Consider the following 55,392-nt stretch of genomic DNA (forward strand, 5'->3'; position numbering starts at 1 on the left):
ACGTTCCCTGTCCTACCCCAGCCTTCTTCGCAATCGTACTCAGCGGAACCGCAGGATCGCTAGTCAGCTCTACCACCGCGACCTCCAGTATCCGTTCCCGGTTTTTCTTGGCGTCAGAACGCATCACCAACTTGTCAGTCATGAGCAAAATTTTCCTCCACTGCATTGCTAAGCGGACAGTTGTCCGGTACGGTTTGCAAGTGGACACTTGTCCGCTTACTCAACGTTTCTGGAGTTTACTATGAACAGTACTGGCAACACGATTCTGGTTACTGGCGGTACCTCAGGTATCGGCCTTGGTCTGGCACTTAGGCTTCACAAGGCGGGCAATAAAGTCATTATTGCGGGACGTCGCAAGGCTCTGCTCGAAAAGATCGTGTCGGAACATCCGGGTATTGAATCAGTATTGCTGGACGTCTCCGATCCACAATCCATCCAGCGCAACAGCGAAGCGCTTGCGATCAGCTACCCGAATCTGAACGTTCTCATAAACAACGCTGGCATCATGCATTGGGAGGATCTGACTGATCCGGAAAACCTGAGCACAGCCGAAGATATCGTGACAACGAACTTACTTGGCACGATTCGTATGGTGTATGCATTTACTCCCCAGCTGATCAAGCAGCCCAGTGCCACGATTATGAATGTCAGTTCAGCTTTGGCATTCGTTCCGCTGCCTGCAACGCCGACCTACAGTGCAACCAAAGCGGCAGTTCATTCGTTCACTCAAAGTCTTCGAGTGCAGCTAGAGGCCTCGTCAGTCGAGGTTGTCGAGCTTGCGCCGCCGGGGGTACGTACTACTTTGCTTGGGCAGGAAAATGACGAGCATGCGATGCCCTTGGAAGAGTTTTTAGATGAAATTTTCGAACTGCTCGAGATTTCTCCGACCCCACCCGAACTCGTAGTCGAGCGCGCCAAGCCATTACGGTTCGCTGAAGCGAGCGGTGCACATGATGAGGTGTTGAAAATGCTTGCGGGATACAAACCACCGGCAGAGTGACGATTACCTTGTAGGACGCGCCTTGCGTCCAGGCAAGCAGATTGCCTCTGCCTACCTGGAGGCACAGTTTCTTCTTGCTCCGATTCATATTGGGGAAAGGTGGGCAAAGCTGATCACCCAATTGGAGCTCTTGGATGAATGCGGTGCGCAATCTCGCGCCCGAAGGTTTGGCTACCAGCAGAGCACTCTGTTACAGCCTGAAACGCTGGCTGACGCAGATGGCAAGTGGGATTGGTCATTCGCTACCGCATGACCCGACGTCCGCCTCAAATCGTAGGGACTGTAAGGCATAGTCTACTTAGCCAGATGAGCCATTCGTCGAGGGCAGAAGGCGTCGGTTGACAGCAGAACTCTCCTTCTAGAATATATAGTGCACTATATAATAGCGAGCTATGAAATGACTTCGAACCGGAAGCGGGTGGGTACCCAGCTGTCTTTTTCACTCTATGCGGCGGCAAATCGGGTGGTGCGATTGCACAAACCTTATCTGGAGCCGTTGGGTCTAACCTTCCCGCAGTACCTGGTCATCTTGGAACTTCTAAACGGCTCGCCACTTACTGTGGGGGCCCTCGGAACCCGGCTTGCGATGGACGCTGGAACCATCACGCCATTGCTGAAAAGGCTTGAGGCTGCCGAGCTCGTCAGCCGCACACGGGATCCTGCCGACGAGCGTCGCGTGATGATCGACCTAACGCCTAATAGCCGCATGTTGGAAGCTGACATTCGGGGAATCACTAGCAAAATTAAGTCAGCTTGCCAGCTTGATGAGCGGGGTATCGATGAGCTTCGGCAAACACTCGATGCGCTCGGTCATCCGGCAACCGACTGAACATTTTTCACATTTGCACAAAGAGGAAATCATGACCATTTCAATGGCTAGATTTGATGCTGATACAGCGATGGATGAAACCCTACAATTTCAAAAGACGGCCCGTACGCGTCGGTCTTTTCGTGGATTTTTAGACACCCCTGTGCCCGATCAGACCATTCAGGAGATGTTGAAGGATGCCCAATGCGCTCCCTCTAACTGCAACACCCAACCCTGGGATGTACACATCGTTCGTGGCCAAAAACTGAAAGAGCTTTCGCAAATTCTCCACGCGAAAAATACTGCTGGCGAATTCACGCCAGACTTTTCGTTCGATATGGATGCTTTTTACGGCATTTATGGGGATCGTAAGAATGCACAAGGCAAAGCCTACTACGAGGCTATGAATGTTATGCGCGAAGACAAGGAGGGGCGCCGGCGCGCGGCAGCCATGAACTTGTCCTTTTTCAATGCCCCCCAAGCGGTTTTTTTATTCATGCCGGTGTTTGGTGACAGTGTTCGAACTGCTGGCGATATTGGCATGTACGGGCAGACCTTCCTACTGTCGCTTGCTGCCCGAGGGTTAGGCGGCATACCACAAACCTCGCTTGGTTTCTATGCAGCTACGATCCGAGAGCAGCTAGGCATTTCTGAAGAAATGAAAATGCTCTTTGGGATGTCATTCGGCTACCCGGATGAGAGCGCTCCAGGCAACCGCATGCATATGGATCGTGTGCCGATTACCAACAGCGTGACCTTTCATTCTTGAAGAGTCGTATTTACTTGAGTCAGGCGACATGCATGCATACCCCAAATCGCGGGGCTTCGCGACACGCTTAATTCATTCGCACACCCAGCCAACCAGTCACTTAAGTATTGGTTGTAGGTAAGGAGGTTATTGAAGTGAAAATCGGAATTATCGGCGCCGGCAATATTGGGGCTACCCTTGCCCGTAAGCTCGCTGCGTGCGGCCATGAAGTTAAACTGGCAAACTCGAAAGACCCTCAGAGCATTCAGAACCTTGCCAATGAAATCGGCGTACACGCGGTGACCAAGGAAGATGCTGTGTCCGAGGTAGACGTTGTGATCCTCTCGATCCCCTTCGCAAAATACCCGGATCTCAAACAGACGTTGAGTCATGTCCCCGAGAAAGTCGTTGTCATCGACACGTCCAATTACTACCCGGGACGCGACGGGGCGATTAAAGAAGTTGACGACGGCAAGCCTGAGAGCGTTTGGGTAAGCGAGCAGATTGGCCGCCCGGTCATTAAGGCATGGAACGCCGTCCTCGCAGCTACCCTTGCTGACAAAGGCCAACCAGCCGGGTCTATAACGCGTATAGCTCTACCTGTAGCTGGGAGGGATATCACCGCTGAGGCAATCGCGCAGGATCTAGTTGAGGATACTGGCTTTATCGCGCTTGCCGCTGGCAACCTTGAAGACTCATGGCGTCAGCAACCTGGTACACCTGCCTACTGTACCGAGTTGACATTGCCGGAGCTGAAGTTGGCGCTGCAAGCGGCAGACAAGGCACGGGCGCCTCAAAACCGCGACGTACTGATCGCCAAGTTTATGGCACCCGGCAGTCAGTTTACACATGAGCAGATTGTTGCCACGAATCGCGCTATGACGGCCTGACTACCGGATTAGGTGGGATCCATATCTAGACTCCCACCTACTTGATGACGTCGGTAAGCTCAGCTGTTTACATAAAAAGGGTGCGGTGCAAACGGGCGCCAAACTCAGCGTCTGGATGAGACCGCGAATCTCCCATTGTTGGCGCAGTAAGGTGTTCAGGTTTTACTTTCTGACAAGTTTTTTGCCGCAGATCCTGGCAATCGTAGCCGAACTGCCAGGATCAAATTTCGTCGAGTGAGAAGGGGAAGGGTTACTTCATGTCGTCGCTGTCAGACGCATTCAGTGCTCGTGCATCGACGTCCAGCTTGACTGACTCCTTCTTGCCGGTAGCGTCTTCCACTGTCAGTGTCAGAGGCACTTTGTCACCTTCCTTCACTTGGGCGGATAACCCTATGAACATCACGTGGTAGCCGCTTGGGTCAAAGACGACGGTTTTGCCAGCAGGTAACGCGACCGAATCAACGGGGTCCATATGCATCACTTCGTTTTGCATGGTCGTTCGATGAATCTGGACCATTTTTGCAGCCGGGGATTGAACGTTAACCAGTTTACTGTCCGTACTGGACGTAACCTTCAAGAATGCTCCGGTTGATTGCTGCCCAGGCACGGTTGCCCGAATCCATGCGTCTTCAATTTTGGTCTGAGCGCTCGCTTGCCAGGCCATTCCCAGCAGAGAAAAAAGAAGCGCGATTTGCCCCAGAGGCTTGATGAGCGATTTTTTGTAGGATTGAGATTTCATTAGCTGACCTTAATGACAGTGAGTAGATCTTCCGCGCATTCCTGTTCCGTGAGCGACTGACTCAACCCAAGACACAGCGTCCCCTTGGAGTCATAGACATAGCTCATTGCGGTGTGAGAAATGGTGTAGGTCTCGCCGAGGGGGACTTTTTCATAGATGACGCCAAATTCTGCAGCTGTTGCCGCCGTGACTTCGAGGCTTCCATACAGTGCCTCAAACGTTGGATCGAAAGTTTTTACATAGGCGTCCAGGACGGCTGGCGTATCGCGCTCCGGATCTAACGTGATAAAGACGACCTTCAGTCGGTCGCCATCAGGACCTAAAAGTTTTTTGATTTTTGCGGCTTTGGACAGTGTGATAGGGCAAACGGCAGGGCATTGGGTAAAGCCAAAAAAAATCATCGCGACCGAGCCCTGATAGCTCGACAGTGTCTTTTGATTGCCTTGCGTGTCGTTCAAGGTGAACGAACGTCCGCGAGTTTGACCTCTCAAATCCCAGCCGTTTTTAAAGGTCGAAGCGAAGCTATTGAAGCTTACAAAAATGCCCAGGCCGAGCACACCCATGCCTGCGATCACGTTGCGGCGAGTTAAAAGCGTATTCATGTGCAGGTGCCTATATGAAGATGAATGTGCTGCCGAATTTCAGTGTGTGTGCTCCTCCCTGAGCTAAGGATTTAACGAAAAGCATCAGAATTCGACACCCTAGCGGTTTGCGCGAACGGAGCCACCAACCGCATGAATTGACCTATCTCGTTTTGCTCAACTCGCAGCTGGGACTGTCGTTGCGATTTTCTTTTCCTGCTGTCTGATCGTCATGATGGCTACCGCAGCGATCAGACAAAGCGCACCGCCTGTGAAGAATGCAGGCAGGTAGCTCAGGAGTGTCACCCGTGACCAACCGGCCCCAAAAGCGGCGGCGGCCGCACCGATTTGATGACCGGCAAAAATCCACCCGAATACAAGTCCTGCGCGCTCCGCACCAAAACGGGAGGCCGCAAGACGCACGGTTGGAGGAACGGTCGCGATCCAGTCGAGGCCATAAAACACAGCGAACAATGAAAGGCCGTAGATCGAGAAGTCAGTGAAAGGCAGCACGATCAATGACAATCCACGAAGGCTGTAATACCAAAACAGCAGGTGGCGGTTGTCGAAGCGATCGGACAGCCAGCCGGACGCGATGGTACCGACAAGATCGAATACACCCATGGCAGCGAGTAAGCCGGCAGCTTTCACCTGCGAAATACCAAAGTCGCCGCACATCGGGATCAAGTGAACTTGCACCAGGCCGTTGGTTGTCGCGCCACAGATGAAGAATGTTCCGAACAGGATCCAGAACACCTTGGTTTTTGCGGCGTCGCGCAGGGCGCCGATTGAGGCGGCGATGATCGACGCGCTGCTTGACGTAGGTACAGTGATCGGATCAGTTCCGACATCTCCGTAGGGCCTCAAGCCCATGTCACTCGGACGATCACGCATTACCAGCAGCACCGCCAATGCAGCAATCACCAACATGACGCACATCAAACCGAGAGCCCAGCGCCATCCCCATTGGTCGGTGATGCTTGCGAGAATCGGCATAAAGATAAGCTGCCCAGTCGCTGTACTGGCGGTGAGAACGCCAACGACGAGACCTCGACGAGCACTGAACCAACGCGACGCGACAGTGGCGCTGAGTGTCAACGCGGTCATGCCAGCGCCGATGCCGACTGCGACGCCCCACAAGACTACCAGTTGCCAGACCTTCGTCATGCCGAGCGAAAGCAATAGGCTGACCACAATGATCGTCAATGCAGTGAGGGTGACATGGCGCAAGCCGTATCTGTTCATCAGTGCGGCGGCGAAAGGAGCCATCAGCCCGAAGAGCACGAAACGGATCGAAAGGGCGGAGGATATCTCCACAGTGTTCCAGCCGAACTCCATCTGCATCGGCACAATGAAGACACCCGGTGCACCTACCGATGCAGCACTGATCAGGGCGGTTAAGAAAGTGACCGCGATCATGGCCCAGCCGTAGTGAATGTTACGACGGGCGAGAACGCTCGAGAGCCATCCGGAAATCATAGGTACTCCTTTTTTGTGGCACTCATCGCCACTACGATTGCAAGAAAGTGAGAGCTGTCGAACGATGAATTCAACAGCTTTTTAGCGGCTCTCGCCTCGCGTACCGTGCGTTTCAAGCTCCAAGGAATCACTCGTCAGTCTTCATTCGACCGAGGTATTCAACATCGCTGAACAACAGGAGAACTAGCGGCCTGCCGGCTCCTAGCCTGCGCCCGATACAGCTACGGACGGGACTGGCTGCTTCTTTTCGCAACCGGGTGATTCCGAGCGAAGTGCTTGCCGCAAAAGGCATCGCTCGCGTTACCTCGGTTTGAACTTCTACCCAGCCTAGTCACTGTCAATGGCGAGCTTGTTATTTAAATTATTATCGTCATATGAAGCGATGTATCACATCGCGTTTGGCCAACCAGAAAGCCTCCTCCGTGAGTATTTGGATCTTTTCCGAACCGACCCGACAGGTCGGTTTCTACGGCTGATTTCCTGGGCTGCCGCTACTGGGGGGGCTGGATACCGGATATCTTGCATCCACCAGTAGGAGCTAGCCGAAACCGACTCTATGTGTTTTTCATAGGTAAGAATTGACTGTTTCTGGATGATTTGTGCCAAATTTTGAGGCGGATCTATTCTGGCCTTGTAGGCATACCGAATCATCACTCCACGCGCGGGCCCCGACTTTCACAGCTGTTCACGTGCCTCTGCCAAGCGTCACCGGTCGTTCTCAAGAAGCACATTCGTCTATGGGGGGGGCTGCGAAGATCGAAACCCATGCGTTACTCAGAAGAAAACCCGGAGTCCAACAGTTCAGCCGGCAGCGTTACAGATCCTCGAACGCTTTTAATCCCCGCTGCACAGCGGGCCTGACGCAGGATTACAAGTTTCTGCCAGCCTTGGTACGGCATCTGGTTGAAGTCGCTCAGGATTACTAAGAGGGCGTTTTCTCGGGTGTGAATGACGTAGTGGAAAGGGGCACCGGCACGCCCGCGTTGTCCGTGCAGGCTTTCATTGAAAAATACCGAGATGTCTATGCGTAACCAGTACGCAAATGCTTAAGCAATCATCAGTAGCAGAGAGTCAATATAGAGGTGCTGCCGGCTAGCCAATCGTTAGGTATCGATCAGTGCAATTGTTCCGCAATAAGGAAGGCGAGTCGGCAGATCACTCGCTTATACGATGCTCAGCTTGAGCCATCGAGTCTCCGAATCACCCAGTACCTCATTCCTCTGATGCTCTTAGGTGACAGGGCCCTTAACGACATTTCTGAAGCATTCACTATCGGCACGTGCAACCAGCACATGGCGCGAGACTGGTTCAAAGTTTTAATGAGCTGAATTTGATCGAAAAGTGCCTGAATCGCGAGCGAGATTCAGTTCATGCGTCCCTCGACTAGAGAATTTCAGGATCGATGTACGCTGGAACCTTGGACGAAAGCGTTTGCTTCAATGCACGAGTACCTTCATCCGCCAGAACCTCACTTTCGCCCGCCTCAAGGGCATCGTAGGCTTGGCGGACTACGTCCATCGGGTTCGCCTTCGGCACGTCGAAACCCTTCGTGAGGTCGGTATCTACGAAGCCAACATGCAAACCGACCACCTGAATGCTTCTTTCTTTAAGATGCACCCTGATGTTGTTGGTATAGCTCCATGCCGCTGCCTTCGATGCTGAATACGGTGCAAGCATTGGCACGCTTCTCCAGGTGACATCGGACAATACATTTATGATACCGCCCGTGCCATTGCTGGGAAGGGAAGCCTGAAACGCACGAGTCGTTCGCATAAGGCCATAAAAATTCGTTTCGAAGATTCGCCGCGTTTGATCATCTGCGCCTTCGGAAAACGGCGACTCGGTGATCTCCGCAATCCCGGCATTGTTCACCAGAAGAGTCACATCGGATGCGATCCTTGCCGCCGCGATGACGGACTCTGGATCGGTGACGTCGAGCTTGACTGGAACGAGGCCGGGCTCCGTGAAGTCTTCGGGGTTGCGGATCCCTGCATAGACCTTTTTAGCACCGCGAGCGAGCGCCTCACGGGAAAATGCCAGGCCGAGTCCGCGACTCGCTCCCGTCACGAACACGACTGAATTCTTGATCTTCATATTCAAAACTCCAGGGGCAGTGCAATAGAAGGATCGAAGGCCCTTGCTCGGGATGTCCAGTGCTGGCCAGCCCGAGCAGCCCGCTCTTGGCTTTCCTTAAGTACCAGGCAGGAAAGGTCGTATTGCAGCGGCAGAGATATCTGGCGGCGTCAGTCGGCGATTCGTCGTTGAGCCGCCGATGTAGCGCTCGGCGATCCTCCAACCGTTTTCGGTCTCGCGAAGTCGATCAAGCATTGGCGAATACATCCAGATCATCGGTAGATAATCGCTCTCGGTCAGCTCACCGTCGCTCATTTTCGGAGCGTCTTCCGGTACTGCGTAGCGCACAAGAAGGTTGTGATATCGGACTGCGATGAGTCCATTTTCTTCTTCATCAACAATGTGACCTGAGCCGCAACGACTGATTCCTGGAACCAGATAAGGATAGATCTCAGTGAGAAAATGGCGGATGTTGGATTCGCCGCTTACTTCACCCTTGAAATGAATGACCTTCGCATCAGCAGTAAATGAACTGATCATTTCCTCGAGATCCCATGTCTCGAACAGCCAATTGACTCGGTTGACGAAATCAACTGCACTCGCTCGCTTATCGGGATCAATCTTGTGCGCAGCAACTACCTTCGGAAAGAAGCGCATCTTTACCTCCTAAACAAATAGTTAGCACTGACACTGCAAAGCGAATGCTCGGTTCGCTCGTTCCGTCTTACCCCGATTGGGTAAGGTTCGTTATAGTGCGCTTGGCTCCCACCCACGCCACAAGCCTCTGCAGCAACCGGCCTGTCCACTTGGCCCACAAGCGACGGTCATAGGGCGAACAGCCCTTCAGGCATCTCCTTAGAGCTATGTCCTCAGATGTTGCATAAATTGGCGAATAGCTGTTGCGACCGCCTCGGGACTTTCGGGTGGTGACAGGTGTCCAGTGCCAAACATTTCCGTTCTCCGCGTCTATCTACGTGCTCACGAATGGCAGGTTCGCCGAGGCAATGCGAGGGGCAGCGAATTTCAGTCTAAGCTGTTCGGACGGAGCACAAGTGACAGATCCAAGACTATTTCTGCCACAAATGTTCACTCTAAGCCCGGACGCACGGGGCCTCCTCCAATGAGAAAATTTACGAAACCAGCCGCTCCGCCTGCGAACATGAGGCAAAAGCGGATTGTCATATTGGGTTTGCCACCGGTGGACGCGCTCGACGTGATCGGCCCAGCGGAAGTATTCGCGTGGGCGAATCAACTGGACCGCGGTGGACTTGCCCCTTACTTGCTCGAACTAGTTAGCTCTGCCGCTGATGTGCACCTCGAGAGCGAAACAGGTATTGCACTCAGAGGGCATAGCACACTCGAGCAAGAGCGGCGTGCGAACAAACCCATTGACACCTTGCTCGTGACAATGGGTTCCAGGTCGTTCGAACAGATCGACCAGGAAGCCATAGAGTGGCTTCGAGCGCGCTCGAAGACTGTGCGGCGCGTGTGCTCTATATGTGTTGGGGCGTTCGCGCTGGCTGCCGCGGGTCTTCTGGACGGCCGCAGGGCGACGACTCATTGGAGCGTGGCACGACGCTTGGCGGAGCGCTATCCCAAGGTACAGGTCGATCCGTCTCCCATTTGGGTGAAAGACGGCAATGTCTACACGTCGGCTGGCATATCGTCCGGAATCGACCTCGCGCTATCGCTGGTAAGTGAAGATCTTGGAAACGACTTCGCCATGGAGATAGCGAAGAATTTGGTTCTGTACTTGCATCGTCCGGGCGGACAGGCGCAGTTTAGCTTCGCGCTTCAGTCACAGCATGCGCACAATTCAAGTCTGAGCGAATTATGCCTCTGGATCAGTGAGCATCTGCATATGGATCTCACAGTCGAGATAATGGCAGCCAGAGTTTCAACCAGCGTCAGAACGTTGATACGAATGTTTCAGCGAGAATTGCAGACCACACCTGCAAAATACGTCGAAAACGTCCGGCTGGAGGCTGTCTGCCGTTCGCTTGCGCTTGGCGAGAAATCGATGCACGACATCAGTCGCCGGAACGGTTACCACAGCGTCGACGTGCTCAGGAGGGTATTTACGCGCCGCTTCGGCTTGAGCCCAATGGAATATTCCCACCATTTCGGCAAAGGCACCGAGCCGACGGAGTCCGGTTGATATTGGCCTCCAGCACCGACAAGCAATACCCCAAACCTACCTTCTGAGGCATGAACCGAGCAGGCTGGAGAAAATCATCGGCCGATATGCTGGGTTCTATGGCGACGTCGATCCGGACGACTTCCGACCGGTCACCCTAAACTTCCACACATTCTGCTTCCGTGAACGACAGCCTCCGTCCAAGCCTATAGTTCCCTCGGAGTCATAGGCATGATTCATCACGCGTTCTGGACTAATGCAGCTTTCTTTTCCTTCTGTCTGACCGTCAATATGCCAATAGCGGCGATCAAGCAAAGTACGCAGCCTGTAAAGAACGCGGGTAGATAGCTCAGCAGTATCTCGCGCAACAATCCTGCTGCGAAAGTCGCGATAGCCTGTCAAATTTAGAGTTTGCACGTGGGCCGAGAATCTGGTTGTCGGAGTGCTCCCCAAGATTGCGACTACGGCTTCTCGAAAGCTCTTATTCCCCGTTGTACGGCAGGTCTAGCATCGACTGCATTGAACCACCGCGATAAGCGAGGCAGCGTTGCCCAGTTCAATTTGTCACGTACTGATGCAGCAATGGTGAACGCTGAGATATCTGCCATGGAGAAATGATCGCCAGCCATGAAGGCGTCGGTAAGAAAACTTTCCGAATAGACCAGTTGCTCGATGACAAGCCGCTCGATCTTTGCAGCTGCATCGTCAAGTCCAGTTTGGCGCAAGAAGAAAGCTGCGTGGCTAGGCGCAATGACGTCAGTCACGAAAAAGAAATACCGATCAAAAACCCGATCACGTTCCGATCCAAGTTGTGCGGGGGCTAGCCGGCCGGGAGCACTAGTGTCGGCGAACTGAATGATTGCGTTTGATTGATTGATGATCCGTGCCGGTACTGATGTGTTATCAACCAGAGTCGGGACTTTTCCAGCGGGATTGAGCGCCAGGTACGCCGGGTCGCGGTGCTCAAGTGCCCGCAGATTCAATAGGCGTGCCGTGTACGGCACACCTGCTTCCTCCAAGGCGATTGCAGCCCTCAGGCTGTTGCCGGTTTGGGCGCCGTACAGCTCTATAACAGCGTTCATCAGACACTCCCTCGCGCGGGATTTGGTTAGGCACGCGCTGCCTCAGGATGCGAGGTCGGGGCGACGGCGATGCCATTCGGTACTCTGCTGAAACACGTGGCCAAGATTCAGTAGCCTGTCCTCGGAAAATTGCGCTCCTACCAGCTGAAACACAATAGGAGTCGTGCTTTCACCCACGCCACAAGACAATGTTACCGATGGTCCGCCAATCATGTTGAACGAGCGAGTAAACGTGTGCAGTGCTGTGATCATCTTGAGATCGACATTGGCCATCCGTTCCTTTTCTGATCTCGTAAGGGCTATGGGGTTTAGGTTTTCTCGTTGAAACATTTCAATAGTTCACTTCGAAGCCAGACCTCGGCCGGATCAGATTCATCTGCGCGGCGCCAAACAAGACAGATAGCAGTTTTTCCGAGTGCGGTTTTCTGTAGTTCAGGCGCTAAATTGGGTGCGTGGCCTACACCCACTGAAATGTCGCCAGACATTAACATCTCAGACATTTGTTCGGCACTTGTATACCGTACGACTAACCCTACACCAGGCATTGCTGACGTGATTCTCTTGGTCAACGTAGAGAGCGGAGCGGGTGCAATGTCAAGATTGACACCGATGTGAAACTCAACAGGGCTGATCATTGGCTTAACGTTGCTCATCGCACTCACTGCAGTACAGACTGAATCCAGAGCTGGGGTAAGCATATGTGCAGCGCGTATTGCCATGGCTGTGGGCTCCATCTTCCGCCCAATGTACTCAAACAAGGGGTCATCAAGCAGTGTGCGTAAGCGCTTCAGCGCTGCATTGACAGCCGGTTGTTTTAGCGACAGCTTCTCCGCGGTACCAGCCATACTCCGCTCTTGAAACAGCGTCTCAAAAATGACTAACAAATTAAAATCGATACCGTACAGATTGCTACGATTCATTGGTTACGGTCGCTTTAAGTTTTTATTCATTGTCCAGCCTGGCCTTATGGCCTAGGTAACCACCATGATGGCGAATACCATAATCGTGGCGCGTGATTCCTTTTTCCTCCATCAGCGTTAGAGTAATAGCGTCACTAATCGCGCTCATGACTGCGATGCTCGCGCTTGGAGTCAAGCCCAAGTAGCAGGGTTCTTCTATAATTCCCATATCGAGAACCAGATCAGCGTTGTCCCTGAGTTCACTTTCTGGATGAGAAGTGATAGCGATAACTTTCCCGGAAGTAAGGTGCCGGCTGAACTTAATCAGTTCAATGACTTCTCGAGTTTTCCCACTGGTAGAAAACGCAAAAATCAGGTCATTTTTCTCGATGACGCCGAGATCACCATGAGCGGCCTCTGCGGGATGAATGTAGACAGCAGGGGTTCCCGTTGAACAAAGCGTCGCCGCGAATTTCTTAGCGATAAACCCCGCTTTGCCGATGCCGGTGATGATCAGTTTTCCCTCACAGGTTTTCATCAGTTCAATGGCTTGGTCGTAACGATCGTCGATTTCAACACTGCTGATAGCCTTGGCTTCTGCAGCCAAAATACCTTTGATTCTATTCAGTCTTTGGCTCATGGCGAGTACCTCGCGCCTATGGAAGTTTTATGCGGTGGGAATCTCGGCCAGAAGCTTGTCTGGCCAAGCATCATGCTTTCAACCGAGTACTGCCCGAGAGCGCCAGACCATCATCTTCTCGACTTGCATTTCCTTCATGGTGTGCGGGATCCCACCTACGCCATGACCGGACAACCGCGCTCCGGCGAACGGCATCCAGTCCACTCGGAACAGTGTGTTCTCATTGATCATGACGGCAGTAGCGTCAAGGTTCTGGTAACACTGCATGGCGGTGTCCAGATCCTGGGTGAACACTGCGGCCTGAAAGGCAAACGGCAGGGCGTTAGCCAGCTTAATTACATCTGCGAGGTCTTCGTAGGCGTACACCGCGATCACCGGTCCGAACACTTCTTTCTGCATCACATTCGAGTTAATCGGCGGATTTAACAACACCGTGGGCGCATAACAGTTGTGACTCAGCGAACTACCGCCTGTGATCAAGCGTGCACCACCGGCAATGGCCTCATCGACCCATTGGCCAACTCGCTCAACTTCTCGTTCGGCGATCAGTGGGCCGACGTCGGTATGGATGCTAGCTGGATCACCGACCATCAAAGCATTACCTATATGGCCTAGACGCACCGCGACCTGTGTGGCGATGCTGCGGTGACAGAAAACTCGCTGCACACTGACGCATGCCTGTCCGGCGTGCCAGAAACCGCCGCGGGCGATACGTGGCAGGGCGTCGTCAAGGTCAGCGTCGGCAGCGACGATCACCGGCGCCACGCCGCCGTGCTCCAAAGCACAACGAGTGCCTGGGGCAAGGGTCGAACGCAACATCCAACCGACGGCAGCGGACCCAATGAAGCTAAAAAAACCTACTCGCGGGTCAGAAACCAACTTGCCGGTAATAGCGTTTTCAGTTGGCAGCACCATTTGAGCCCAGCCTTTTGGCAGGCCAGCTTCAGCCAAAATATCGAGCAGGGTCTGGCAACTGAGCGGAGTGTTGGCTGCGGGTTTTACGATCACTGGCGCGCTGACAGCAATGGCCGGTATCACCTGGTGCACAATCAAATTGAACGGATGGTTGAACGCCGAGACCGCGGCGACTACGCCGATAGGTTCATATTGGGTGAACGCCACACGATTTGCGGAAGTAGCGTTTAAGCCCATGGGGACAACATGACCGGCTTCAGTGCGAAGTACTTCGATGCAGTTGAGGATACCGTCGATGCCGCGCTCTACTTCAGTGATGGAGTCCTTCAACGGTTTGCCGCCTTCGTTGGCGGCCTGGGTCGCAATCTGTACCTTGCGCGTACTGATCAACTCGGCGGCGCGGTGCAGGATTTCTATGCGCTTTGGCTTTGACAGCCACTGGTTACGGTCGCGGAAAATACTATGCGCGACAGCCAGCGCCTGCTCCACATCTGCCAGGGTAGAGACCTCCACTTTGCCAATGACAGTGCCATCGTAAGGGGAGTGTACAGCCAGGGTTTGTTCAGACATTGGGCTCACCTATCCATTAACGCGATACGCAATGCCCCTAGCCAAAGTGAGCAGGTTTCGCCGCCTACTCTGGTCTGGGGGGGCAATCATCCAAGCGGTAACCTATCCCGCGTACGGCGGGTAGTCGATATAGCCTTCGGCTTCGCCCTGATAGTAGGTGTCACGATCCGGCGGCGTCAGCGGCCAGCCATTTTGCAGTCGCGCCACCAGGTCGGGATTGGAGATAAAGGGTTGGCCGAACGCCGGCAAGTCGATCAGATCGGCTTCGACCAATTCGCGGGCACGCTCCAGTGTCATGTTTCCAGCCAGGATCAATGCGGTCGTGTTCAGGCCTTTGCGGCAGCTGCGTAGGAGTGCCTTCAATGCATCCTCGCGGGCTATCGAATTCTCAGCTGCCAGGAAAAAGTGTGTTTGATCCATGACGTGAACGTAGGCAATATTTCGCTCGCCCAGACCCGCGCAGAGGGCCATGTAGGTTTCGTCGATTTCCGGGTAGAGCGGCATGTCCATCAACTGACCGTAAGGCGAAATACGGATGCCCACACGATCTGCGCCGATGCGCTCGCACACAGCGTCCACCACTTCGAAAACAAAACGCAGGCGGTTTTCCAGGTTCTGCGAGCCGTAGTGATCGGTCCGGTCGTTGACCATCGGGTTGATGAACTGCTCGAGCAGATAGCCGTTGGCGCCATGCAGCTCAACACCATCGAAGCCAGCTTCTATGGCATTAGCAGCGGCCTGGGCGAAGTCTTCGACCACGCGGCGTACTTCGTCGGTCGCTAAGGGACGGGGCGTGGATGTCGGCATAAAACCTGGCTCACCATTCTCGGTGTAGGCGTAGGCTGTAGCGCCATTTGCAGCCTTCCCGGTTGCGCTGACAGGGGCGGCACCGTCGATTTGAAGCGAGGTGTGGGAGACGCGACCCACATGCCACAACTGGGCGAAAATCTTGCCGCCGACGCTGTGCACCGAATCAGTGGCGAGTTTCCAGCCAACAATTTGCTCTGGCGTGTAAATGCCTGGGTTGAACAGGTAGCCCTGGCCCTCTCGCGAGATAGGCGTACCTTCGGTAACTATCAAGCCAGCTGTTGCGCGTTGGGTGTAGTACAGCGCCGTTTGTTCAGTGGCGATGTCTTGAAAAGCACGGGAGCGTGTCATCGGGCCCATGACGAAGCGGTTCTTCAGAACCAGGTCGCCCAGTTTGAAATCGTTAAAAAGACTCAAGGTAAAATTTCCCGCGTGGAATGTTGACGTTGGCGCAATCAGCAGGCCATCGATGGCTTGATGGCCTGCCGACCCGAGGTCAAGGTTTCGGAAGTGGATGGTCAATGAACATTTGGTTGAGATAGTTCACGACATCGTGTTCGCCCGGGCCTGCGCTATTGCGCAGTTGGCGGCCAGCATCAACGACGACCTCGGTTGTCGCAGTCTCCAGCAACGCCATCGTTTGCTCGATGAAGGGCTCCAGTTGCAAGGCGCGTTCGTCACCGCTTTTATAAACGAGGTCGGTATCAACCCAAGGTGGCGCAATTTCCAGGACGTGCACGCTGGTGTTGCGCAACGCGAAGCGTTGGGAAAGCGAATAAGAGTGGATGGCGGCTTTGGTCGCGGAATAGAGCGCGAACATTGCCATCGGAATAAAAGCAGCCGTGGAGCTATTGTTGATGATGTACGCCAGTGGTTGGCGTTTCAGGTGTTCGATGAACGCGCCACTGATACGTACCGGTGCCAGCAGGTTCGTGTCTACCAGGTAAGTGGATTGTGCATCGTCGAGCGGGCCCGTTACATCGTCGAACGGCATGATGCCGGCGTTATTGATGACGACATTCAATTCCGGGTACTTATGGATGAGATCTGCCGCGACGCTGGCGATCTCCGCCGGGTTACTCACGTCGATTTCTACCGAATCTATACCAGGGTTGGCTTGGGTGATTTCATCCAGCAGTGCCTTGCGGCGGCCGCCGATAATTACCTTGTTTCCTTTACTGTGAAAGGCCTCGGCAAGCCCGCGTCCAATGCCAGAAGTTGCTCCTGTAATAAATATAGTATTGCCACTGATTTTCATTGCAGGTACCTCTGTGGAGAGTTGTGGTTAGGGATTTTTTCGTCGAAAAAACCTTAATGAAAATGTTTACGCTTACCTGATTTAGTTTGGCCGCAGGAAGTGAAATACAGCCGGCAGCCAGTCAGATGACGCCTGCACCCAGTCAATCCAAGAGTTAAAAATGGAGCATGCGAAGACAACAAACACCCAACGCATGCGCCAAAAAAAATCACGACTCAAATGCTTTTTTATTAGCACGAACGAAGTCGCTAACTGTTTGTGGAGGCTGACCCGTCACCTCGCCAATCACTCCATCTTCACCAGCAAAAATTCCGTTCTGGTAGTCGATAGCAACGGCAAGGAAATGCTGGATCAAAAAGTCCGGCAGATTGTAGGTCTCCAAGTGCTTGCTATATTCTTCGATGGTCGATGGGCTGTAGGTGATAGTTCGGCCTACAACGCTGCTGATCTCATCGGCAATTTCTTCGTGGTCCAGTTCGACCGGGCCATAAAGTGGGTAGGTCTTTCCGATATGACCAGAAGGCTGCGTGAGAACGGTGGCGATAAATCGAGCTTGATCTTCAGCGGCAATCGGCGCGTGTCTTCCACCACCATATGGCAGCGTGATCTTGTCTTCTTTAACGATCTGATCAAGGACCCACGGGAAGATCAGCCATTCAGCAAAGAACGTCGGGCGGATATGGACGGTCGGCACACCAGACCAGTCGAAAATGCGCTCGGCAATCCAATGGTCGCGGGCCGCGTGGCTCAACGAGTCTTCACGAGCAGAAATCTGCGACATTTCCACGACGACCTCGACGCCCGCTCGTTTAGCAGCATCTGCAAAGTAGGCAGTCGCCTGGATGTAGCCTGGCCGAACGGGGTAACACAAATAAGCACCTGTGATCCCATCCATCGCCCGGATGATGTCGTCATGCTCCAAGAGATCGCCAACAAATATTTCGGCGCCCTCATTCTTTAGTGCTTCGCTACGTTCGTCTTCTTTGTGAACGAAAGCTCGTACCGCGTGCCCTCCGTTGAGGAGATAACGAATGGTATACACGCCTGTTTTCCCGGTGGCCCCGGTGACGAGATACTTACGTTGCTGCATGATAAATTCTCCGGTGTTGGTGATCGCACGTTGCTCGGCGGAGGACACTGCGTCAGGTCTTATCAAGACTGAAGTGTCGTAGAGCGTTCTGCTGCGCAACGTCGTTTGTCAGCTGTCGAAGGGGGCGTTATCAATCAGGTCGCACACGTTCGGGCAATCGAAACCATGGATGTGGCGACGTCCGACGTCAGCGAGCCCGGTGCCGATGGCAGTAAAAGGTTTTTTCCGGGCGACTTCGGCAACTGCCTCGGTAAAGGCGGCCTTCATCCCGATACGAGGGTAGAGTGCGAGGGCATCTTCGATCAGCGAAGGCGTGATCTGCTCAATGTTCAGCCCCATAACGTCGACATGGGCGCCGAGGTAAATGAGGGCAATCTCCGGCTGTTTGCGGTCGGCGATGCCAGCACTCGAGTGAAGCGCGATTGCATCCCACACGAGTTCAGTTTTCGACTTCGAATAACCGTTCTCAAGCAGGAAGCGGCTAGCGGCATCTGCGCCGTCGACTTCAAAGCGTTGGTCGGCAGAGAATTCGTTTGTCAGTCCCAGATCGTGTAAAAGCGCGGCGAGGTAAACCGTCTCGCGGTCGTATTTCAGACCACGTTGTTGGCCCAGGAATTCGGCAAACCACCATGTCCGGTGCACGTGGTGCAAAAGCGCCTTTGAGTGGACGCGCTCGACGAGGGCAGACGCTTTACGGGCGAGTTCAGAGTCTGGAGCACTGAAGCCACCGATGATGATTGGTGTACTCATGATTGCTTCCTCAGCGTTGAATCGGGTTGAAGTTCAGTCTAGGTATTTTTGCTTGGCGTAATTGACTATTTTCGGTCTTTTTGTGCCAATATGCTTATCTCGTATGTGTGGGGAGATAGCCGTGAGCAAGTCAACGAAAGCAAGCCATCCGCTTATCAGTGCCAAGCAAAAGCGAGTGGTGATTTTGGGGTTGCCTCCAGTGGACTCGCTCGATGTGACCGGCCCAGCTGAGGTGTTTGCCTTTGCTAATCGGTTGCATCGCGGTGACACCGCACCCTATCTACTCGAGCTGGTCGCTGCAGGCGCCAACGAGCACCTGGAGAGCAGCACGGGCATCGCGCTGATGGCACACAAGACGCTTGACCAAGAACGTAGTGACAACGAAGCAATTGACACGTTGATCGTGACGTCGGGCTGGAAAGCTCAGGAGCAGGTGGACGAGTCCGCTATCAATTGGATAAGAACAAAGTCCGAGAGTGTTCGGCGGGTGTGTTCGATCTGTGTCGGGGCGTTCGCTCTGGCTGAGACAGGACTTTTGGACGGTCGCAGGGCAACGACTCATTGGCGTATGGCGCGAAGCCTGGCCGATAGCTACCCCCAGGTGCAGGTCGATCCTAATCCGATCTGGGTCAAGGACGGCAACGTCTACACGTCAGCCGGTATTTCCGCCGGCATCGATCTTGCGCTTGCGTTGGTCAGCGAAGATTTGGGCGATGAAGTGGCTATGGAGATCGCGAAAAATCTTGTCCTCTTTCTGCGGCGTCCTGGCGGGCAGGCGCAGTTCAGCGTTGCTCTTCAATCACAGCATGTTCCTGGTTCCAATCTGGATGAGTTGTGCCTGTGGATTGCGGAACACCTGCACTCGGACCTGACAGTAGAAATACTCGCGGACAAGTTCTCCACCAGCGTCAGGACGTTAATCCGCTTGTTCCAACGAGAGTTGCAGACCACGCCGGCGAAGTATGTCGAGGACGTACGAATAGAAGCTGCCTGTCGCTCGATTGAACTGGGTGGACGGTCTATGGAAGAGGTCGCGCGGCGGAGTGGCTACCACAGCGTGGATGTCCTGAGAAAAGCCTTCGTGCGGCGGATTGGCGTGAGCCCGAAGGAGTATGCACAACGCTTCTCGCCCAATGGCGAGATGGCGTAGTTCGCTGCGATGGGCAAAAGACTAGGGCGGCGGCATAAAATGCCGCCGTCCCCATTACGGAAAACGAATTCACTCCGTAAGTCAGTGCACATGCGGCTTGCAAATGGTGCCTGTCATAGGGTTTTTCAGAAACGGAACTGTGTCGGGTGACAGCGCCATCCAAATCCCCATGGCTCCGAGGAACACGGCGATTGGAATCGCGAGCTTATGCCCACTGGGCAGTACCTTTTCAGCGAACATCAACAGGGTCAGCAATGCCATCCAGATAGGACTCATGACGCCGACAGCGAACATCACCGCCATCATTGCCCAGCAGCAGCCCACACAGACCATGCCGTGTCGCGCGCCCATCAGAACAGCCCCGAAATCGCCCCCTCGCCAATATTGAGCGAAAAAAGACAGCGGCGAACGGCATCCCGTAAGGCAAACATTTTTCAAGGCCGAGACCTGGAAGATTCCCGCGATAATCAAAACAGCGCCAGCCCAATAGGGACCAGCGCTGTACCACGCAAGAAACTCGAGGTTGAGGGCACGAATCGCATAGTCCAGCAGATAGGCCGCCAAACCGTAGCCGATCCAGGCGACGCCATAGCCCGCTATAAAGCAAGCCATGCGCCGCGTTCGTGCAAGTGATTTTCCTCCGCGGGACTTCAGCATGGCGGCAAACGCCGCAATGTAGTTGAGTTCTGACGGCAGCATCATTGCCGTCAACATGACAACCCAACCAATAAGGTAGGCGGGTAAGCCGTGTAGCGGGGTTCCTGGCCCCTCATCCATGTCACCCATGACCACCAGCATTTCGAACCAGGCGGCGAGGCTGAGCGCAACGACAACTATCGTCCAGCCTAAGCCCGCTTGACCCCGCCCGAGCGCAGAAGCTGCGGATCGTGAAGCGGAGAGGACCGATTTCATCATGGTGCGTCCGGTCCGTGCCAGTCGAAGGGGATATGCTTACTCGCTTGGCCGGCCGGGATGTTTTGATCGAACCCAAATGCCTTCCAACGGCCCGCAACGCTTTTGCCCCAAGTCACGGGCGCGTCGGTGGGACCGACTTCGCTGCCGGGTGGATTGAAGCTCTGCAGCAGTTTGGTCGGATCGGAGGTCGGCCCCTTCATGGCCTGGCCACTCGCTTCGACCTTGTCATCGACGGTCACCCGCCAGTGTTCGAGCGTGCTCTCGATGTCGACTGAAATCTTCGCAAACTCGACACCCCTGAGCTCACGCACGTGCGTTGGTACGAACTGTGTCATCCAGCCGCCGGCCTGGCCGGTGAAAATTGCCGCCAAGGCCGCTCGCTGTGCATCGTCGGCGGCAGAGTCGAGGAATACGCCTGCATCCAGCCAAGCGCCGTCCCAAAGGTTGCCGGTGAAGTTTGCGAGCAGGACCACTTTCAGGCCTGCCATGGGTGTCGGACCGTAGTGACCCTCATTGATTCGGTACGCCCACAGCACTTCGCAATGATTGCCTGTGGGAGGTTGAGCGAACGTGCATGGGCACGGTGAGTTGCACGAACAGACGTCCAGCCATTCACCTGCAATTCGCCACTCTGGAGTTGCGACTGTTGCTACTTCGTTTGTCATCTCCTACCCCTTTCGTTTGGTGGTGAAACTTTTGACATGATGATTCGCAGGCGTGATAGTGTCTCGTGGCGATATCGACATAAACAGGGTGAATACCGACACATGACCAGACCTCTCACAATTGAAATCGGCATCGTCCTTTTTCCTGGCGTACAGCTTGCGGCCGTGCACGGTTTGATTGATCTATTCGGGGTTGCGGATCGCTTTGCGGCGCAGCACTACAAAGAGGAGGGCGTTTTCCTGCAGGTCAGCCAATGGCAGGTTGAGGGACCCAGTGGCACACCTGTCAGAGTCGGGGAGAAGGCGGGGGAGGCCGGCGGCTCTCCTACAGTGCTATTGATGCCACCTCGCTTGGGTACGCAAGTCTCGTCGCAGGAAGCTGCACCGTTTGTTGACTGGCTCCTCGGCCATCATCGCGCGGGCACAACGTTGTGTTCTGTCTGCGGAGGGGCTTTCCTGTTGGCTGAAACCGGTCTGCTGGCGGGGCGATCGGTCACCACGCACTGGGACCATGCCGACTTGTTTCGGCGAAGGTTTCCCGATGCGCATCTTGATATCGACCGCCTTGTCATTGATGACGGCGACATCATCAGTGCAGGGGGGCTGATGGCGTGGATTGATCTCGGCTTGAAGTTGGTCGACCGTTTTCTAGGGCCGGTCATCATGGCGGAAACCGCACATTATTTGCTGGTAGATCCGCCCGGCCGAGAGCAGCGCTACTACAGTGCTTTTTCTCCAAACCTGACTCATGGCGACGCCCCGGTTCTGAAAGTCCAGCATTGGCTACAGGCGACGGGTGCGAAAGATACGGCCCTTGCGTCGCTGGTTCTGCGCTCCGGCTTGGAAGAAAGAACGTTTTTGCGGCGTTTTCGCAAGGCCACGGGCTTCACCGCCATCGATTATTGCCAGAGGCTGCGAGTTGGCCGTGCCCGTGAGATGCTGCAATTCAGTACATTGCCGATCGAGGCTATTGCGTGGGAAGTTGGTTACAGCGACCCCGGCGCGTTCCGCAAAATTTTCATCAGGGTTACTGGGTTGACCCCGGGCGAATACAGGCAGCGGTTTAGCGTCAATCGAATCTAACTTGAGCTCAATGCCTTAGACCTAAGTGCTCGGTCGTTATGTCATTCATCAATTTCGAAGGGAGCGCACTGGAGATCATTCGCAGATCTCCATAAGGTTCAGCAAATCTTCCGCGCACTCTTGCGCAGAAAGCGATTGAGACAGGCCGAGGCGCAGCGTCCCCCTATAGTCATAAACATAGCTCGTGGTTGAGTGAGACAGTGTGTACGTCGATCCGCTGGGAATTTTCTCGTAGGCCACATTGAACTCTTTCGCGGTGGCGGCCGTTTCCTTCGGCGTGCCGTAAAGGGCAACAAATGACGGATCAAAGGATTTGACGTAGGCATCCAATATCGCTGGGGTATCCCGTTCGGGGTCTAAGGTGACAAATATGACCTGAAAACGCTCGCCGTCTTTGCCCATCATTTTTTTGATTTCTACCGCGCGAGCCAAGGCAGTGGGGACGATCGAAGGGGATTTGGTAAAGCCAAATATCACCATTGGCATCATGCCGCGAAAGCTTGAGAGCGACGTCTCATAGCCGTCGGTATCCGTTAACTTGAATGTGCGCCCAAGTATCTGATCACTCAGATCCTTGCCGTACTTGTACAGCGGCCTACCTCCAGAATCGCAGCCGGCCAGTAGGCTGAGACTCAATACTCCTAAGCCTGCAATAACCTTGCGGCGACTTACCAAAACACTCATTCGTCTAGGCTCGTTCGGTCACTGGTACGGTGTCGAAAAATGCCGCTCACTCGAATTTTGCTCCTTGAAAATGAAGTTGCCAGATGTTTAACGTGTCTTTCAGTTTGGCAATATTAACTATTTACAATGATTTGTGCCAATATGCGCCCATGACAAAGGCGGGAGCGGGCCGTGAAGAAAAAGACCAGTGCAACTCATCCAACTGTAGGTCGGACGCAAAAACGAGTGGTGATTTTGGCCATGCCGCCCATAGATGCGCTCGACGTGGTTGGACCCGCAGATGTGTTCGCCTTTGCGAATAGTCTGTACGACAGGGAGGCTGCCCCCTACGTACTTGAGTTGGTTTGTTCGGATGCTAATGAACATCTAGAGAACAGCACCGGCTTCAAACTCACAGCGCACAGGACGCTTGCGCAAGAGCGCCTCGAAAACAAAGCAATCGACACGTTGATCGTGGCTGCGGGCTGGGAAGTAATGGGTCAGCTTGATGAGGCGGCTATCACTTGGATTGGCTCGTAGTCCGAGACGGTGAGGCGCCTGTGTTCGATAAGTGTAGGTGCGTTCGCACTTGCCGAGGCAGGAGTCCTGGAGGGGCGTAAGGCCACGACGCATTGGCAGATGACGCGCGCGCTGGCTGAGCGCTATCCAAATGTGCAGGTTGATCCAGATCTGATCTGGGTCAAAGACGGTAATGTGTACACGTCGGCTGGCACATCCGCCGGGATCGATCTTGCGCTGGCATTGGTCAGCGAAGATTTAGGCGATGACGTCGCTTTGGACATTGCGAAAAACCTGCTCCTGTTCTTGCGGCGTCCTGGTGGACAGGCGCAGTTCAGTGTCACCAGTCGGTCGCAGGATGTACCCGGTACGAATCTGGGTGAGCTATGCCAGTGGATCAGGGAAAATCTAAATTCGGAACTGTCAGTCGAAGCACTGGCCGGCAGGCTTTCCACAAGCATCAGGACGTTATTACGCATGTTCCAGCAAGAGCTGCAAACTTCGCCGGCAAAGTACGTCGAGGACGTTAGGGTGGAAGCAGCCTGTAGAGAACTTGAGCTTGGAGGGCAGTCGATATCAGAAGTCGCGCGTCGCTGTGGTTACCATAGCGTGGATGTCCTAAGGAATGCATTTGTGCGACGTCTTGGGGTTAGCCCTGCGGAATACGCACAACGCTTCTCCCGAAATGGCGAGTTGACCTAAGCGTTGTAAATAGTCAGAGCTTTAGGGGCTTGTATCTCTACCAGTTTCCCATTGTCGTTTATGCCAATGGACTCAGCGTCGTCATTGGATTGTTCGGCAGTGCAGTCCAGCAGGTGATACTGCAATCCAGCCCACCCAAGTAGTTGCCGAGCCATCTAACTTAATCTGCCGCTAGTCGATCAGACGCCCTCGTTTCAGAGGTGTTTCGCGAGAATCTTCGATCAGGGCTGAGGATGGTTTTAGTTTGTCCCCGTATGAAAAATTTGAATGGCGCTACGCAGCCCGTTCTTTTGGTGCGGGAGCAGTAGGCCAAGCACTGATCACCGACTGCAGAAACTGCTCGGATAACTCAGGCTTGTTCAACGCCCTGGCAATCAGCATGGCCCCTGCGATCGATGACAGGATGCGCAGCGATTCCAGATACTTCTCGTCATGGCTTTCCCCATCGACCAACGCCATCAACGTTTCGATCAAGCGTTCGACGCCTTTGGTGAAGGAAACACTGACGGTCCCACCCGTGCGGGCCACGTCGGCGCCCAGCGCGGGGATAGGGCAGCCCTCGGTCCAGTTATCAAGATGCGCTTGCGTCAAGTAACCCTTGATCAGTTCGGGAATGGATTTGGCGTTTTGCCAGTCCTGGATATTGGACTCGAACGTCCGACTGACGGCCTCTGAGGCTAGTTGTTCCTTGCCGCCCGGAAACTGTCCGTAGAAGCCGCCATGGGTCAGGCCCACGGAGCGCGACAGTTCACCAATGCCGATGCCATCGATGCCCTTTTCCCGATACAGCCGGGACGCAGCCGTGAGGATCGCTTCTTTGTTCGCGGCGGCCTGGTCTTTTGTGACTTTCATGAGACTGCTCCTGTAGCCCAGTCGGTTGCACTTGGGAAAAGCATCGCTGAGAGGCTGGTATTTATTATGGGCGTCATATAAGGTCGTTGCAATGGCTTTGCCCGAATCGACGCAAGTCTGTCGGATCCCGAGCCTGTGGCTCAAGTTGAAAATCTCTACGTGGACCGGACTCATGAATCGTAATGATCTGCGCAGTATCGATCTGAACCTGTTGGTGGTGTTCGAGGCGCTCATCCAGGAACGTAATCTCACCCGCGCCGCCAAGCAATTATCCTTGGGCCAGCCTGCGGTCAGCGCGGCGCTGGTGCGTTTGCGCAAGCTGTTCAACGACCCTTTGTTCGAGCGCATCGGTCGCCGGATGGTGCCCACTAAGCGAGCGTTGAATGCTGCGCAGGCGTTGGGGCCGGCGCTGGATTCCGTTTGTACCGTGCTCACCAATACCAAGGTTTAAGCGGGATCGATCCTTTTTTTACCCTTAAACATGATGGTCATCATTATTGTTGATAGCCAACTTCACTCCGTTCAATTCGTCGCGACCTCGCGCGACGCCGAGAATCCGGAAATTCCCAAACCGTCTGGCGGACACTACCTATGGAACAGTCACTCAAACCTTTGCGTTATCCCCTTGCTGCACTGGCGCTGGTAGTGCTTACCGCGTGTGAACGCACACCCAATGCCGCCCAGGCGCCGGGTGCGCCGCACGTCACCGTGGCCAAGGTGCTGGAGCAACCCATTACCGAATGGGACGAAGTCACCGCCCGCCTGGAAGCGCCGGAAACCGTCGAGGTTCGTCCTCGGGTAACCGGGCAGATTGATCGCGTAGCCTTTAACGACGGCGCGCTGGTGAAGAAGGGCGATTTGCTGTTCCAGATTGACCCACGCCCGTTCGAACACGAAGTGCATCGCATCGAGGCGCAGCTGCAACAGGCGCGCGCCACCCTGGTCCGCACCGGCAACGAAGCGCAGCGGGGCCAGCGCTTGTTGAGCAGTAACGCGATCTCCGCCGAGCTGGCCGACACCCGCACCACCACCGCGCAGGAAGCCCGGGCCGGGGTCGATGCCATTCAGGCGCAGTTGGACCTGGCGCGCTTGAACCTCAGTTTCACCCGCGTCACCGCACCGATCACTGGCCGGGTCAGCCGGGCGGAAATCACCGCCGGCAATATCGTGACCGCCGACACCACACCGCTGACCAGCGTGGTCTCCACCGACAAGGTCTACGCCTATTTCGATGCGGACGAACGCATGTTCCTCAAATACAGCCTGCTTTCCCGCCAAGGGCAGCGCGGTCAAGCCACGCCGGTGTACATGGGTTTGTCGAACGAGGAGGGCAACAGTCACCTCGGGCAGATGAACTTTGTCGACAACCAGGTCAATCCGAAAACCGGCACCATTCGTGGTCGCGCGGTGTTCGATAACGCTGACGGGCAGTACACCCCCGGTCTGTATGCGCGCTTGAAACTGGTGGGCAGCGCCGCCTATCCCGGCCTGCTGATCAAAGATGAAGCGGTGGGCACCGACCTCGGCAAAAAATTCGTGCTGGTGGTCGATCAGGACAACAAGGCTGTTTATCGCAGCGTCGATTTGGGACCGAAACTTGAAGGCTTACGCATCGTGCGCAGCGGTCTGCAAAAAGACGATCGTATCGTCATCAACGGCCTGCAGCGCGTGCGGCCCGGCGCGGTGATCAGTCCTGAGGATGCGCCAATGGCGAGTCCTGAAGTCGTGTCGATCCTTGAGCAAAAACGTCAGGCGATTGAAGCCTCCCATCAGCCGGTTTCCACGCAATCACCTGCACTAGCAGCCGCCGCACCTCGCGGATAAGGAGCACCGACATGAAGTTTTCCCAGTTCTTTATCACGCGACCGATCTTTGCGGCGGTGCTGTCGCTGCTTATCCTGATTGCCGGCGCGATCTCGCTGTTCCAGCTGCCGATCAGCGAATACCCGGAAGTGGTGCCACCCACCGTGGTCGTCCATGCCAACTACCCCGGCGCCAACCCGAAAGTCATTGGTGAAACTGTAGCAGCGCCTCTGGAGCAAGCCATCACCGGCGTCGAGAACATGTTGTACATGTCCTCGCAATCCACGGCGGATGGCCGACTCACCCTCACCGTGACGTTCGCTCTGGGCACTGATCTGGATAACGCCCAAGTTCAGGTGCAGAACCGTGTGACCCGCACCGAACCCAAGCTGCCCGAGGAAGTGACGCGTATCGGCATCACCGTCGACAAGGCCTCTCCCGAGCTGACCTTGCTGGTGCATTTGGTGTCACCGGATAAGCGCTACGACATGCTCTACCTGTCGAACTACGCGATTCTCAACGTCAAGGATGAGCTGTCGCGCCTGGACGGTATCGGTGACGTGAAGATGTTCGGTATCGGTGATTACTCGCTGCGTATCTGGCTCGATCCGAACAAGACCGCTTCGCGCAATTTGACCGCAACCGATGTGGTCAACGCAGTGCGCGAGCAGAACCGTCAGGTCGCCGCCGGGCAGCTGGGTTCGCCGCCTGCGCCAAATGCCACTAGCTTCCAGATGTCGATCAACTCCCAAGGGCGGTTGGTCAGCGAAGAAGAGTTCGAGAACGTGATTATCCGCAGCGGTCCGGACGGCGAGATCACGCGCCTGAAAGACATCGGCCGGGTCGAACTGGGTTCCAACCAGTATGCCTTGCGCGCCTTGCTCAATAACGAGGAAGCGGTGGCGATGCCGATCTTCCAGCGTCCGGGCTCGAATGCGATCGACATCTCCAACCAGGTGCGGGCGAAGATGGCGGAGCTGAAGAAGAGTTTCCCGGAAGGCATGGACTACGAGATCGTCTATGATCCGACGATCTTCGTGCGCAGTTCGATCGAGGCGGTGGTTCACACCTTGTTCGAAGCGCTAATCCTCGTGGTGCTGGTGGTCATTCTGTTCCTGCAAACCTGGCGCGCCTCGATCATTCCGCTGGTCGCGGTGCCGGTGTCGCTGATCGGTACGTTTGCCGTGATGCACCTGTTCGGGTTTTCGCTGAATGCGTTATCGCTGTTCGGCCTGGTGTTGGCGATCGGGATCGTGGTCGATGATGCGATCGTGGTGGTGGAGAACGTCGAACGAAACATCGAGTCGGGGCTTGAACCGGTCGAAGCAACCAAAAAAGCCATGGGCGAGGTCACCGGGCCGATCATTGCCACGGCACTGGTGCTGTGTGCGGTGTTCGTGCCCGCAGCCTTTATCTCGGGCTTGACCGGGCAGTTCTACAAACAGTTCGCCCTGACCATTGCCATCTCCACCGTGATCTCGGCGTTCAACTCCCTGACCTTGTCGCCGGCATTGGCCGCGGTGTTGCTCAAGGCACACGGCGCGCCGAAAGACCGCTTCTCCAAAGTGCTGGATCGTCTGCTCGGTGGCTGGCTGTTCAAACCCTTCAACCGCTTCTTCGACAAGGCCAGCCATGGCTACGTAATTGCCGTGGCCAAGGTCATTCGGGGCAGCAGCGTGGCCTTGCTGGTCTATGCCGGCCTGATCGCAATGACGTACGTGGGCTTCAGCACCACGCCAACCGGCTTCGTGCCGACCCAGGACAAAAAGTACTTGGTAACCTTTGCGCAATTGCCGGACGCGGCGAGCCTTGATCGCACCGAGTCGGTGATCCGGCGCATGAGCACCATCGCGATGAACGAGCCGGGCTTCGACAGCGCCGTGGCGTTCCCGGGCCTGTCGATCAATGGGTTCACCAACAGCTCGAACGCCGGCATTGCCTTCATCGGCTTGCGGCCCTTCGACGAGCGCAAAGACCCGAGCCTGTCCGCCGGCGCGATTTCCGCTTCGCTGAACGCCAAGTTCGGTGGCATCCAGGACGCCTACATCGCGGTGTTCCCGCCGCCGCCCGTGCAGGGCCTGGGCACCATCGGCGGGTTCCGTTTGCAGATCGAGGACCGCGGCAACCTGGGTTACGAAGAGCTGTACAAAGAGACCATGAACATCATCGGTAAGAGCCGCAGTGTTCCGGAGCTGGCCAATTTGTTCACCAGCTACACCGTCAACGTGCCGCAGGTCGACGCTGCGATTGATCGGGAAAAAGCCAAGATCCATGGCGTGGCCATCAACGACATCTTCGACACATTACAGGTGTACCTGGGCTCACTGTATGCCAACGACTTCAACCGTTTCGGGCGGACCTATCAGGTCAACGTGCAGGCCGAACAGCAGTTCCGCCAGGAACCGGAGCAGATCGGTCAGTTGAAAGTGCGTAACAACAAAGGCGAAATGATCCCGCTGGCCACGTTCGTCAAGGTCAGCCCGACGTCGGGGCCTGATCGAGTTATGCACTACAACGGCTTCATCACCGCGGAAATCAACGGCGGCGCCGCGCCGGGCTACAGCTCAGGCCAGGCCCAGGCGGCGATTGAAAAGCTGCTCAAAGAAGAGCTGCCCAACGGTATGACCTACGAATGGACCGACCTGACCTACCAGCAGATCCTGTCCGGCAATACCGCGTTGCTGGTGTTCCCGCTCTGCGTGCTGTTGGCGTTCCTGGTCCTGGCGGCGCTGTACGAGAGCTGGAGCCTGCCACTGGCGGTGATCCTGATCGTGCCGATGACCCTGCTGTCGGCGATTGCCGGGGTGATCATTTCCAAGGGCGACAACAACATCTTTACCCAGATAGGCCTAATCGTGCTGGTCGGCCTGGCTTGCAAGAACGCGATCCTGATCGTCGAGTTCGCCAAGGACAAACAGGCGCAAGGCATGTCGCCGCTGGAAGCAGTGCTGGACGCCTGCCGCATGCGTCTGCGGCCGATTCTGATGACGTCGTTCGCCTTCATCATGGGGGTGATCCCGCTGGTGACCTCCACGGGTGCCGGCTCGGAAATGCGCCGGGCGATGGGGGTCGCGGTGTTCTCCGGGATGCTCGGCGTGACCTTCTTCGGGTTGCTGCTGACGCCAGTGTTCTTCGTGCTGATTCGTCGTTCCATCGAGCGCAACAATGCGCGCAAAGCGGCTCGTATTAACCAAACCCATTCGCTGAATTCGGAGGCTCACTAATGAACGCTTTCAAGCTATTTTTACCCAGCCTCCTGGTTGCTGCGTTGGCCGCCTGCACTGTGGGTCCCGACTACAAAACACCTGACACCGCGCCGGCCACTGTCGTGTCGATCCAGGGCGGGCACTACGATCAGTCGCGGTTCGAAACGGTGTGGTGGCAGCAGTTCGATGACCCTACGCTCAACCAGTTGGTGAGCAAGTCCCTGGAAGGCAACCGCGATCTGCGCGTCGCGTTTGCCCGATGGAAAGCGGCCCGGGCGATTCGTGATGACGTCAGTAACGACAATTTGCCGGTGGTCACCAGCCGCGTCAGCAGCCAGCAGGGGCGGGGGCAGGTGCCCGGCCAGACCGAAAGCCGAGTCAATCAGGAGCGCTACGATCTGGGGTTGGACATGGCCTGGGAAGTCGACCTGTTTGGCCGAATCCAGCGGCAACTGGAATCCAGCGATGCTCAGGAAGATGCCGCCGCAGCGGACTTGTATCAGCTGCGGGTGACAATGATTGCCGAGCTGGTGGATGCCTACGGCCAACTGCGCGGCGCTCAACTGCGGGAAAAAATCGCCCTGGCGAACCTGAAAAATCAGCAGGACTCGCGCACTGTGACGGTGAGCCTGCGCGACGCCGGTGTGGGCAATGAACTCGATGTGGTGCGTGCCGATGCGCGTCTGGCGGCGGTCGAAGCCACGGTGCCGCAACTTCAAGCGGAGCAGGTGCGGCAGAAAAACCGCATCGCCACGTTGTTGGGAGAGCGTCCGAATACCTTGAGCGTGTCGTTGAGTCCCGCCAAGTTGCCGGCCATTGCAAAAGCGCTGCCGATCGGTGATCTCGCCGAACTGCTGCGCCGGCGCCCCGATGTGCTCGCCGCCGAGCGCAGGCTGGCGTCCGCCACGGCTGAAATCGGCGTGGCCACTGCCGACTTGTTCCCGCGGGTGAGCCTGAGCGGCTTCCTCGGCTTCACCGCCGGCCGTGGTTCACAGATTGGCTCCAGCGCCGCCCGGGCCTGGAGCTTGGGTCCGAGCATTACCTGGGCGGCATTTGACCTGGGCAGCGTGCGGGCGCGCATCCGTGGTGCCGACGCCAATGCCGAAGGCGCCCTGGCCACCTATGAGCAGCAAGTGCTGCTGGCGCTTGAAGAGTCTGAAAACGCCTTCAGCGACTATGGCAAACGCCAACAACGGTTGTTGTCGTTGATCAAACAGAGTGAGTCGAGCCGCGCCGCCGCTGACCTCGCGGCCATCCAATACAAGGAAGGGACCGTGGATTATCTGGTGCTGTTGGACGCAGAACGCGAGCGGCTCAACGCCGAAGATGCCCAAGCTCTGGGTGAAACCGATCAGTACCGCGGCATCGTCGCGATCTATAAAGCGTTGGGAGGAGGGTGGAATAGCGGCGGTGGAAACGTCGCGGCGATTAACTGAACAGATCCTAAAAAAACCTTAGGAAATTCTGAGTATAAATCTTGCGCAATGCAGCGTAGTTAGAACAATCCGAACGGGCAACACATCTTGTTGACCCCGTTCACTTGAGGCGACTTTAGTCCCGCTGGACGGCTGGCTATGACTGTCTGATTCTATTCTTAATGAAAAGAATTCCGATCGAAGTGAAAAGTCACGCCAGTTTTAGGGTTACGGCCGTCGCGCGCTGCACGCGCTTTCACGGCAAAGGTACCAAAACCAACCAAGGTGACGTTCTCACCACTTTGCAACGCAGTGGATATGATGGTTGTGAGGGCTTCCAACGCGCGTCCGGCAGTGGACTTCGGGCGGTCGGTGGAGCTCGCTATGGCCTCGACGAGGTCGTTTTTATTTATGTATGGTTCCTTCTGCTGGCTGAATGGTGACGAGTAATCTACTCAGATAGTTCGGGCATATCCAGCACCAAACCGCTTTCCGGCCCTTTGCGGATGTAACGCTATTTGGGCTTCAAATCGATACTTACGTCCCGATTCCACGGGCCCGGTCAATGCGCTCAGCTACCTGAAAAGCCGCTTCCAACTCCGAGCAGCCGTTTTCCTGCATCAGTGTCCAGCGCTCGGCCTTTTCTTCGGGTTCCGTCATGGCCAGGGCGAGATAGAGACTGGGTGGCACGGCTCGAAAGAGCGTTTCGAGCTTCTTCGACAGCACGACCCCCTCGGTGTATTTGCCCGGTTCCTTGCTGGCGGAGAGCAACAAGGCTTTCTGCGCCGGTGAAAGCTTCTTGAAGCGGGCGATCTCTTCGATTTCCGCGGGCGGCATGTTTAAACAAATCCACCACTCGATCATGTTGAGCATGGTCTGCGCGGCAGTGGGGAAGTCGGCAAGGTTCTGCGTGGCGAGCCAGAACCAGGCGCCAAGCTTGCGCCACATCTTCGTGCCCTTGACCACGAACGGTGCCAGCAACGGGTTCTTGGTGATGATATGGCCTTCGTCGGTGACCATGATGATCGGTCGGTCCAGGTACTGATCGCGCTCGGCGAGATTGTTCACGGTGTTCATCAGGCTGATGTAGCTGATGGACATCTGGGCTTCGTAACCTTCACGAGCATAGGTGGCCAGGTCGACGATGGTCACATCGCTCTCGGGCCAAGGCGTGCCCTCGCGATTGAACAGTTCACCCTCGAAGCCCTGACAGAACAGGTCGATGGACTCGCCCATTTCCTGGGCACGCTCGCGACGTTTTTCTGGCAGGTGCGGGTCGGCGGCGACACGCAGCAACGCGTCGCGCACGTCGCGGGTCAGCACCTGGCGGTTCGCTGCGACACAGGTCTGCGCCGCATCGAGAATGCACTCGCGAATCAGGCTGCGATCGGCTCGACTCAGGCGCGCCTCTTCCTTGGCCTCGCCGCCGGTGATCATCAGGCGAGCGGTGATTTCCAATTCGCCGAGAACATCGCGCTGGTCTTCGCGACTGGCTACCGCCTCATCGTCCAGCTCATCGATCGATAGACTCGCCACCTCATCCGGCTGCTCGATCAGGCGCCAGGCATCGGCGAACGGGGCGAGACTGACCGAGGCGCCAGGTTTCAATTGGACCTTATTGACCGACAGGCCCTGTGTCGCGAAGTAGTCGCCCTGCAAACCAAACGAATTGCCGGCCTCGACGATAAATAAGCGTGGGCGGTACACCGCCATGATCTGCATCAGCAGGGTGACCAGGGTGGCCGACTTGCCGGCACCGGTGGGGCCGAACAACAGCAGATGGCCGTTCATGGCCCGGTCCAGGCGTGACAGAGGGTCGAAGCTCAGTGGCGAACCGCCGCGGTTGAACAGGGTGATGCCCGTGTGGCCTGTGCCGGTGCTGCGACCCCACACAGGAACCAGGTTCGCCAGGTGCTGGGCGAACATCAGCCGCGTGTACCAGTTGCGCGTGTCGCGGGCTGGGTTGTAAGCCATCGGTAGCCAACGCAGGTAACTGTTGCAGGCGGCGACTTCATCGCCTTCGCGTACCGGTTGCAGCCCCGCACCCAGCAACGCGTTGGCCAGGCTGACCGAGCGCTGGTGCAATTGCTGCTCATCGTGACCGCGCAGGTAAAACGCCAGGGTGCCCCGGTACAGCTTGTGCTGGCGGCCGATGATCGCGCGAGCCTCTTCGACATCCTGACGGGTCTGGGTCGAGGCCAGGTTTTCACCGATGGCTTTGCGGGCCAGGCGGTTCAACTGATCCTCAAGTACATCTTGGGGCTTGACCACCAAGGTCAGACTCATCACCGTACCTTCGGGTAACTGGTCGAACAGGGCATTCACCGCGTCGCCCTTGCGGGTTTCTCCGGTGAGTTGACCAATCAAGGGCGCCCGGCGCAGCTTATCCACTACCATGACCCGGTGTGGCTGATCGTCAAAAAACCAGAGTCCGTGCTGCACATCCGAACGCGGTTCGTTGAAGAACAGCCGCTCGGCAAAGTCATGATCGAAGGGCAGTTCCAGTGACTCGCCATTGCCCGACTCCGGATAGGCGACACGGTGATAGAACTCCTCGGGGGCTTCATTGGTGAGCGTGGGCGCAGGATTGAACCAGGGCACTAACCAGGCATAAAGACTGCGGCCATCGACTCGCGTCGATTGCACCCCGCACGCCTTCAATGAAGCCGCGATACGTTCGCAAGCCTGTTGCAGGGATTGCACCGGGGTGAGTCCCGTCTCCTCAGCGTCAGACTCAAGCCAGCGATAGACCACCAGGCGCACCCGTCGGTTGTTGCCACGCCACGGCAGGCGCGTCACCACCTTATCCTCAAACAGACCACCGGGCTTGGCAACGGCCTTCAGATGACGGCGGCTGAGCTCCAAATATGCTTCGGTGAAGACCGTGCCTCGCGCGCTGTCCCGGATATAGTCGGTGAGTCGGGTCAGATAGGGGATGAAATTGTTGTCGTCCTGGCAGAAAAACTGCGCCAGCCAAGGCGCTTGATCCAGCTCGTCAAAGCTATCCTGCAGGGCATCCTCAAGGGCATCGCGGGCGGCCATTAGCCAATCGGGTTCACGCCCTTCGGTGCCGATAGGTAGCAACTCGAACACCGCACCCACCGAACGATTGTCATCGAGCAGAAAACACTGCTCGGTGTCGAGGTACTCGACCCAAGGCAGGTGATCGGTGAAGCTGGGGTTGTGCGCATACATTGCAGCTTCATCGGCCAAGGTGGCGCGAGGATGCAATGGGTGGCGCCAGGCTTTCCACGCAGAAGTGCGGTTGCCCGAATCGCCGGTACGCACTACAAGTCTTCCTGACGTTCACCCGGCAACGCGTATTGCACCCGTTGGTAGAACGGAAAGACAGTTGAGTAACCCGGGACCGGTGCTTGCTCGGTACCGCTCAGGTGCGGATATACATACAGCACCAGATCGGGATTGGGCAGGCGAGGGAACAGGTTGCGGATCTCGTTCGCCGCTGTGCGAGTGTACGGTTCTTGGAGAGCAACGGAGAAATCTACTTGAGCCAACGGGCGGCGTAACTGTTGTCGAGCATCCAGCAGTTGCTGCTGAGTGCCTTGTGAGCCGGCGCCGTTCCAGATGTCCAGCATGGTTTGCTCTCCATGGGGAAGCAGAGTGTCCTTGTCGGTGGAGCACCCCGTCAGGACCCAGCAGAGCAAGCTAATCCAGGTCAAGCAGAGAAGCATGGTCTTTTTCATGGCGAACGCTCCGGCCCTTGGGCTCGTAGTCGATGGTGATCTCCTGGTCGAGGTGCAGCGCGACCTGTGCGGCCGGTGGCACGTACACGGCAGCAAAGGCCTCGCCATACAGCTTGTTGACCCACTCGCGGATGTCGCTGACCCCACCACTGAGAATTGCATTCAGTGCGCTGTTGCCACTGCTGCTGGTGACCCCGAGCTTACTGCCGCCCGAACTGATCACGCTGCTGTTGTTCCGCTCATCCCCGAGCAGAGCGGCGACACCGGCACCGGTCGCAGTGATCAGGCTCTGGCTGCCGAGGTATTGCTGGGCATTCGAGCGGCGCTCGCCGGCGATGCAAGGAATGCCATACGGATCGGACAGGTAACCGAGTCCACCACGGATCTTGTCGGTGCTCGAGCTCTGGGCGGTGGAGGCATTGCGGCTGGCTACTGCCTTCGGCTGAGGCACTGTACGGATGGTGCCGTCGGTAAACACAAAGGTGATTGACTCGACCTGTCCGCGTACGCAAGACAGGGTCCAGTCCCCGGACGCCGTACCGCTCATCACGGCCCCCGCGACATCCGGCAGGTCGATGCCGTTGGCCGTCAGGTTCTCCGGACCGACCAACACCTTGAAGGGATAGGGATCATTCACTGTGCCGTCCACCGGGACTCGGCCGATCAGCGCAGTCATGGCGACCGAGCCCATCAATGTCGCGTTTTCGGGAATGGTGTAGACCGGCTTCGCGCCTTCGGTACGATCAGCGGATCGTGTCAGGTCACGCTCACCCTTGGTGACCGCGCGCAGCTGTTTCTGGCTGCGATCAATCGCGTTATCTTTCAAGCCGTCCAGTGAGTTGAAGGCGGTAGGCAGACTCAATGTTGAGGAGGTCTTGGTTTTCTCTCGGGCGTCGGTGGGCGGAGCATCCGAGGGTTCAATCCACTGCAGCGCATCAATGGCAGAATGCTGCGCTTCGAACTGAGCCCCGTCGCCCGGCTCAAGCCCCAACCCGATTGGCATGTCCTTGCTTTTGCCGGTCAGCCCCGACAACTGCTCCTGCAACTGCGTCAGCAGACCGCGAGCCTGGCGACTGTCTTGTTCCGCTTTGAGTCGGGCCTCATTGGCTTGTCGGCGGCCTTCGTCGACTTGCTGGGTCACACTGCCAAGCGCGGTCTGGATACGCGAATCGACACTGTTTTCCCGTTCACGCAGGCGGTTGTTCTCGGTCTGCAAAGAATCGTTGTGTTTCTTCAAACCGAGCATGTCGCTGCGCATGGCCTTCACCTGGCCGACCAGGGTGGCGACCGTGTCGCGTGGGGTATCGCCCGCAATGCCGAGCGACTTGGCCTGCTCGGCGGATAACTGAATGTTGCCCTGATCAACTGGGTGCTCTGGAGAGGGAGTATTACCCGCGACCCAGCTTTTCAGGATGATCACTACCACCGCCAGCAGCGCAGCCGGTACCAGCCATTTGAGCAAGGCGTTAGCCTTCATCGTCAGCACCTCGCGCAACGGGTGGGAGCAGTACGGCTTGCTCGAGGCCGGCACCGCGGGTGACCAGGTAGGCGATCGTGGTGTCTTCAGCGCTGCCGACAGGTCCGAGGAAAGCATGCTGGAAGGCCGCGGCGAACAGCTTGGCCTGAAGCCGACGCGGATCGAGTTGCACCGTTTCTGGACCACGATTGCGCAACTTCACCGCCGACACCCAGTAATCACCGAGTCGCCAGGCAGCGATGGGCGTGCTGGACACGTTTTCGGTGGGCAGCAGAGTCGGCAGTTCGGTGTGCAGCTTGAGCGGGACGCGGCGTACACCGGGCAGGGACTCCACAGTGCGCAGAGGCGCGTACAGGCTTTGCGCGGCGTAGCGCGCCAAAGCGACCGGGACCGGTGTATGTTCTGGAACAGGGACGGTGCTGGATTCAGCCTCGGTAGCCTGCACCTGAGCATTCTTGATAAGACGCACGGGCTCCAGCGGTTGATCGCCAGGCGTGGCCGCGATGTCCAGGAGGATGATCTCCCCCGTCGTGACCGATTGCAGTTGCAGTCGGGTCGGGGCAATGGCTTCTGACGCGCGCAGGTATAGCGTGCCGCCAGTTGATTGCACGCGCAGCTTGCCCGTCAGGGTTGAGGGCACACCGACGCGAACATCCTCATCAATAAAGACCACTCGTTCCTGATTGATTACCAGAGGGACCGCGAGAGGTAGGCGTTCCCAGCGCATCAGCTCGACGGCCTGTGCTGCTGCTCCCCATAACATCAGTGCAACGGTGAGTCCCAGGGTAGAACTCCGCTTCATGGCTCACCTCCGGGCAGCGAGATTTTTTGCGGAGTGCCCTGATAACAATCCAGTGCCAACCCCCACTTGTTGCGCTCGGGGTCCAGGTCAAAACGCACTACGCGCAATGGGTACCGCACCACCACCCGTTTCACCGGTTCGGCGGCGTAATACTCATCGGCGTTGAGGTCGAGCGTGACCAGCCAGCTGTCGCGGTCGAGTTGCTTGACCCTGAGCTCCGGATCCTCGCTGTAGCCTCGGCCCAGAATTTCGTAGACGCCACGCACCCGCTGCCGCAGTTCACCGGCGGCCTTGCGGTACTCGTAGTCGCCGTCGAGAAAGGCCTTGCAGGCAGGTGTCAGGTAGGACTGCAAGCCATAGATGGCGCGACGATAATCCTGCTCGCCATCCGAGGGCCAGCGGTTGAGTTGGCCAAAGATGTACAAGGCAAAGGCATACACATTCTCTGAGGGAATATCCCACCATTTGCGAGTGCTGCCCGAGCGCAAATCCGGCGGTACATGCACGGTCAGATCGGTCGGTGCCGAGCGCCAGCCATACCAAAGTCCGGCACAGACTAGGGCGAGGATCACTACCGCCAGACGCAGGCTGAAGATATGCGCCTGCTGGGCATCCACCTTGTTCCGAAAACGGCTCATGGCTGCCACCGGGACAGGGCAGGGCGCAGTCGACGCGAGCGGCGAACCGTCCAGCCCCCAGAGTGGAGGATCAAACTGCCGCGACCCAGGCGCCAACGGCTGGCGAGTATCCATTCGAGCTTGCGGTACAACCAGGTCTCGGGCCGGGCCCGTTTGGCCCGACGCAGTAGCGTGCCACCGGCAAATAACACCACGGCCATGCCTGCGATCATGCTGGTCGGCGCTATGGCAATGGAAGCGGTGGCAATCGCTAGAGGAACGCCCGTCAGTAGGCCAATGACCGCACCGCTACCGAGCGCCACCCACATCTCATCATTGGTCAAACCGCGCAATACGGCAGGGTCACGATTGAGTCGCTCCGGCAAAAAGACCAGGGTGCCGTCGGCAAGGCGTTCGATAGTGTCGTTCATGTCGACCTCACAGAATCGCGGCAGCCTTGGTCAGGAACCAGATGATGATCACCACCAACAAGGCTCCGATACCGACCACTGCACCCAAGTCCTTCCAGGTCTTACGCTGGTTCTGCACGTCGGCATACACCGTCAGCGAGTGCCAGGCCACACCCAAGAAAGCGAGTAGGGCGATCAGCAGGCCGAGCAGGATGCCGCCGTCGTACGCATAGTTTTTGATCGTCTCGATCAACCCGGATCCTTCGCCGCGCGAAGGGGCTTCCATGGTGGGGAGCTCGGCAAAAGCCAGGCTTGGGCCGAGCACCAGCAGCAGACCGATCATGCGTTGGCTCGCACGATCACGCAGGTTGTTTTTCAGGGGGACAAGGCACTTGAGCATGACGGCAATCTCCTGGGTTAGGAAAGGGTGAAGAACATCAGGACCAACAATGCGAGCAGCGCGCGCGTGGCGCTGCCGCCAAACGCGCCGAAGCGCACACCGCCGGCGGCCCATCCCCGGTAAGCCGTACTCATCACCCAGGCACACCAAAGCAAAGCTAGGACGAGAACCAGGGACAGCCAGAGTGTCGAACTGCTCTGTGCCGAGAAGCCGGAGGCGTTTTGGAACGCTGAACTCTGAGCGTCAGTCATGCTCATGGCGAGGACTCTGCGGATGAAGTGTCAAGGCGGTAATCGCCGACCAATTCAGTGGGGTCGCGGGGTTGAGCGCGAGAGGGCGACAGATAGCCCTGCACGCCCTGGCGAATACGTTGGATGTCCTGGATCATTTGGGGGTAGTCGAAGCGGTAGCGCTCATTCGGTTGAGCGTTGCTAGATCTCTCGGCTTGAGCGGTCAGGCGTTCGATAACGTCGAGCTGCTGCCGGACTAGACTAAGATGTGCCTGTTCATCAGCTGGTGCGGCATCACTGTTTAAATGGATAGTCGCTAGCATAAACAGCAGCGAACAGCGGATCGGTGTCGTTGGCATGATATTGGCTCTAGTAATACGTATCTAAAGAGTCTCACCAAACAAGCCCGGATTCAGTCGAAAATATGGAATGCTACCAATCAGTTTTTCTGTATTTGGTGATATTGTGTTTGTGAATTTTTGATCGGTGGGGTTTAGCCTAATTGGGAGGGCGGTAGTGAATCGAATAGCCGGTGTCACCGAAGAGTACTGGGGCGCTCTTAATGAGGATCATCGTTTTAAATGGAAGCTTTTTAATCGTGCTATTACCTTTGCTGGGGCGTTGATCGTAACAAAGACCGGCTTAAATTATGCGGACTGGGTTTTGGCTGCTGTCGCGGCATTGCTGCCAATGCTCTTGATTGAAAGTCAACGCAGTTATAGGCGATTTGGCTCTCGGCTGCGAAAGTAGATAATTCGAATTTTTATATCGCTAGGAACTTGGTGTTTAGTGGTTCTTGGGATGGCCTTCTTTATACAGGTGGGGCTAATTTCAACTGTGAATGTTTTTATTTCAATGGTTGGTTCTTCTCAAGCAGCAGTTGATAAAATTTCGCCTCTGGCACTGGTGTTGATATTTGCCGTTTGCGGAGTCGTCGCAATGGTTAGGGTTTTTAAAGAGCTAGGATTTTGGGAGCTGATTTATCACTTGCCACATCGGCAGCTGAAAAAGCTGCTGGTTTACAAGGTTTTTAAAGCGGACTGTTTTGCGTTGTTTGCATGGTTTGAGATAACGGTGATTTTGGTGGGTTTCTTATATGTAAATACGGCTGCTGAGATATTTAAGTTGTTCGTGGTAATGTTTGATGCCGCTGTGCGGCAGTAGTGGGGATAAAAAATAGCCGTAAAGGTGTCTTGGGTATGAGGTTTTCTCATACTTTGCATGGTTCAACTCATACTCTAAGGGGAGCGGGTAAATGACTCTAAAGTCGGGTTATATGAGGGATGGCGACAAAAAATATAAAGAAGACCGGTTTTTAAAAGCGGTGCCTTCTGCCGAGCGCATAAATGAGGTTTTCTATGCCCATAATTTGACCGGCGCTAGGCTTGAACTCGTTAGGCAGGTATGTATTGATTTTGAGAAGGAATTGTCCTATCTGAATGAGCAGCTTGCAATTCATCGGCTAGACCCCGCTGGTTGGTCATTGGTTTACAGGTTCCTGAGTCAGGATAATTTCTACGCCGAAGTCGGTAAGTCTGCGTATGTCCCCAAGAACTATGAAATCCGAATATCTTTAGGGGTGCCAGCGACTGTTCTGTCCGTGGCTATAGAGTTAATATCTCTACAGGTTGACAGTCAATCAAGTAATCTTGGATGTCAATATGATGGTTCGAGTTGCTCTGTTGAAAGTTTTTTTCCGGGTGTGACTTCCGTTTCTGAAGTCGACGGGGCTGCTACCAATTTAGCTTTGGATGTATGCTTGTTGCTATACTTCCATGAAGTGTCGCACATGGTTTTTGGGCATTGTGACTATTGTCCTAGAAATTCCAAGGAAGTGCGTGCGCTTGAATTTGATGCGGACTTTAATGCGGGATCTATTTTCGGCTCTTGGGTTATGGGCTTGCCTAGTGCAATTAGAAGGCCGTCTAGCTCCAGAGAGTTGGTTGAGCGATTAATTCGTGCGGCATTTGTTTTGGGTGTTATTTTTAAGGCGGTTTCTCGGGAGTCTGAAAATTATCATTATCCAAGTGTTAGGGTCGCAAGCTTTATGTCTGGCGGTGTGTTTTCGATGACAAAAAATGGACATGCTCCAGAGTTTAGTGACGATGGTGAGGGCGATAAGTATTGGGAGCGGATTGTGCGTGATGTGCAAGCGCCTTTGTTGGATGCGTTGAGGCGCTCTTCTCTTTCGCGTTTTTCAGGGACTGAAATTGAAATTCAGCGAGACTGGGATGAGTTGAATTCGGTTACGTACAAAGTGCGTAATGAACTCAAAGATGGTCCTTTGGCTACGCTCAGAGTAACTCCGTAACAGGGGGGCGTTACGTGTGAAACGCGCCACTTAAGGTGGCGCTATAGGTGTTTTTTGAAGGTCGCCGCCGTGATTGTCGTTATTACGCAAAGCATCGCAGCGCAAGGTAGAAAAAAGGCAATCGGGTTGATCGAAAAGGGCAAAGATAGGTAAACGATCCAAGGCATAACCAATATCGGTATCAGAGCACGTTTGGCGCGGTGATAAACGAAGCTACTTTCTCGGCCAGCTCCAAATTTGCGTAGGTCGCGGCGCATCAAACCATCGACAAAACCAGTGAACATACTCAGCAAAAACAGCGGCAAGGCTAGGACCAGAATTATCAGCCGCACCACAAAGGTGAAGGTAACGTAGACTGCGGCCAGTACGAAATTTTCGATGCTCACGTAGAGCTGGTTGGTCCAGCTCCAGAAGCCGTTGCCTTGGCTCGACACTCGCGCCTGCCGGGCAAAATCCACAAATCCAGTCTTGACCAGCAGCCACTGATTTAGAAAATCCAGCCACTGGACAATCGCCTGTCCGGGTCGCTGGATGAGAAGTGAATATTTGAATTGCTCGCTGAGCCAGCTCAATTCGCTATTCAGCATGGCCTGACTATGTCGCCAGCCTTGATCACCCCAGAACAAGAGTAGACCAGTCCACTCGATCAGGATTGAGAACAACAATGAGGCAATGAGCATTCCGATGAGGCGCAGGACCAGGCCGATCACGGAGATGATCAACCCCGGACGCTGGATCGGTTGTGGCGGTGTGTTCTGGACGGAAGTCGCCATCATTCACTCCGTTGTGCTCTGCAGTGTTGATATCGTCACGACGTCTGATGGATAGTTTTCCGCTGAAACCTGTGGCGGGGCCGGGCTACCCCACCTGATCCAAATCGAAGTTGGTAGTTGGACCGCCACCACTGGCGCTCCACCACTGCCCCGCTTGCGCGTTGTAGGCCGCCCGCATCCGTTGAGTGAGTTCCTGCAGGTCTTTGGGCATGGCGTCGTCGTTGGAGGGTTTTGGCAACGGCATGCGGACTTTCCAGAGCTGGCCACCGGCCTGGAAGGAAAACATTTGTCCCTTGGGCAAACTGATGATGTGCGCAGGCTCGATCAGCGGCACGCTGGTGCTGCTGACACGGTCCTGTGAGGACGAGGTGAAGTCCGTATTGGCCTCAGGATCGGAGGTGTCGGTGGCGCCCGACACGAGGGTTTTGGTCAGCACGTTAACCTTGGGCAACTGCTGGGTGAGCAGTTCAGCGGTGGCGGTTTCGCGCACGCGGAGCATTTGCAGGGTGTTGAAATTACCAATGACTTGGCCGGCCTTGGCGCGGTTACCTATGCGCGCTTCGATATCGCTGAGGGTCTGGGTGTAGGCCGTCACCTGGATGCCGGCACCGCCACCCTTATTGATCAGTGGGATGAACTCATCGCCCATCAACTCGTTGAACTCGTCAGCGTGCAGGTTGATGGGTAGCTTGGCGCTGCTGTTGTTGCCCGATTGGGGCAGGCCATGGTCAATGCCGTGTTTGTAGATGTGTCCGGCGACCGAGACTAAATCAGCGAACATGGAGTTGCCTACGGCAGCAGCGACCTCAGCATCGGTCAGCGCATCCAGACCGACGTAGACGATGCCGCGTTTTCGGATGATCTGCATCCAGTCGAAGATCGGCCGCGGGTCATCCAGGTCGGTGTAGTTGGGCGCGAGTAGTTGGGCGGTCTTGCCGGAGGTGAGTTTCTCCAGCAGCGGCAGTAGCGAGGCAACGATCTTGTCGAAGTAAGTACGGTCGTAGCGCACTGCCGAACGCAGTCCGTCCATTACCGGATCAAATACCCGTTTGGCCGCCAGGTACTGCTCGATGGCCACCACGCGCTTTTCGCGTCCCACCATATGCCGGGGAATGTTCTTCTCGGTGAGCTTGCTTTCGAGCTGGACGATCACTTCCCACGCCTTCGGGTCGGTCTTGGCGAAAAACTGCTGGGCGTATTCGATGAACAGCGCGTCGATGTTGACGACATGTCGCTGGATCTGCAGGTAGTCCGGACGCCGACCCAACTCGATCAAGGCGCGGGCGATGATATTGACGAAACGCCAGGCGAACTCACGAAAGGCTGCGGAGTTGCCTTCACCACTGAGTTGCCCAGCAATACGTGATGCCACTTCCGAAATGCGTCCGAAACGCCCCACGGCGTTGTAACGCGCGGAGATCTCTGGCCAGCCTAGATGGAAAACATAGAATTCCTTTTCCCGACCGGCGCGTTTGGCTTCGACGTACATGCGTTTGAGCAGGTCGGCATCACCCTTCGGATCGAAAACGATGACCACCTCATGTTCGACGCGGTGAATGTCCTGGGTGATGTACACCTCGGCGAGTCGCGTCTTGCCAACACGGGTCGTGCCGAGCACCAAGGTGTGTCCGACCCGTTCGCCCAACGGCAGACTAACTTCCGTTTCATTGGGCTCGACCCCATGCAACAGCGGCGAGCCACCTACCGGGGGCAAAGGGCGCAACGGATTGAAGGCACTGTCCCAAGCCGTGACTCGGGCCAATGTCGAGAGCGGAAACGGTGCATGTTCCAGGCGTCGTTCGAGTTCACGGGCCAGGCTATAGCTGGTCGGTTGGTCGACATAGTGGGCGACCGCCGGATCCTGGGCCTCGACCAAGCGCTGGGTGTGCAGGCGGGTCCAGCGAAAGCCGAGGCCCATAAACAAACGCGTACGGCTGACCGGAATCTGCTTGCTGGTCAGTTCGTAGCGGGGCAGCCGCCGGATATTGCGCCGATAGCGCAGCACCTCCCAGGCTTGTCGCAGACGGATAAGGCCGAACAGGGTATAGGCCAGCGCCGCAGCCAGGCCGATCTCGGGTGAGAGGGCCACAGCCCAGGGCGAGTACACGCACAACACCGCGACGGCGATGCAGATCGCTACGGTGTACAGTTCCACTGCTGGCCGGAGCTTGGACTCCATCGCATGCTCGGCCATGACCTGACTCACTGTTCCAATGAGGTGGCGGTGATCAGGACGGGGTAGTGCTCAATCTGCAGGCGGGTGGCGATGTCGTTGCCGTTGACCGGCAGGATGGTGATGTCCGGAGCGGCTGCTCGAATTCGGGCCAAAGCTTCGGTATCGGTTACTTCAACCGCTAGACCGGCCGCGCCCATTTCCTGCAGTCCAGTCGCGCGTTGACGCAACCAAACCAGTGACTGGGGATCCTCACCTACCAGGAAAAATGGCCGTAAGCCCGGCATGTCCAGGGCGCGAGACGTGATTTGACCGGGGCTCAAGTGAGAGCTGCGGACGGGTAGTATCCAGGCTTCATCGGCAAACGTGGACAGGTCCGCATGCATGGTCCGATTCGGCTGGATCTCGTTGTTTATTGGCGGCCTGGTGACCTGAAAATGGAGGAGGGTGAAGTCGCTAGGCTGATCCCCGGCTACGGTCAGTTCCGGCTGGGCGAAAGGAGCCAAGAGCAGGATGAAATAGCAGATAAGGAGTATTCGCTTCATTGTGGTGTGCCCTGTTTGAAGGAAACCTGCAATCGTTCGAGTTGTCGGGAAAAGCCGGCGCGGTAACGCGTGGCCGGCGTTCCTCCTGCCGGGCGGTGATATCGGCCGGCAGCTGACACCCAATCACCGGTAGCGGCGTGATGCTCCTGCAACAGCGCGGCAGTCACGGCGAGATTTCGGTAGGGATCGAGGGCTTCGCAAGGGCTGGGGAAACGTTGTCCGTGGTAACCCAGGTTGGTTTGTCCAAGACCGACATCAACTCGCTTGGCGTCATGCCGGGCGAGTGCTTGAAGCAAGGCTTGACAGGCGGCCGCTCGGGTGGTGAATCGGTAAGGTATTCCTGCGATGTTCAGGGTCCAGGGCCAGGGCAGCAGCCGACCACGGACTCGGATACCACTCTCCTGCAGGGCAATCGCGAACAGCACCGTTGAGGGGATGCTGGCGTCATGCGCCGCTAGTTGATAGGCAGGCGGCGGAAGTTCGTCAGCCTGGGCTGCGAGCATCGTCAGCATGAGCGCAAGTCCACTCAGTCTAGGCGTTGCCATTGTCCGTTCACCTGTTGAAACGTGGCGGGCAATGGCCCCGCAGCACCCAGGCTGAACCAGCGACCTCGGTCATGGTTCAGGGTAATCTGCTGGCGCTGAACCTTGGCCGGATCGATGTCCGCTTGCCGAGCCCAGCGACGGACGCGTTCATCCTCGCCTTGGCTGCTCACCAGGTAGATATCGAACGCTGTATTACTGCTTTGCAGACGCTGCGCTTCGGCGGTGCACGCTGGGCAATGGTCCTCGACAAACAAAGCTCGGCGCGGCTCTACCGGTGAGCTAGCGGTGGGCGGGGATGCCATACCCTGAATCGGCAACAGCCCCGGAAACAGCTTGGCCCAGGCTGCCGTGTAAGCGTTTTGGTAAGCCAACTCGCGCTCGGCGCGTTTGGCTTCCAGCACTACCTGCAATTCGGCATAGCGCTGGCGCTCTTGGTCGGTCTCTGCCTCGACGCCGAGCGCAGTCAGCGGATCGATATTCGGGCTCCAGAAACCGCGCGGGCCGGCTTGGATCTGTTCGAAGCGTGTCCACTCTTGCTCCGTGAGACCCCAGCTTGCCGCCTGTTTAGAGTGCGAGCGCCCCAGCGGAGTGGACTGTGTGTCCTGGACCCGTGACGGTGTCGTGACAGGGTTACCCATCGCCGCGCCCGTGCTAAGCAATGAAACGAGACAGACGATGGGGGGCAGTAGCGCTCGGTTCATAATCGTTTCTCAAGGGAGTTGCACGGTCTGGTCTGGCTGAGCGGTCACCGCGAAGATGGCCGCGTTCGGCTCCAGCGCCTTCAGCTGCCATGCGCCGAGCTGCTCGCCGTTGTGCAGCAACTGGATATCCTTGAGTGAGCGACTATCAGGAGGAGCTACGGCCAGAAAGCGCTCGCCACCGCGGGATTCAACCCCCAGCACTGAGAATGGCGGCGAGAGCGGGGCAGGCTTGGCGCGAGCGACTTTTTTCGGCTTGGCCGAGGAGGGCGTCGGTGGTGGGAGTGGCGGTTGGGTCTTGATGTCCAGGAGTTGCTGCTCGACGTGCTCAAGTCGTGCGCGTAGCGCGATCATATCGGCTTCTGTGGCACGGTCTGCCAGACCGTCGCGTAGCGACTGTATCTCTTGTGCCCATTGATCCAACATCGGATCGAGGGTATTGGCCTGTTGCTCACCGGTATCGACCATTTGCTTCAGGTCTTTCAGTGCGTACTGCAGCTTCTCCTGTGCATCCATGAGGGTGCTTGAATCACGTTGCAGGGCATTCAGTGTCTCTAGACGTTGGGCGTTCGCATTTTCCAGCACCGTCACGCGTTGATACTGGTTATACAAACCGCCACTCAGCCCGGAGACCGCCAGGCAAAGTGAGCCGACAATGAGGGTTTGAAACGTCGAGGCTTTCATGGGTGTGCCTCCGACTGATGGGACGAGGTTGGTGTGATCTGCACGGTGCCAGCGTCATTTTTCTTCCGTTCGAAACAGACCGAACGGCTGACCTCATCGGTCGTGAGTTGCCAGGCGGGGCCAGCCAGTACCTGCAGTGCGCTGCGTAATGGGATCGGGCCGAGCCGGTAATGGGCTGCGGGCAGAGGCCGGGTGAAAAGTATCTTTACAGGTTCGGCAGAAGGGCAGAGCGAATAACCCGAGCGCTGCAGCACGTAGTGCATCGTCTCCTGTACCGAAGGATTCAGGTTGGACGGAATGCTCACGTCAACGATTTGAGCGAGAAGATCACGTTGTTCCGTGGTGGGCTCGGTGCTGACCAGTGTATAGCGGCCATAGCGGAGTTCTGACGGATGGCTTTCGTCGGCCGGGCTCCTCGATAACTGGGGCCGATTGGAACTACCGTCAATCTCTGGATTAGTCGGCAATGGGTATTGGATTTGTGCGGTGCAGGCACTCAACAAGCCCAGCAGGCAGACAGGCGTGAAAAAACGCTCCATGGAAAAAACCTCATGTCAGATTCAGTGCAGAACCTGACATGAGGTGAAGGAGCGATTCAGTGAGGAAGTTGATTCAAGGTGGATCGTGTTAACGCTGAACTCGTTGCTATTCATCAAAAATCGCGAGCCCATCCAAGACGGCAGCGTCGGGGTCGAAGATCAACAACCTCACATCCGCCAATGCCGCCAGATACAGTACGTTGACCAAGGCTTCCGGCGTTCCGGCGTCGAGCTGCTCTTGCCTCAGCGACGAGTAAGGATTGCCCTCGATCTGCACCAAGTTATCGTCGGTCCAGGGCGTGCCGATCAGCTTACATCCGACGCCATTGCAGTCTGGCAGGGCAAAGGGTTCAAACAGCAGTCCGGTTGGCTTGGAGTCGAAATTTCCAACCCAGCTTTCCAGGTGGCGCAGCGCTTCGTCAGTGAGGTGTGCGGTACTGATCTCCCAGGCTCGACTGTAGTGTCCTGTGTCGAAGCTCAAACGATGGACCATGGCTTGGGCTTCTTCCAAGGAGTACAGGTCACCGACATGATGTCGTTCGTTGAGCATTTCGCCAGTCACGGCATAGATCACTTGCCGCACCAGCCCGATGGACTGGCAGCGTTCATTCAATTCATCCGGAATGGATTGACCCTCGCTGATCAGAGCGAAGTCGTCATTGAACAGGCAGGGAAACAGTTCTAACGCATCGTCGGGCAGGTGGGCTTGTGCGTCATGTACGGGGCGAAAGCAGGGAGGGCAGTCGTTTGCGTAGGTGATCTGTAGCAGTCGTTCAATATGCAAGTAGTCGTAGCCGCGAGCAAATGGGTTTGATGTTTCCAGCAGAGCTGGGGGTTGGGGTGAAGGGTTCATGAGGGTGCTCCAGAAGGAAATGAAGAAGGCGTCCGAAGACGCCTATTGGGGGGTTAAAGCCAGCCATGCTCGGCAAGGGAGAGAGGACGACCTTCGCCTACGATGAAGTGATCCAGTACGCGCACTTCGATCAAATCCAAGGCCTCTTTCAATCGTGCGGTCAAGGCGCGATCCGCCAGGCTGGGTTCCGTGCAACCGGAGGGGTGGTTGTGGCAGACAATGGCAGCTGCTGCGTTATGCGCTAGGGAGCGCTTGACGACTTGGCGGGGGTAAACGCTGGCGCCATCGATGCTCCCGTGAAAGAGGATCTCGAATGCCAGAACGCGATGGCGGGCATCGAGAAAAATCACACCGAAGACTTCATGCTCTTGTGGTGCAAGATGCAGTTTTAGGTATGAGCCCACGGCGTCAGGTGACGTTAGGTTAGGGCCGCGGGTGAACAGCCGACGATCCAGAATACGTAGCGCTTCATCAATCAACTGGTTTTCTTGGGCGATACGATCCCCCTCGACATCCGAGGTTTCAATCAGGGTAAGTTGGGTGCTCATGGGGTACCTCCGAAGTGAATAGTCCGGGGGTACACACCCGAGGGGAGTGGTGTCCCCGAGGTGGATATCGAGTCACGGGCATTGCCCGATGACGCGCTGTTTACAGCCGAGTGAATCGGTGGCGTTGTCCGTGCAGGTGTGAATCACAACCGTCGCAGGGCAATGGGGAGAAGGTTCTTATTCCACGGCCAGTTTCGGGATCGAAGTCGGCACTGATGGGCATTAGCCGAACCAGCCCACGATGGAGACCGGCGATGCGTTCCTCGACCTCATCTGTCGTGTAATAGAGCGATAACGTGCTGCAGTCCTCGTAAGCCGCAGCGAACAGGCAATCGTCGCAAAGCCAGAAGGATTCCATATTGGTTCTCCTGTGCTGATTGAAAAAAGGCGCTCGATTGAGCGCCTTGATGTAAACGTCGTGGATCGTTCAGGCGGACTGAACAGTACGTGTGGCAACACGGCGAGCCGTGCGGGAAGTGGGTGCAGATTCAGGTTCAATCCTGGACTTTGCTGGGGGGGCGGTATCCTCGGCATCGGCATCAGTCGACTTTGGGGATGGCTCACTGTTTGGCGTTTGCTCAGCAGGTGCTGTTGCTTCCTGCCTGGCAGGCGCTTTGTACTCGAACGTGCCGTTGACCTTGATCCAGTCGATGTACAGCAGACGACCTTTCAGGCTGGCGCCCGGTTGGCCTTGTTTATCGCCTTTCTCATAGAGAAATGGGTCAATCCACAGGTCGCCGATACGGAACGACAGCAATACCTTTTTATCGGCTTTGACGGCGTCCATATAGAGGCGAATCAAACGTTCAGCTTCGCCCCCTGCGACTTTGCAGTCGAAACGGGTGTATTCCACTGCATCAGTGGCACCATGCAGAGCCGCGATATCGCAGGCCACGAACGGCTGGCCGCGGCGGACTTGTACTTCACGGACACGGTTGAGGTAGCCGATACCGACGGTGTGTAGGTTGAAGTAAGTGGTCGCTTCTTGGGATTGGTTGGCGTGGGCCATGGTGGTTCTCCTGTTTCAAGGGAAAACGGCGACGCACAGCCCCTGACGGGGAAGTGAGCCCCCGTCAGGGTGGGTTAGTTGAAGGCGAACGATGAACGACTTGTCACCGGCACGCCGATGACCATCAGATCGATGCGCCTGGAGAATAGGGGGCAGCAGAGGAGAAATCCGCAGCAGATCTGCGGACCTAGGGTAGTGGGCATTCATCACCGCTGAAGCGGTAATCGTGCGAGCCTCCGAACGCTGATCGCACTTGGGTAACCACCACGAGCGTGGCGTAGCCTTGAAGGTTCAAGCTACCTGGGCTGGGCTGTCAACGACAGCGAACCACGCCCTTTGTATAAGCCTGTCACAGGGGAGCGTCAAGACGCCGTAAGCCGATTTTTTAGGCCGGAATTCAGTGGCAATCACTGGACGGAAGAAAGTGAAGAGTAGGCCTAGCGGGGTGCCAGGCGAGGAACAGAGAAGCCACCTTAGGCGGTCTGACGCAGTCGGCAAGCTCCTCGCAAAACTTGTTTTAACTACGCCGTGATTCGCCAACCGACCCTTGTCGTGGCTTGGGTCGGAACATGCTGGCACGCATCCGCGCACAAAGGGTGCCCAGTGTTTCCCCGGCGGGCTCCGGGACTGAATGCGATCGCCGTAGCGGATGACCGCTGATGCCTGGCAGAGGCAACAGTGGTCATCCGCTACCACGATCAGGTCGAGCACAAAGCGGGATGAAATTCCTCAGAAGAGAAGGCTCCGAACTCAGGGAGTCCGACCGAGCTACCCGGAGCGAATCGGTCTTGGGTCGCCGTAAGCGATGATCCTGAGGCACTACAGCAGAGCGGGTGGGACGACGTCAAGCCAATGGGCAAAGAGGTTATTTGCTACTGAGATGAGCGGCCAGCCGTTCGACGGTCGTCAGGATAAAGGCACGGTCACTTTCTTGAAGGCCGCTCAGCAGGCCCGCGATCATCTGGCCCTGGTCGTTGGGGCGATTGCTCGACTCCGTCAGCAGTTCATCCATCCGGCAGTCGAAGATGTCCGCCAGTTGCATCAGCTTGACCACGGAAAGCTCCACGACACCCCGCTCAAGGCGCGAAATGGCTTCGCTGCCGATCCCCAGGCGTTCAGCCACCTCTTCCTGGGTCAGATTACGCTGAGTGCGGTGTTTCGCGATCATGCGCCCGATTTGGGCTTGGGTCGGATGTTTAGGTGCCAAGTGATGAGTTCTCCAATTCAACCCGAATGGTTGAGCAAAGACCCGTTGACATGAACATCCTTAGAGGTTGAGTATCGACTTGTAGGGTTGTTATATTGACTGAAATACCTGTTTGTCGCGACGTGACATGTGTTCCTCCAGGAATCAGAGCCCGTAGTGACCAGTGAAACTGAGCGGTCTGATAGGACCAAATGGAGGCAAGGTTGAGCATGGATGAGCAGCGAGAAAACGACATGGACCTGATCTGGGATCGAACACTGGAGCTGTTCATCAAGATCCATGACTGCCCTGATAACCCTGAACACCGCGACAGCCTTGTTCATTGGCTTAACGAAGATCCTGCTCACCTGAAAGCGTTCAACGAACTGGGGCAGATATGGATAGCGACAGGCATCGCCTTGGCCCGTGAAATCGGACAACCGCTAAGCGACTTGGAGAAGGAGCAGCCGCCGTTGATGATGCACTGACCCGCATATCACCCCCAAGATTCATTTGAACACCAATGGCGCCTCATGGACGACGCGTACCTTTGCTGATCGGCACAGTGCCTTTGCAGTCCGGGTATTGGGAACATGACCAGAACGGTCCTGATTTTCCCTTCCGCCTAAGCATTGATGCGTTGCAAAGGGGGCAGACAGGCCCGGCTTCGACCGGCACCGACAAGGTGAGTGCTCCGCAGTTTGAAATCAGCTGCGTAATCCAGTGCGCCTGCTTGGCAACGAATGTATCCAAGGTCAGACGTCCCGCTTCGATTTCATCCAGAGCTTGCTCCCAGATCGCTGTCATACCCGGATCCGCGACTGCTGCGGGTACCGCTTCGATCAGGGTATGGGCCGCTGCGGAGGCCGTTAATGCACGTTTTTTCTTCAACAAGTAACCGCGATCAATCAACCCCTTGATAATGCCGGCTCGCGTGGCTTCGGTGCCGATACCGGTGGTGTCCCGAAGTTTCTGTTTCAGGCGTGGGTCGTTGACCAGCTTGGCCACGTTTTTCATGGCCTTGATCAGATCACCCTCGGTGAGCGGTTTGGGCGCAGCGGTGCGCATGGATTTGAGTTCAACGTCGTCCACTGCGCACTGCCTACCCTGTTGTAGGGCGGGCAACACCTGGGACTTTTGACTAGGCTCATCGTCGTCGGGGTTGTCGGAGAGTAAGCCTTTCCAGCCTTGGACGAGGATCTGTTTGCCAACAGCAGTCAAACGCTCGGCGCCGCACTCCAGTTCGACCTCGGTTCGATCAAACTCGTGATGCGGCAGGAATTGCGCGAGGTAGTGGCTACGAATCAGTTCGTAGACTTGGCGCTCTTGTTCAGACATCCGCCCAAGGTTCGCCGGCTCGGTGGTGGGGATGATGGCGTGGTGCGCGGTGATCTTGGCATCGTTCCATGCTCGTGAGCGCAATGATTGATCGACGCCTCCGAGCGCTGGGCGTAACGCGGGATCCATTCTGAGCAGGGCATCGAATACCGCGGCTACCTCGTTGAACATGCTCTCTGGCAAATAACGGCAATCGCTGCGCGGATAGCTGGTGGCTTTGTGGGTTTCATACAGGGCTTGGGCATTATTCAGGGTTTCCTGCGCGCCAAGTCCCAGCTTGCGTGAACAGACTTCTTGCAGTGTGCTCAGGTCGAAGGGCAGGGGTGGCGCTTCGCGCAAATGCTCAGTCTGCAGCGAGACTACGGTGGCGGTCTTGCTGCTAGAAAGCGCTTGGAGGGTTTGACTGGCAAGCGCTTGCTGCAGGCAGCGACCGGCTTCGTCACGTCCTGAGTTTGGCGGTATCCACGATGCGATGAAGGGTTGCCCCATTGAAGACAGGTGCACATCCACCACCCAATACGGCACAGAGACGAAGCTGGCAATCGCGCGGTCTCGTTCAACCACCAAGCGCAAAGTGGGCGTTTGGACGCGTCCAACCGACAGCACGCCGTCATAGCCCGCCCGCCGTCCTAGGAGGGTAAACAAACGACTGAGATTCATACCAATCAGCCAATCGGCGCGGCTGCGGGCGAGGGCTGAGTGATAGAGCGGGAAGGTCTCCTGACTAGACTTCAGCGAGGACAGTGCTTTGCGAATCGACGCCTCGTTGAGTGCGGATAACCAGAGGCGCTCAACAGAACCACGATAGTTGCAGATCTCTAGTAACTCGCGGGCAATCATTTCACCTTCGCGATCGGCGTCGGTGGCGATGACGACGGTGGTAGCTTCGCTGAGCAGGTGTTTGATGATTTTGAACTGCGCGACAGTCTTGGGTTTGACCTCAACCCTCCACTGCGCGGGAATGATCGGTAGATGATCCAGCGACCAGGTTTTGTACTGATCGCCATAGGCTTCAGGTGGGGCCGTTTCCAGCAGGTGACCGATACACCAGGTGACGGTTGTCTCGCGTCCGATCAAGCAACCATCACCACGTCGGCTGGCTCCGAGAACCTTGGCGATGTCACGACCTTGGGAGGGTTTCTCGCAGAGAAAGAGACGCATAGAACTGCTCCGGGTTGAGTTCGGAGCAGCGTTGTTGGAAACAGCAGTGGCAAACTATGAGAAACCTGAATGGCAGGTTCCTCATATTAGTCGGTGAGGGCAGTCTTGATTGGGGGTGAGGCTACTACCTTGTAGTCACGTGGACGACAGTGCTTCACAAGCAGCGAGTAATGACAGGCCAGGAACTTCGCGCAAAGGCGCAATTTTTATGCCTCAAGTTAGTCATGCCGATGGTGGCTGCCCTCTGCGCTTTTTGGACTTCGACGCAGGCGAGCTGGCCTGGTCTGTAGCCTGCCCGACGGGAGCCGCAGACGAGGCTGATTCACTTGAGCGCTCCCGCATGACCACGTTCTGCACGCGATGAGGCAGGATGCCGACACGACGCGCCTCGATCTTGAAGGTGACCCGCGCATTGTCTTCACTGTCCTCCCACTCATCGCGCACGGTCCGGCCTTCGACCAACACACGCATACCTTTCTGGTACAGCGTACTCCAGTGTTCAGCCTCGCGGTGCCAGAGCTCAACTGGCGCCCAATAGCCGCCTCGATCTTCATAGCTACCCTCGCGTGGCACGGGGTTGTCGAAGTACACATTCAGGCGCAGCAAACGCCGTGGCTCGTCATTACCTGATGGGAACTCCTGGAACTCTGGCGCACTGCCGATGTTGCCTTCGCCGACGAAAAAGGTACTCATTGTTATATCTCCACTGCTGGTGTGAACTGGCGCAGCAGCCGTTCTGCGCTGGCCATTTTGATCGCGCAGGTTGAAGCCTGGCGGTAGAGCGAATGAACCACGCTCATTTGCAGATTCAGTGCAATGCGCTCGCATTCGAAACGGTGCAATCCTTCTCGTACGATCTGCGGCAGTGCTTGGTTGGATATCTGGCGTTCCCAGACTGCAACACCCATGCGAGCAAAATCACGGGTGCGCCAACGCAAAAAGGTGCTGCCCGCACTGGTGTTTTGCAGCACCAGTCGAATATCCAGCAGTGAGTAAGGGGGCTGTCCGGCCTGCTGCGCCACAGCCTCCATCAGGTAGCATAACTGCGCCTCGATTTCCCTCGCCATCTGCGCCAGGAGTTCCAACTCCCCCTTACCCTTAAAAGGTTTTAAAAGGCCTTTTAGGGAGGCTGCGTGTTCGAGTTGGCGAAAGGCATCTGGTGTCAGTGTTTCGAAGGGTATTGGTTGAGTCGGGATCAGGGGCTTCATACTTCGTCCTCCGGCTCATCCACTGTCCCAAACGGCTCCACCGCGTCCTCTGCCAACGCGTCAGCGCCATCCACTGCCACAGCACCACGACGAATGATGGGTGGCGCGAACTGGGAACGACGATGCCCCTCAAGGATGTCCATTGGGGGCAACCCAAATTTTTCCATGGCCGCCAGGGCGCGGGCATTGTTTGCGGCCATATCATCGCGCGTGACACCTGCAAGTCGATAACGCTGCGCCTGGCCGAACAGGCTGCGCAGCAGATGGGCGCCGTCGTCGATCCAGGCTTCCATGTCTCGGCGACCGATCAAGGCGGTGTGATGGGCCAATAGGGTATGCCGCACCAGCGTGTCGTAGTCAGTCAGCAGGTAGACGGCGAGAAACCCCAGTTGACTGCCGATGTACAAGGGTAAAGTGACGGGGTGGATATTGAGGTTGTCGCTCATGTCGATCTGCGTCGGCAGGTCCTGTCTGATCCGGTCCAACTGCTGGGTCAGTTCCAGCATCCCAGCCTTGGCCTGCATCAATTTTTCTTCGAGCTGCACGATCGCCCAGTCGGCATAAGGATCGTCCTGCGCTGCGGTTTGTTTGATCAGGTTAGTGACGCTGATGTAGCCGGCCATACCCATAATCGAGTGGACGCCTTCGCGTGCGGTCCGGCCTTGCCAGATCCGGGCGGCGTGGTGCGTGTGCAGGGTCAGGGTGATGCTGCTGCGCAATGAACCCAGGTTGAGCTGATAGT

Annotated in this window: 60 protein-coding genes and 1 pseudogene (2 of these 61 cut by a window edge); 16 read left to right on the forward strand and 45 right to left on the reverse strand. The window is 56.3% G+C overall.

Going from position 1 to position 55,392, the window contains the following annotated elements; translation table 11 throughout:
- Nucleotides 1-142, reverse strand: the 5' end (the start) of a protein-coding gene (locus TK06_RS04600) for a TetR/AcrR family transcriptional regulator (protein WP_063321031.1). 446 nt of this gene lie to the left of the window's left edge; the window shows 142 of its 588 coding nt (coding positions 1-142); its start codon is at nt 140-142; the stop codon falls past the left edge of the window.
- A 99-nt stretch (nt 143-241) separates the two neighbouring features.
- Here TK06_RS04600 and TK06_RS04605 point away from each other — a divergent pair, with 99 nt between their 5' ends.
- The 4 genes from TK06_RS04605 to TK06_RS04625 all read left to right on the forward strand — a co-directional run bounded on the left by TK06_RS04605 (nt 242) and on the right by TK06_RS04625 (nt 3,446).
- The gene (locus tag TK06_RS04605) at nt 242-1,000 is read left to right on the forward strand and encodes an SDR family oxidoreductase (RefSeq protein WP_063321032.1); all 759 of its coding nucleotides are present in this window, start codon (nt 242-244) and stop codon (nt 998-1,000) included.
- 397 nt (nt 1,001-1,397) lie between these two features.
- The gene (locus tag TK06_RS04615; protein ID WP_063321034.1) at nt 1,398-1,829 is read left to right on the forward strand and encodes a MarR family winged helix-turn-helix transcriptional regulator; all 432 of its coding nucleotides are present in this window, start codon (nt 1,398-1,400) and stop codon (nt 1,827-1,829) included.
- A 31-nt stretch (nt 1,830-1,860) separates the two neighbouring features.
- Complete coding sequence (locus TK06_RS04620; RefSeq protein WP_063321035.1) at nt 1,861-2,577, forward strand: nitroreductase; 717 nt, start codon at nt 1,861-1,863, stop codon at nt 2,575-2,577.
- 128 nt (nt 2,578-2,705) lie between these two features.
- The gene (locus TK06_RS04625; RefSeq protein WP_086936763.1) at nt 2,706-3,446 is read left to right on the forward strand and encodes an NAD(P)-binding domain-containing protein; all 741 of its coding nucleotides are present in this window, start codon (nt 2,706-2,708) and stop codon (nt 3,444-3,446) included.
- 250 nt (nt 3,447-3,696) lie between these two features.
- Here TK06_RS04625 and TK06_RS04630 read toward each other — a convergent pair whose 3' ends face one another.
- The 5 genes from TK06_RS04630 to TK06_RS04650 all read right to left on the reverse strand — a co-directional run bounded on the left by TK06_RS04630 (nt 3,697) and on the right by TK06_RS04650 (nt 8,975).
- Complete coding sequence (locus tag TK06_RS04630) at nt 3,697-4,185, reverse strand: copper chaperone PCu(A)C (RefSeq protein ID WP_063321037.1); 489 nt, start codon at nt 4,183-4,185, stop codon at nt 3,697-3,699.
- On the reverse strand, nt 4,185-4,787 hold the full coding sequence (locus TK06_RS04635; RefSeq protein WP_063321038.1) for an SCO family protein: 603 nt from the start codon (nt 4,785-4,787) through the stop codon (nt 4,185-4,187). Before TK06_RS04635 ends, TK06_RS04630 begins: the two co-directional genes overlap by 1 nt.
- Before the next feature lie 156 nt (nt 4,788-4,943).
- A complete protein-coding gene (locus tag TK06_RS04640; RefSeq protein ID WP_008071429.1) occupies nt 4,944-6,245 on the reverse strand; it encodes an MFS transporter in 1,302 nt (433 codons plus the stop codon).
- Nucleotides 6,246-7,628: 1,383 nt separating this feature from the next.
- Nucleotides 7,629-8,339: an SDR family oxidoreductase gene (locus TK06_RS04645; protein WP_008071430.1), complete on the reverse strand. Its 711-nt coding sequence runs from the start codon at nt 8,337-8,339 to the stop codon at nt 7,629-7,631.
- 96 nt (nt 8,340-8,435) lie between these two features.
- Nucleotides 8,436-8,975, reverse strand: a complete 540-nt coding sequence (locus TK06_RS04650; RefSeq protein ID WP_008071431.1) for a hypothetical protein — start codon at nt 8,973-8,975, stop codon at nt 8,436-8,438.
- 463 nt (nt 8,976-9,438) lie between these two features.
- On the opposite strand from TK06_RS04650, the gene TK06_RS04655 reads away from it, so the two are divergent.
- On the forward strand, nt 9,439-10,476 hold the full coding sequence (locus TK06_RS04655) for a GlxA family transcriptional regulator (RefSeq protein ID WP_024777169.1): 1,038 nt from the start codon (nt 9,439-9,441) through the stop codon (nt 10,474-10,476).
- A 440-nt stretch (nt 10,477-10,916) separates the two neighbouring features.
- Here the strand turns inward: TK06_RS04655 and TK06_RS04660 are convergent, their stop codons facing one another.
- The 9 genes from TK06_RS04660 to TK06_RS04700 all read right to left on the reverse strand — a co-directional run bounded on the left by TK06_RS04660 (nt 10,917) and on the right by TK06_RS04700 (nt 18,466).
- Complete coding sequence (locus TK06_RS04660; protein WP_063321039.1) at nt 10,917-11,537, reverse strand: glutathione S-transferase family protein; 621 nt, start codon at nt 11,535-11,537, stop codon at nt 10,917-10,919.
- Nucleotides 11,538-11,579: 42 nt separating this feature from the next.
- Nucleotides 11,580-11,810, reverse strand: coding sequence for a hypothetical protein (locus TK06_RS04665; protein ID WP_008071435.1), 231 nt, complete (start codon nt 11,808-11,810; stop codon nt 11,580-11,582).
- Nucleotides 11,811-11,845: 35 nt separating this feature from the next.
- A complete protein-coding gene (locus tag TK06_RS04670) occupies nt 11,846-12,457 on the reverse strand; it encodes a LysR family transcriptional regulator (RefSeq protein WP_008071437.1) in 612 nt (203 codons plus the stop codon).
- Nucleotides 12,458-12,479: 22 nt separating this feature from the next.
- Nucleotides 12,480-13,076: an SIS domain-containing protein gene (locus tag TK06_RS04675; protein WP_008071439.1), complete on the reverse strand. Its 597-nt coding sequence runs from the start codon at nt 13,074-13,076 to the stop codon at nt 12,480-12,482.
- 78 nt (nt 13,077-13,154) lie between these two features.
- Nucleotides 13,155-14,561, reverse strand: a complete 1,407-nt coding sequence (locus TK06_RS04680; RefSeq protein ID WP_063321040.1) for an aldehyde dehydrogenase family protein — start codon at nt 14,559-14,561, stop codon at nt 13,155-13,157.
- Between the two features lie 102 nt (nt 14,562-14,663).
- The gene (locus tag TK06_RS04685) at nt 14,664-15,785 is read right to left on the reverse strand and encodes an alkene reductase (protein ID WP_063321041.1); all 1,122 of its coding nucleotides are present in this window, start codon (nt 15,783-15,785) and stop codon (nt 14,664-14,666) included.
- Nucleotides 15,786-15,864: 79 nt separating this feature from the next.
- Nucleotides 15,865-16,626: an SDR family oxidoreductase gene (locus TK06_RS04690; RefSeq protein WP_024777175.1), complete on the reverse strand. Its 762-nt coding sequence runs from the start codon at nt 16,624-16,626 to the stop codon at nt 15,865-15,867.
- A 208-nt stretch (nt 16,627-16,834) separates the two neighbouring features.
- On the reverse strand, nt 16,835-17,716 hold the full coding sequence (locus TK06_RS04695; RefSeq protein ID WP_063321042.1) for an NmrA family NAD(P)-binding protein: 882 nt from the start codon (nt 17,714-17,716) through the stop codon (nt 16,835-16,837).
- Between the two features lie 108 nt (nt 17,717-17,824).
- Complete coding sequence (locus TK06_RS04700; protein ID WP_024777177.1) at nt 17,825-18,466, reverse strand: HD domain-containing protein; 642 nt, start codon at nt 18,464-18,466, stop codon at nt 17,825-17,827.
- A gap of 103 nt (nt 18,467-18,569) precedes the next feature.
- Here TK06_RS04700 and TK06_RS04705 point away from each other — a divergent pair, with 103 nt between their 5' ends.
- Complete coding sequence (locus TK06_RS04705) at nt 18,570-19,616, forward strand: GlxA family transcriptional regulator (protein ID WP_063321043.1); 1,047 nt, start codon at nt 18,570-18,572, stop codon at nt 19,614-19,616.
- Between the two features lie 81 nt (nt 19,617-19,697).
- Here TK06_RS04705 and TK06_RS04710 read toward each other — a convergent pair whose 3' ends face one another.
- Both TK06_RS04710 and TK06_RS04715 read right to left on the reverse strand, forming a co-directional pair.
- The gene (locus tag TK06_RS04710) at nt 19,698-20,531 is read right to left on the reverse strand and encodes a DUF2182 domain-containing protein (protein ID WP_008075252.1); all 834 of its coding nucleotides are present in this window, start codon (nt 20,529-20,531) and stop codon (nt 19,698-19,700) included.
- A complete protein-coding gene (locus TK06_RS04715) occupies nt 20,528-21,196 on the reverse strand; it encodes a DUF1326 domain-containing protein (RefSeq protein WP_008075253.1) in 669 nt (222 codons plus the stop codon). The genes TK06_RS04710 and TK06_RS04715 overlap by 4 nt, the downstream gene beginning before the upstream one ends.
- A gap of 102 nt (nt 21,197-21,298) precedes the next feature.
- Between TK06_RS04715 and TK06_RS04720 the strand changes: the two genes are divergently transcribed.
- Nucleotides 21,299-22,279 carry a GlxA family transcriptional regulator gene (locus TK06_RS04720; RefSeq protein ID WP_063321044.1) on the forward strand — a complete coding sequence of 327 codons (981 nt, stop codon included), beginning with the start codon at nt 21,299-21,301 and terminating at the stop codon, nt 22,277-22,279.
- Nucleotides 22,280-22,354: 75 nt separating this feature from the next.
- On the opposite strand, the gene TK06_RS04725 is transcribed toward TK06_RS04720, so the two are convergent.
- Nucleotides 22,355-22,963, reverse strand: coding sequence for an SCO family protein (locus tag TK06_RS04725; RefSeq protein ID WP_063321045.1), 609 nt, complete (start codon nt 22,961-22,963; stop codon nt 22,355-22,357).
- Nucleotides 22,964-23,203: 240 nt separating this feature from the next.
- On the opposite strand from TK06_RS04725, the pseudogene TK06_RS04730 reads away from it, so the two are divergent.
- A pseudogene (locus TK06_RS04730) lies at nt 23,204-24,163 on the forward strand (GlxA family transcriptional regulator).
- A gap of 273 nt (nt 24,164-24,436) precedes the next feature.
- Here TK06_RS04730 and TK06_RS04735 read toward each other — a convergent pair.
- Complete coding sequence (locus TK06_RS04735; protein WP_008433961.1) at nt 24,437-25,015, reverse strand: TetR/AcrR family transcriptional regulator; 579 nt, start codon at nt 25,013-25,015, stop codon at nt 24,437-24,439.
- Nucleotides 25,016-25,187: 172 nt separating this feature from the next.
- Here TK06_RS04735 and TK06_RS04740 point away from each other — a divergent pair, with 172 nt between their 5' ends.
- From TK06_RS04740 to TK06_RS04755, 4 genes are all read left to right on the forward strand, one after another.
- Nucleotides 25,188-25,466, forward strand: coding sequence for a LysR family transcriptional regulator (locus TK06_RS04740; RefSeq protein WP_024777185.1), 279 nt, complete (start codon nt 25,188-25,190; stop codon nt 25,464-25,466).
- A 140-nt stretch (nt 25,467-25,606) separates the two neighbouring features.
- Complete coding sequence (gene mexE / locus TK06_RS04745) at nt 25,607-26,839, forward strand: multidrug efflux RND transporter periplasmic adaptor subunit MexE (RefSeq protein ID WP_063321046.1); 1,233 nt, start codon at nt 25,607-25,609, stop codon at nt 26,837-26,839.
- Nucleotides 26,840-26,850: 11 nt separating this feature from the next.
- A complete protein-coding gene (locus TK06_RS04750) occupies nt 26,851-30,042 on the forward strand; it encodes an efflux RND transporter permease subunit (RefSeq protein ID WP_063321047.1) in 3,192 nt (1,063 codons plus the stop codon).
- Nucleotides 30,042-31,460, forward strand: coding sequence for an efflux transporter outer membrane subunit (locus TK06_RS04755; RefSeq protein WP_063321048.1), 1,419 nt, complete (start codon nt 30,042-30,044; stop codon nt 31,458-31,460). Before TK06_RS04750 ends, TK06_RS04755 begins: the two co-directional genes overlap by 1 nt.
- A gap of 158 nt (nt 31,461-31,618) precedes the next feature.
- On the opposite strand, the gene TK06_RS30595 is transcribed toward TK06_RS04755, so the two are convergent.
- The 10 genes from TK06_RS30595 to TK06_RS04800 form a co-directional block, all read right to left on the reverse strand.
- On the reverse strand, nt 31,619-31,852 hold the full coding sequence (locus TK06_RS30595) for an HU family DNA-binding protein (RefSeq protein ID WP_086936570.1): 234 nt from the start codon (nt 31,850-31,852) through the stop codon (nt 31,619-31,621).
- A gap of 124 nt (nt 31,853-31,976) precedes the next feature.
- Nucleotides 31,977-34,727 (reverse strand): conjugative transfer ATPase, encoded by a 2,751-nt coding sequence (locus TK06_RS04760; protein WP_063321049.1) that lies wholly within the window; start codon nt 34,725-34,727, stop codon nt 31,977-31,979.
- Nucleotides 34,727-35,143, reverse strand: coding sequence for a TIGR03751 family conjugal transfer lipoprotein (locus TK06_RS04765; protein ID WP_063321050.1), 417 nt, complete (start codon nt 35,141-35,143; stop codon nt 34,727-34,729). The genes TK06_RS04760 and TK06_RS04765 overlap by 1 nt, the downstream gene beginning before the upstream one ends.
- Nucleotides 35,106-36,620: a TIGR03752 family integrating conjugative element protein gene (locus TK06_RS04770; RefSeq protein WP_063321051.1), complete on the reverse strand. Its 1,515-nt coding sequence runs from the start codon at nt 36,618-36,620 to the stop codon at nt 35,106-35,108. Before TK06_RS04770 ends, TK06_RS04765 begins: the two co-directional genes overlap by 38 nt.
- Entirely contained in the window at nt 36,610-37,422 is an 813-nt protein-coding gene (locus tag TK06_RS04775) for a TIGR03749 family integrating conjugative element protein (protein WP_063321052.1), read from the reverse strand. The genes TK06_RS04770 and TK06_RS04775 overlap by 11 nt, the downstream gene beginning before the upstream one ends.
- A complete protein-coding gene (locus TK06_RS04780; RefSeq protein ID WP_063321053.1) occupies nt 37,419-38,060 on the reverse strand; it encodes a PFL_4703 family integrating conjugative element protein in 642 nt (213 codons plus the stop codon). The genes TK06_RS04775 and TK06_RS04780 overlap by 4 nt, the downstream gene beginning before the upstream one ends.
- On the reverse strand, nt 38,057-38,470 hold the full coding sequence (locus tag TK06_RS04785) for a TIGR03750 family conjugal transfer protein (protein ID WP_063321054.1): 414 nt from the start codon (nt 38,468-38,470) through the stop codon (nt 38,057-38,059). Before TK06_RS04785 ends, TK06_RS04780 begins: the two co-directional genes overlap by 4 nt.
- A 7-nt stretch (nt 38,471-38,477) precedes the next feature.
- Complete coding sequence (locus TK06_RS04790; RefSeq protein ID WP_063321055.1) at nt 38,478-38,849, reverse strand: TIGR03745 family integrating conjugative element membrane protein; 372 nt, start codon at nt 38,847-38,849, stop codon at nt 38,478-38,480.
- 17 nt (nt 38,850-38,866) lie between these two features.
- The gene (locus TK06_RS04795) at nt 38,867-39,106 is read right to left on the reverse strand and encodes a TIGR03758 family integrating conjugative element protein (RefSeq protein ID WP_063321056.1); all 240 of its coding nucleotides are present in this window, start codon (nt 39,104-39,106) and stop codon (nt 38,867-38,869) included.
- The gene (locus TK06_RS04800) at nt 39,103-39,438 is read right to left on the reverse strand and encodes an RAQPRD family integrative conjugative element protein (protein ID WP_063321057.1); all 336 of its coding nucleotides are present in this window, start codon (nt 39,436-39,438) and stop codon (nt 39,103-39,105) included. The genes TK06_RS04795 and TK06_RS04800 overlap by 4 nt, the downstream gene beginning before the upstream one ends.
- A 157-nt stretch (nt 39,439-39,595) precedes the next feature.
- Here TK06_RS04800 and TK06_RS32385 point away from each other — a divergent pair, with 157 nt between their 5' ends.
- The 3 genes from TK06_RS32385 (at nt 39,596) to TK06_RS32390 (ending at nt 41,390) form a co-directional block, all read left to right on the forward strand.
- Nucleotides 39,596-39,829: a hypothetical protein gene (locus tag TK06_RS32385; RefSeq protein ID WP_153044820.1), complete on the forward strand. Its 234-nt coding sequence runs from the start codon at nt 39,596-39,598 to the stop codon at nt 39,827-39,829.
- A 51-nt stretch (nt 39,830-39,880) separates the two neighbouring features.
- A complete protein-coding gene (locus TK06_RS04805) occupies nt 39,881-40,243 on the forward strand; it encodes a hypothetical protein (protein ID WP_063321058.1) in 363 nt (120 codons plus the stop codon).
- 91 nt (nt 40,244-40,334) lie between these two features.
- On the forward strand, nt 40,335-41,390 hold the full coding sequence (locus TK06_RS32390; RefSeq protein ID WP_153044821.1) for a hypothetical protein: 1,056 nt from the start codon (nt 40,335-40,337) through the stop codon (nt 41,388-41,390).
- A gap of 41 nt (nt 41,391-41,431) precedes the next feature.
- Here the strand turns inward: TK06_RS32390 and TK06_RS04810 are convergent, their stop codons facing one another.
- From TK06_RS04810 to TK06_RS04865, 12 genes are all read right to left on the reverse strand, one after another.
- On the reverse strand, nt 41,432-42,163 hold the full coding sequence (locus TK06_RS04810) for a TIGR03747 family integrating conjugative element membrane protein (protein ID WP_063321059.1): 732 nt from the start codon (nt 42,161-42,163) through the stop codon (nt 41,432-41,434).
- A gap of 85 nt (nt 42,164-42,248) precedes the next feature.
- Complete coding sequence (traD, locus tag TK06_RS04815) at nt 42,249-44,357, reverse strand: type IV conjugative transfer system coupling protein TraD (protein WP_063321060.1); 2,109 nt, start codon at nt 44,355-44,357, stop codon at nt 42,249-42,251.
- Between the two features lie 8 nt (nt 44,358-44,365).
- Nucleotides 44,366-44,881 (reverse strand): integrating conjugative element protein, encoded by a 516-nt coding sequence (locus TK06_RS04820; protein ID WP_063321061.1) that lies wholly within the window; start codon nt 44,879-44,881, stop codon nt 44,366-44,368.
- Nucleotides 44,878-45,426, reverse strand: coding sequence for a lytic transglycosylase (locus TK06_RS30600; RefSeq protein WP_086936571.1), 549 nt, complete (start codon nt 45,424-45,426; stop codon nt 44,878-44,880). Before TK06_RS30600 ends, TK06_RS04820 begins: the two co-directional genes overlap by 4 nt.
- Nucleotides 45,408-46,127, reverse strand: a complete 720-nt coding sequence (locus TK06_RS04830) for a TIGR03759 family integrating conjugative element protein (RefSeq protein ID WP_063321063.1) — start codon at nt 46,125-46,127, stop codon at nt 45,408-45,410. The genes TK06_RS30600 and TK06_RS04830 overlap by 19 nt, the downstream gene beginning before the upstream one ends.
- A gap of 9 nt (nt 46,128-46,136) precedes the next feature.
- Nucleotides 46,137-46,808 (reverse strand): hypothetical protein, encoded by a 672-nt coding sequence (locus TK06_RS04835; RefSeq protein WP_063321064.1) that lies wholly within the window; start codon nt 46,806-46,808, stop codon nt 46,137-46,139.
- The gene (locus tag TK06_RS04840) at nt 46,805-47,347 is read right to left on the reverse strand and encodes a PilL N-terminal domain-containing protein (RefSeq protein ID WP_063321065.1); all 543 of its coding nucleotides are present in this window, start codon (nt 47,345-47,347) and stop codon (nt 46,805-46,807) included. The genes TK06_RS04835 and TK06_RS04840 overlap by 4 nt, the downstream gene beginning before the upstream one ends.
- Nucleotides 47,348-47,453: 106 nt before the next feature.
- A complete protein-coding gene (locus TK06_RS04845) occupies nt 47,454-48,200 on the reverse strand; it encodes a hypothetical protein (protein ID WP_063321066.1) in 747 nt (248 codons plus the stop codon).
- Nucleotides 48,201-48,253: 53 nt separating this feature from the next.
- Nucleotides 48,254-48,748 carry a RadC family protein gene (radC, locus tag TK06_RS04850; protein WP_063321067.1) on the reverse strand — a complete coding sequence of 165 codons (495 nt, stop codon included), beginning with the start codon at nt 48,746-48,748 and terminating at the stop codon, nt 48,254-48,256.
- A gap of 100 nt (nt 48,749-48,848) precedes the next feature.
- Complete coding sequence (locus tag TK06_RS32910) at nt 48,849-49,106, reverse strand: hypothetical protein (protein ID WP_063321068.1); 258 nt, start codon at nt 49,104-49,106, stop codon at nt 48,849-48,851.
- Nucleotides 49,107-49,175: 69 nt separating this feature from the next.
- Nucleotides 49,176-49,757 (reverse strand): STY4534 family ICE replication protein, encoded by a 582-nt coding sequence (locus tag TK06_RS04860; RefSeq protein WP_063321069.1) that lies wholly within the window; start codon nt 49,755-49,757, stop codon nt 49,176-49,178.
- An 865-nt stretch (nt 49,758-50,622) separates the two neighbouring features.
- Nucleotides 50,623-50,964, reverse strand: coding sequence for a helix-turn-helix domain-containing protein (locus TK06_RS04865; RefSeq protein WP_063321070.1), 342 nt, complete (start codon nt 50,962-50,964; stop codon nt 50,623-50,625).
- Nucleotides 50,965-51,173: 209 nt separating this feature from the next.
- Between TK06_RS04865 and TK06_RS04870 the strand changes: the two genes are divergently transcribed.
- Nucleotides 51,174-51,431: a hypothetical protein gene (locus TK06_RS04870; protein ID WP_063321071.1), complete on the forward strand. Its 258-nt coding sequence runs from the start codon at nt 51,174-51,176 to the stop codon at nt 51,429-51,431.
- Nucleotides 51,432-51,474: 43 nt separating this feature from the next.
- Here the strand turns inward: TK06_RS04870 and TK06_RS04875 are convergent, their stop codons facing one another.
- The 4 genes from TK06_RS04875 to TK06_RS04890 form a co-directional block, all read right to left on the reverse strand.
- Nucleotides 51,475-53,442, reverse strand: a complete 1,968-nt coding sequence (locus TK06_RS04875) for a DNA topoisomerase III (RefSeq protein WP_063321072.1) — start codon at nt 53,440-53,442, stop codon at nt 51,475-51,477.
- Between the two features lie 222 nt (nt 53,443-53,664).
- On the reverse strand, nt 53,665-54,135 hold the full coding sequence (locus TK06_RS04880; protein ID WP_063321073.1) for a single-stranded DNA-binding protein: 471 nt from the start codon (nt 54,133-54,135) through the stop codon (nt 53,665-53,667).
- 2 nt (nt 54,136-54,137) lie between these two features.
- Nucleotides 54,138-54,650: a DUF3158 family protein gene (locus TK06_RS04885; protein ID WP_063321074.1), complete on the reverse strand. Its 513-nt coding sequence runs from the start codon at nt 54,648-54,650 to the stop codon at nt 54,138-54,140.
- A protein-coding gene (locus TK06_RS04890; protein ID WP_063325064.1) for a PFL_4669 family integrating conjugative element protein crosses the window boundary here: on the reverse strand, nt 54,647-55,392 show its 3' portion. Its footprint extends 10 nt past the window's final position; only the last 746 of its 756 coding nucleotides appear in the window; its start codon lies off the right edge, out of view; its stop codon occupies nt 54,647-54,649. Before TK06_RS04890 ends, TK06_RS04885 begins: the two co-directional genes overlap by 4 nt.

Origin of the sequence: Pseudomonas fluorescens (genome assembly GCF_001623525.1) — a bacterium.
Classification (GTDB): Bacteria; Pseudomonadota; Gammaproteobacteria; order Pseudomonadales; family Pseudomonadaceae; genus Aquipseudomonas; species Aquipseudomonas fluorescens_Q.

Excerpts from the sequence above, each read along its gene's own strand:
- TK06_RS04775 (WP_063321052.1), bottom strand. The coding sequence starts at position 37,422 with ATGAAGCGGAGTTCTACCCTGGGACTCACCGTTGCACTGATGTTATGG.
- TK06_RS04795 (WP_063321056.1), bottom strand. The coding sequence starts at position 39,106 with ATGAGCATGACTGACGCTCAGAGTTCAGCGTTCCAAAACGCCTCCGGC.
- TK06_RS04870 (WP_063321071.1), top strand. The coding sequence starts at position 51,174 with ATGGATGAGCAGCGAGAAAACGACATGGACCTGATCTGGGATCGAACA.
- TK06_RS04820 (WP_063321061.1), bottom strand. The coding sequence starts at position 44,881 with ATGAAGCGAATACTCCTTATCTGCTATTTCATCCTGCTCTTGGCTCCT.
- TK06_RS04740 (WP_024777185.1), top strand. The coding sequence starts at position 25,188 with ATGAATCGTAATGATCTGCGCAGTATCGATCTGAACCTGTTGGTGGTG.
- TK06_RS04640 (WP_008071429.1), bottom strand. The coding sequence starts at position 6,245 with ATGATTTCCGGATGGCTCTCGAGCGTTCTCGCCCGTCGTAACATTCAC.
- TK06_RS04860 (WP_063321069.1), bottom strand. The coding sequence starts at position 49,757 with ATGGCCCACGCCAACCAATCCCAAGAAGCGACCACTTACTTCAACCTA.
- TK06_RS04680 (WP_063321040.1), bottom strand. The coding sequence starts at position 14,561 with ATGTCTGAACAAACCCTGGCTGTACACTCCCCTTACGATGGCACTGTC.
- TK06_RS04660 (WP_063321039.1), bottom strand. The coding sequence starts at position 11,537 with ATGAACGCTGTTATAGAGCTGTACGGCGCCCAAACCGGCAACAGCCTG.
- TK06_RS04715 (WP_008075253.1), bottom strand. The coding sequence starts at position 21,196 with ATGACAAACGAAGTAGCAACAGTCGCAACTCCAGAGTGGCGAATTGCA.
- TK06_RS04805 (WP_063321058.1), top strand. The coding sequence starts at position 39,881 with ATGGCCTTCTTTATACAGGTGGGGCTAATTTCAACTGTGAATGTTTTT.
- TK06_RS04845 (WP_063321066.1), bottom strand. The coding sequence starts at position 48,200 with ATGAACCCTTCACCCCAACCCCCAGCTCTGCTGGAAACATCAAACCCA.
- TK06_RS04690 (WP_024777175.1), bottom strand. The coding sequence starts at position 16,626 with ATGAAAATCAGTGGCAATACTATATTTATTACAGGAGCAACTTCTGGC.
- TK06_RS04615 (WP_063321034.1), top strand. The coding sequence starts at position 1,398 with ATGACTTCGAACCGGAAGCGGGTGGGTACCCAGCTGTCTTTTTCACTC.
- TK06_RS04800 (WP_063321057.1), bottom strand. The coding sequence starts at position 39,438 with ATGCCAACGACACCGATCCGCTGTTCGCTGCTGTTTATGCTAGCGACT.
- radC (WP_063321067.1), bottom strand. The coding sequence starts at position 48,748 with ATGAGCACCCAACTTACCCTGATTGAAACCTCGGATGTCGAGGGGGAT.
- TK06_RS04725 (WP_063321045.1), bottom strand. The coding sequence starts at position 22,963 with ATGAGTGTTTTGGTAAGTCGCCGCAAGGTTATTGCAGGCTTAGGAGTA.
- TK06_RS04665 (WP_008071435.1), bottom strand. The coding sequence starts at position 11,810 with ATGGCCAATGTCGATCTCAAGATGATCACAGCACTGCACACGTTTACT.
- TK06_RS04735 (WP_008433961.1), bottom strand. The coding sequence starts at position 25,015 with ATGAAAGTCACAAAAGACCAGGCCGCCGCGAACAAAGAAGCGATCCTC.
- TK06_RS04645 (WP_008071430.1), bottom strand. The coding sequence starts at position 8,339 with ATGAAGATCAAGAATTCAGTCGTGTTCGTGACGGGAGCGAGTCGCGGA.
- TK06_RS04770 (WP_063321051.1), bottom strand. The coding sequence starts at position 36,620 with ATGAAGGCTAACGCCTTGCTCAAATGGCTGGTACCGGCTGCGCTGCTG.
- TK06_RS04670 (WP_008071437.1), bottom strand. The coding sequence starts at position 12,457 with ATGAATCGTAGCAATCTGTACGGTATCGATTTTAATTTGTTAGTCATT.
- TK06_RS04880 (WP_063321073.1), bottom strand. The coding sequence starts at position 54,135 with ATGAGTACCTTTTTCGTCGGCGAAGGCAACATCGGCAGTGCGCCAGAG.
- TK06_RS04700 (WP_024777177.1), bottom strand. The coding sequence starts at position 18,466 with ATGAGTACACCAATCATCATCGGTGGCTTCAGTGCTCCAGACTCTGAA.
- TK06_RS04835 (WP_063321064.1), bottom strand. The coding sequence starts at position 46,808 with ATGAAAGCCTCGACGTTTCAAACCCTCATTGTCGGCTCACTTTGCCTG.
- TK06_RS04720 (WP_063321044.1), top strand. The coding sequence starts at position 21,299 with ATGACCAGACCTCTCACAATTGAAATCGGCATCGTCCTTTTTCCTGGC.
- TK06_RS04765 (WP_063321050.1), bottom strand. The coding sequence starts at position 35,143 with ATGAAAAAGACCATGCTTCTCTGCTTGACCTGGATTAGCTTGCTCTGC.
- TK06_RS04650 (WP_008071431.1), bottom strand. The coding sequence starts at position 8,975 with ATGCGCTTCTTTCCGAAGGTAGTTGCTGCGCACAAGATTGATCCCGAT.
- TK06_RS04710 (WP_008075252.1), bottom strand. The coding sequence starts at position 20,531 with ATGATGAAATCGGTCCTCTCCGCTTCACGATCCGCAGCTTCTGCGCTC.
- traD (WP_063321060.1), bottom strand. The coding sequence starts at position 44,357 with ATGGCCGAGCATGCGATGGAGTCCAAGCTCCGGCCAGCAGTGGAACTG.
- TK06_RS32910 (WP_063321068.1), bottom strand. The coding sequence starts at position 49,106 with ATGGAATCCTTCTGGCTTTGCGACGATTGCCTGTTCGCTGCGGCTTAC.
- TK06_RS04695 (WP_063321042.1), bottom strand. The coding sequence starts at position 17,716 with ATGCAGCAACGTAAGTATCTCGTCACCGGGGCCACCGGGAAAACAGGC.
- TK06_RS04810 (WP_063321059.1), bottom strand. The coding sequence starts at position 42,163 with ATGGCGACTTCCGTCCAGAACACACCGCCACAACCGATCCAGCGTCCG.
- TK06_RS04830 (WP_063321063.1), bottom strand. The coding sequence starts at position 46,127 with ATGAACCGAGCGCTACTGCCCCCCATCGTCTGTCTCGTTTCATTGCTT.
- TK06_RS04785 (WP_063321054.1), bottom strand. The coding sequence starts at position 38,470 with ATGAACGACACTATCGAACGCCTTGCCGACGGCACCCTGGTCTTTTTG.
- TK06_RS04635 (WP_063321038.1), bottom strand. The coding sequence starts at position 4,787 with ATGAATACGCTTTTAACTCGCCGCAACGTGATCGCAGGCATGGGTGTG.
- TK06_RS04885 (WP_063321074.1), bottom strand. The coding sequence starts at position 54,650 with ATGAAGCCCCTGATCCCGACTCAACCAATACCCTTCGAAACACTGACA.
- TK06_RS04655 (WP_024777169.1), top strand. The coding sequence starts at position 9,439 with ATGAGAAAATTTACGAAACCAGCCGCTCCGCCTGCGAACATGAGGCAA.
- TK06_RS30600 (WP_086936571.1), bottom strand. The coding sequence starts at position 45,426 with ATGGCAACGCCTAGACTGAGTGGACTTGCGCTCATGCTGACGATGCTC.
- TK06_RS04750 (WP_063321047.1), top strand. The coding sequence starts at position 26,851 with ATGAAGTTTTCCCAGTTCTTTATCACGCGACCGATCTTTGCGGCGGTG.
- TK06_RS04605 (WP_063321032.1), top strand. The coding sequence starts at position 242 with ATGAACAGTACTGGCAACACGATTCTGGTTACTGGCGGTACCTCAGGT.
- TK06_RS04705 (WP_063321043.1), top strand. The coding sequence starts at position 18,570 with ATGTGTGGGGAGATAGCCGTGAGCAAGTCAACGAAAGCAAGCCATCCG.
- TK06_RS04620 (WP_063321035.1), top strand. The coding sequence starts at position 1,861 with ATGACCATTTCAATGGCTAGATTTGATGCTGATACAGCGATGGATGAA.
- TK06_RS04675 (WP_008071439.1), bottom strand. The coding sequence starts at position 13,076 with ATGAGCCAAAGACTGAATAGAATCAAAGGTATTTTGGCTGCAGAAGCC.
- TK06_RS04630 (WP_063321037.1), bottom strand. The coding sequence starts at position 4,185 with ATGAAATCTCAATCCTACAAAAAATCGCTCATCAAGCCTCTGGGGCAA.
- TK06_RS04755 (WP_063321048.1), top strand. The coding sequence starts at position 30,042 with ATGAACGCTTTCAAGCTATTTTTACCCAGCCTCCTGGTTGCTGCGTTG.
- TK06_RS04875 (WP_063321072.1), bottom strand. The coding sequence starts at position 53,442 with ATGCGTCTCTTTCTCTGCGAGAAACCCTCCCAAGGTCGTGACATCGCC.
- TK06_RS04840 (WP_063321065.1), bottom strand. The coding sequence starts at position 47,347 with ATGGAGCGTTTTTTCACGCCTGTCTGCCTGCTGGGCTTGTTGAGTGCC.
- mexE (WP_063321046.1), top strand. The coding sequence starts at position 25,607 with ATGGAACAGTCACTCAAACCTTTGCGTTATCCCCTTGCTGCACTGGCG.
- TK06_RS04790 (WP_063321055.1), bottom strand. The coding sequence starts at position 38,849 with ATGCTCAAGTGCCTTGTCCCCCTGAAAAACAACCTGCGTGATCGTGCG.
- TK06_RS04780 (WP_063321053.1), bottom strand. The coding sequence starts at position 38,060 with ATGAGCCGTTTTCGGAACAAGGTGGATGCCCAGCAGGCGCATATCTTC.
- TK06_RS32390 (WP_153044821.1), top strand. The coding sequence starts at position 40,335 with ATGACTCTAAAGTCGGGTTATATGAGGGATGGCGACAAAAAATATAAA.